Origin of the sequence: Leptolyngbya sp. AS-A5 (genome assembly GCF_039962495.1) — a bacterium.
Classification (GTDB): Bacteria; Cyanobacteriota; Cyanobacteriia; order Leptolyngbyales; family Leptolyngbyaceae; genus Leptolyngbya.
Genome location: NZ_JAMPLL010000005.1, coordinates 115,344 through 173,014, shown reverse-complemented (window position 1 = coordinate 173,014; position 57,671 = coordinate 115,344). Strand labels below are relative to the sequence as shown.

At 48.7% G+C, this 57,671-nt stretch carries 50 protein-coding genes (1 of these 50 only partly in view); 20 read left to right on the top strand and 30 right to left on the bottom strand.

Annotation, left to right across the window (positions count from 1 at the left end; translation table 11 throughout):
* The first annotated feature begins 356 nt into the window (after positions 1-356).
* Positions 357-758, top strand: coding sequence for a fasciclin domain-containing protein (locus tag NC980_RS09070; protein WP_190375529.1), 402 nt, complete (start codon positions 357-359; stop codon positions 756-758).
* Positions 759-866: 108 nt separating this feature from the next.
* Here the strand turns inward: NC980_RS09070 and NC980_RS09065 are convergent, their stop codons facing one another.
* The 7 genes from NC980_RS09065 to NC980_RS09035 form a co-directional block, all read right to left on the bottom strand.
* Positions 867-2,171: a CO2 hydration protein gene (locus tag NC980_RS09065; protein WP_190375528.1), complete on the bottom strand. Its 1,305-nt coding sequence runs from the start codon at positions 2,169-2,171 to the stop codon at positions 867-869.
* A gap of 32 nt (positions 2,172-2,203) precedes the next feature.
* Complete coding sequence (locus tag NC980_RS09060) at positions 2,204-3,721, bottom strand: NADH-quinone oxidoreductase subunit M (RefSeq protein ID WP_190375527.1); 1,518 nt, start codon at positions 3,719-3,721, stop codon at positions 2,204-2,206.
* Positions 3,722-3,769: 48 nt separating this feature from the next.
* Positions 3,770-5,668, bottom strand: a complete 1,899-nt coding sequence (locus NC980_RS09055; RefSeq protein ID WP_190375526.1) for an NAD(P)H-quinone oxidoreductase subunit F — start codon at positions 5,666-5,668, stop codon at positions 3,770-3,772.
* A 363-nt stretch (positions 5,669-6,031) separates the two neighbouring features.
* On the bottom strand, positions 6,032-6,484 hold the full coding sequence (locus tag NC980_RS09050) for a hypothetical protein (RefSeq protein WP_190375525.1): 453 nt from the start codon (positions 6,482-6,484) through the stop codon (positions 6,032-6,034).
* Positions 6,481-7,620, bottom strand: a complete 1,140-nt coding sequence (locus NC980_RS09045) for a CO2 hydration protein (RefSeq protein ID WP_190375524.1) — start codon at positions 7,618-7,620, stop codon at positions 6,481-6,483. The genes NC980_RS09050 and NC980_RS09045 overlap by 4 nt, the downstream gene beginning before the upstream one ends.
* A 2-nt stretch (positions 7,621-7,622) precedes the next feature.
* A complete protein-coding gene (locus NC980_RS09040) occupies positions 7,623-9,143 on the bottom strand; it encodes an NADH-quinone oxidoreductase subunit M (protein WP_190375523.1) in 1,521 nt (506 codons plus the stop codon).
* Between the two features lie 20 nt (positions 9,144-9,163).
* Positions 9,164-10,999, bottom strand: coding sequence for an NAD(P)H-quinone oxidoreductase subunit F (locus tag NC980_RS09035; RefSeq protein ID WP_190375522.1), 1,836 nt, complete (start codon positions 10,997-10,999; stop codon positions 9,164-9,166).
* 487 nt (positions 11,000-11,486) lie between these two features.
* Between NC980_RS09035 and NC980_RS09030 the strand changes: the two genes are divergently transcribed.
* From NC980_RS09030 to NC980_RS09010, 5 genes are all read left to right on the top strand, one after another.
* On the top strand, positions 11,487-11,795 hold the full coding sequence (locus NC980_RS09030; protein WP_190375521.1) for a carbon dioxide-concentrating mechanism protein CcmK: 309 nt from the start codon (positions 11,487-11,489) through the stop codon (positions 11,793-11,795).
* Positions 11,796-11,854: 59 nt separating this feature from the next.
* A complete protein-coding gene (locus tag NC980_RS09025; protein WP_017290237.1) occupies positions 11,855-12,196 on the top strand; it encodes a carbon dioxide-concentrating mechanism protein CcmK in 342 nt (113 codons plus the stop codon).
* Between the two features lie 6 nt (positions 12,197-12,202).
* Positions 12,203-12,502, top strand: coding sequence for a EutN/CcmL family microcompartment protein (locus NC980_RS09020; protein ID WP_190375520.1), 300 nt, complete (start codon positions 12,203-12,205; stop codon positions 12,500-12,502).
* 81 nt (positions 12,503-12,583) lie between these two features.
* Complete coding sequence (locus NC980_RS09015) at positions 12,584-14,617, top strand: ribulose bisphosphate carboxylase small subunit (protein WP_190375519.1); 2,034 nt, start codon at positions 12,584-12,586, stop codon at positions 14,615-14,617.
* A gap of 9 nt (positions 14,618-14,626) precedes the next feature.
* Positions 14,627-15,343 (top strand): hypothetical protein, encoded by a 717-nt coding sequence (locus NC980_RS09010; protein WP_190375518.1) that lies wholly within the window; start codon positions 14,627-14,629, stop codon positions 15,341-15,343.
* A gap of 6 nt (positions 15,344-15,349) precedes the next feature.
* Here the strand turns inward: NC980_RS09010 and NC980_RS09005 are convergent, their stop codons facing one another.
* The 4 genes from NC980_RS09005 to NC980_RS08990 form a co-directional block, all read right to left on the bottom strand.
* Positions 15,350-15,574 (bottom strand): hypothetical protein, encoded by a 225-nt coding sequence (locus tag NC980_RS09005; protein WP_190375517.1) that lies wholly within the window; start codon positions 15,572-15,574, stop codon positions 15,350-15,352.
* 313 nt (positions 15,575-15,887) lie between these two features.
* On the bottom strand, positions 15,888-16,712 hold the full coding sequence (locus NC980_RS09000; RefSeq protein WP_348253917.1) for a hypothetical protein: 825 nt from the start codon (positions 16,710-16,712) through the stop codon (positions 15,888-15,890).
* 261 nt (positions 16,713-16,973) lie between these two features.
* A complete protein-coding gene (locus tag NC980_RS08995; RefSeq protein WP_190375515.1) occupies positions 16,974-17,435 on the bottom strand; it encodes a TspO/MBR family protein in 462 nt (153 codons plus the stop codon).
* A gap of 105 nt (positions 17,436-17,540) precedes the next feature.
* Positions 17,541-18,464: a glycosyltransferase gene (locus NC980_RS08990; protein WP_190375514.1), complete on the bottom strand. Its 924-nt coding sequence runs from the start codon at positions 18,462-18,464 to the stop codon at positions 17,541-17,543.
* 193 nt (positions 18,465-18,657) lie between these two features.
* Between NC980_RS08990 and NC980_RS08985 the strand changes: the two genes are divergently transcribed.
* The 5 genes from NC980_RS08985 (at position 18,658) to NC980_RS08965 (ending at position 28,826) form a co-directional block, all read left to right on the top strand.
* A complete protein-coding gene (locus NC980_RS08985) occupies positions 18,658-19,860 on the top strand; it encodes an argininosuccinate synthase (protein ID WP_190375513.1) in 1,203 nt (400 codons plus the stop codon).
* 266 nt (positions 19,861-20,126) lie between these two features.
* A complete protein-coding gene (locus NC980_RS08980) occupies positions 20,127-23,141 on the top strand; it encodes a caspase family protein (protein ID WP_190375512.1) in 3,015 nt (1,004 codons plus the stop codon).
* 72 nt (positions 23,142-23,213) lie between these two features.
* Complete coding sequence (locus tag NC980_RS08975) at positions 23,214-27,386, top strand: DEAD/DEAH box helicase (RefSeq protein WP_190375511.1); 4,173 nt, start codon at positions 23,214-23,216, stop codon at positions 27,384-27,386.
* Positions 27,387-27,460: 74 nt separating this feature from the next.
* Positions 27,461-28,417, top strand: coding sequence for a DUF362 domain-containing protein (locus tag NC980_RS08970; protein ID WP_190375510.1), 957 nt, complete (start codon positions 27,461-27,463; stop codon positions 28,415-28,417).
* 184 nt (positions 28,418-28,601) lie between these two features.
* The gene (locus NC980_RS08965) at positions 28,602-28,826 is read left to right on the top strand and encodes a hypothetical protein (protein ID WP_190375509.1); all 225 of its coding nucleotides are present in this window, start codon (positions 28,602-28,604) and stop codon (positions 28,824-28,826) included.
* Here NC980_RS08965 and ribD read toward each other — a convergent pair.
* The 3 genes from ribD to NC980_RS08950 form a co-directional block, all read right to left on the bottom strand.
* Positions 28,809-29,903, bottom strand: a complete 1,095-nt coding sequence (gene ribD / locus NC980_RS08960; RefSeq protein WP_190375508.1) for a bifunctional diaminohydroxyphosphoribosylaminopyrimidine deaminase/5-amino-6-(5-phosphoribosylamino)uracil reductase RibD — start codon at positions 29,901-29,903, stop codon at positions 28,809-28,811. The genes NC980_RS08965 and ribD overlap by 18 nt on opposite strands.
* Positions 29,903-30,439, bottom strand: a complete 537-nt coding sequence (locus NC980_RS08955) for a hypothetical protein (RefSeq protein ID WP_190375507.1) — start codon at positions 30,437-30,439, stop codon at positions 29,903-29,905. The genes ribD and NC980_RS08955 overlap by 1 nt, the downstream gene beginning before the upstream one ends.
* A 217-nt stretch (positions 30,440-30,656) precedes the next feature.
* Positions 30,657-34,103 (bottom strand): HEAT repeat domain-containing protein, encoded by a 3,447-nt coding sequence (locus tag NC980_RS08950; protein WP_190375506.1) that lies wholly within the window; start codon positions 34,101-34,103, stop codon positions 30,657-30,659.
* Between the two features lie 421 nt (positions 34,104-34,524).
* Here NC980_RS08950 and NC980_RS08945 point away from each other — a divergent pair, with 421 nt between their 5' ends.
* On the top strand, positions 34,525-34,899 hold the full coding sequence (locus NC980_RS08945) for a hypothetical protein (RefSeq protein ID WP_190375505.1): 375 nt from the start codon (positions 34,525-34,527) through the stop codon (positions 34,897-34,899).
* A 218-nt stretch (positions 34,900-35,117) separates the two neighbouring features.
* Positions 35,118-36,245, top strand: coding sequence for a UDP-N-acetylglucosamine 2-epimerase (non-hydrolyzing) (gene wecB, locus NC980_RS08940; RefSeq protein ID WP_190375504.1), 1,128 nt, complete (start codon positions 35,118-35,120; stop codon positions 36,243-36,245).
* On the opposite strand, the gene NC980_RS08935 is transcribed toward wecB, so the two are convergent.
* Positions 36,242-37,222, bottom strand: a complete 981-nt coding sequence (locus NC980_RS08935; protein ID WP_190375503.1) for an ABC transporter ATP-binding protein — start codon at positions 37,220-37,222, stop codon at positions 36,242-36,244. The two genes, wecB and NC980_RS08935, sit on opposite strands and share 4 nt — an antisense overlap.
* A 125-nt stretch (positions 37,223-37,347) precedes the next feature.
* Here NC980_RS08935 and NC980_RS08930 point away from each other — a divergent pair, with 125 nt between their 5' ends.
* Positions 37,348-37,494, top strand: a complete 147-nt coding sequence (locus NC980_RS08930; protein ID WP_190375502.1) for a hypothetical protein — start codon at positions 37,348-37,350, stop codon at positions 37,492-37,494.
* A 1-nt stretch (position 37,495) separates the two neighbouring features.
* Here NC980_RS08930 and NC980_RS08925 read toward each other — a convergent pair whose 3' ends face one another.
* Positions 37,496-39,091, bottom strand: coding sequence for a DUF697 domain-containing protein (locus NC980_RS08925; protein ID WP_190375501.1), 1,596 nt, complete (start codon positions 39,089-39,091; stop codon positions 37,496-37,498).
* Positions 39,092-39,236: 145 nt separating this feature from the next.
* Here NC980_RS08925 and NC980_RS08920 point away from each other — a divergent pair, with 145 nt between their 5' ends.
* A complete protein-coding gene (locus tag NC980_RS08920; protein ID WP_190375500.1) occupies positions 39,237-39,767 on the top strand; it encodes a DUF937 domain-containing protein in 531 nt (176 codons plus the stop codon).
* Positions 39,768-39,831: 64 nt separating this feature from the next.
* On the opposite strand, the gene NC980_RS08915 is transcribed toward NC980_RS08920, so the two are convergent.
* Positions 39,832-40,128 carry an RNA-binding protein gene (locus NC980_RS08915; RefSeq protein ID WP_190375499.1) on the bottom strand — a complete coding sequence of 99 codons (297 nt, stop codon included), beginning with the start codon at positions 40,126-40,128 and terminating at the stop codon, positions 39,832-39,834.
* Positions 40,129-40,645: 517 nt separating this feature from the next.
* Here NC980_RS08915 and pstS point away from each other — a divergent pair.
* The 4 genes from pstS to pstB all read left to right on the top strand — a co-directional run bounded on the left by pstS (position 40,646) and on the right by pstB (position 44,567).
* Positions 40,646-41,764, top strand: a complete 1,119-nt coding sequence (gene pstS, locus NC980_RS08910) for a phosphate ABC transporter substrate-binding protein PstS (protein ID WP_190375498.1) — start codon at positions 40,646-40,648, stop codon at positions 41,762-41,764.
* Positions 41,765-41,855: 91 nt separating this feature from the next.
* The gene (gene pstC, locus NC980_RS08905; protein WP_190375497.1) at positions 41,856-42,812 is read left to right on the top strand and encodes a phosphate ABC transporter permease subunit PstC; all 957 of its coding nucleotides are present in this window, start codon (positions 41,856-41,858) and stop codon (positions 42,810-42,812) included.
* A 31-nt stretch (positions 42,813-42,843) separates the two neighbouring features.
* Positions 42,844-43,719 carry a phosphate ABC transporter permease PstA gene (gene pstA, locus NC980_RS08900; protein ID WP_190375496.1) on the top strand — a complete coding sequence of 292 codons (876 nt, stop codon included), beginning with the start codon at positions 42,844-42,846 and terminating at the stop codon, positions 43,717-43,719.
* 41 nt (positions 43,720-43,760) lie between these two features.
* Positions 43,761-44,567, top strand: coding sequence for a phosphate ABC transporter ATP-binding protein PstB (gene pstB / locus NC980_RS08895; protein WP_190375495.1), 807 nt, complete (start codon positions 43,761-43,763; stop codon positions 44,565-44,567).
* Between the two features lie 37 nt (positions 44,568-44,604).
* Here the strand turns inward: pstB and NC980_RS08890 are convergent, their stop codons facing one another.
* Both NC980_RS08890 and NC980_RS08885 read right to left on the bottom strand, forming a co-directional pair.
* Complete coding sequence (locus NC980_RS08890; RefSeq protein WP_190375494.1) at positions 44,605-45,384, bottom strand: DUF2993 domain-containing protein; 780 nt, start codon at positions 45,382-45,384, stop codon at positions 44,605-44,607.
* Positions 45,385-45,808: 424 nt separating this feature from the next.
* Entirely contained in the window at positions 45,809-46,393 is a 585-nt protein-coding gene (locus tag NC980_RS08885; protein WP_190375493.1) for an L-threonylcarbamoyladenylate synthase, read from the bottom strand.
* Positions 46,394-46,518: 125 nt separating this feature from the next.
* On the opposite strand from NC980_RS08885, the gene NC980_RS08880 reads away from it, so the two are divergent.
* Positions 46,519-47,727 (top strand): tyrosine-type recombinase/integrase, encoded by a 1,209-nt coding sequence (locus NC980_RS08880; protein ID WP_190375492.1) that lies wholly within the window; start codon positions 46,519-46,521, stop codon positions 47,725-47,727.
* 263 nt (positions 47,728-47,990) lie between these two features.
* Here the strand turns inward: NC980_RS08880 and NC980_RS08875 are convergent, their stop codons facing one another.
* The 11 genes from NC980_RS08875 to NC980_RS08825 form a co-directional block, all read right to left on the bottom strand.
* Positions 47,991-48,248, bottom strand: coding sequence for a hypothetical protein (locus NC980_RS08875; RefSeq protein ID WP_190375491.1), 258 nt, complete (start codon positions 48,246-48,248; stop codon positions 47,991-47,993).
* Positions 48,245-51,430: a hypothetical protein gene (locus tag NC980_RS08870; RefSeq protein ID WP_190375490.1), complete on the bottom strand. Its 3,186-nt coding sequence runs from the start codon at positions 51,428-51,430 to the stop codon at positions 48,245-48,247. The genes NC980_RS08875 and NC980_RS08870 overlap by 4 nt, the downstream gene beginning before the upstream one ends.
* A gap of 166 nt (positions 51,431-51,596) precedes the next feature.
* Complete coding sequence (locus NC980_RS08865; protein WP_190375489.1) at positions 51,597-52,052, bottom strand: hypothetical protein; 456 nt, start codon at positions 52,050-52,052, stop codon at positions 51,597-51,599.
* A gap of 40 nt (positions 52,053-52,092) precedes the next feature.
* Positions 52,093-52,281 (bottom strand): hypothetical protein, encoded by a 189-nt coding sequence (locus tag NC980_RS08860; protein ID WP_190375488.1) that lies wholly within the window; start codon positions 52,279-52,281, stop codon positions 52,093-52,095.
* Between the two features lie 164 nt (positions 52,282-52,445).
* The gene (locus NC980_RS08855; protein ID WP_190375487.1) at positions 52,446-52,685 is read right to left on the bottom strand and encodes a hypothetical protein; all 240 of its coding nucleotides are present in this window, start codon (positions 52,683-52,685) and stop codon (positions 52,446-52,448) included.
* A 375-nt stretch (positions 52,686-53,060) separates the two neighbouring features.
* The gene (locus NC980_RS08850; RefSeq protein WP_190375486.1) at positions 53,061-53,612 is read right to left on the bottom strand and encodes a hypothetical protein; all 552 of its coding nucleotides are present in this window, start codon (positions 53,610-53,612) and stop codon (positions 53,061-53,063) included.
* Between the two features lie 38 nt (positions 53,613-53,650).
* Positions 53,651-53,902, bottom strand: a complete 252-nt coding sequence (locus NC980_RS08845) for a hypothetical protein (RefSeq protein ID WP_190375485.1) — start codon at positions 53,900-53,902, stop codon at positions 53,651-53,653.
* The gene (locus NC980_RS08840; protein ID WP_190375484.1) at positions 53,902-54,951 is read right to left on the bottom strand and encodes a hypothetical protein; all 1,050 of its coding nucleotides are present in this window, start codon (positions 54,949-54,951) and stop codon (positions 53,902-53,904) included. The genes NC980_RS08845 and NC980_RS08840 overlap by 1 nt, the downstream gene beginning before the upstream one ends.
* Positions 54,952-55,284: 333 nt before the next feature.
* The gene (locus NC980_RS08835; protein WP_190375483.1) at positions 55,285-55,650 is read right to left on the bottom strand and encodes a hypothetical protein; all 366 of its coding nucleotides are present in this window, start codon (positions 55,648-55,650) and stop codon (positions 55,285-55,287) included.
* A 19-nt stretch (positions 55,651-55,669) separates the two neighbouring features.
* Positions 55,670-57,574, bottom strand: a complete 1,905-nt coding sequence (locus NC980_RS08830; protein ID WP_190375482.1) for a hypothetical protein — start codon at positions 57,572-57,574, stop codon at positions 55,670-55,672.
* A 54-nt stretch (positions 57,575-57,628) separates the two neighbouring features.
* Positions 57,629-57,671: the end of a hypothetical protein gene (locus NC980_RS08825; RefSeq protein ID WP_190375481.1), read on the bottom strand. 806 nt of this gene lie beyond the right edge of the window; 43 of the gene's 849 nt are visible here — the last part of the coding sequence; its start codon lies beyond the right edge, outside the window — the gene reads right to left on this strand; it ends in the stop codon at positions 57,629-57,631.

Below are 57,671 nucleotides of genomic sequence, written 5' to 3'. Positions count from 1 at the left end.
AAACTTATAGAGAACAGCGATTTTTCCTTATAGCTTTTGTAGTTATGATAATACACAAGAGCATATGCTCCCTTCCAATTTGGCGTTACACGAATCAGAATTTTGTTGGAGTGAGTTCGCTGTACTCTGTCGCAGTTTGTAGCTCTACCCCTTCAGGTCTATCGCGTGTAACGCTTTTCTTATGGTTTGCGGATCATAAATCGAACGCTTTCTCACACTGGCGAAACGCAACAGAACTTTAACAACCAAAAGAGCCTTCTCATTGTAAAGTTCAGTGGGGTGACTACAGTTAAACGTTCTGTCACGTAAACGTTCTGTCACGCTCTTTCCGTTACCCTTTATCCTCAGATCGCACTATGGCAGATATTGTTGATATTGCAGTTGGCGCTGGCTCATTTAACACCCTTGTAACCGCAGTAAAGGCGGCAAACTTGGTGGATGCGCTCAAAAGTCCAGGGCCTTTTACCGTATTCGCGCCGAATGACGATGCCTTTGCAAAGCTTCCACCCGGAACGATTCAAACGCTTGTCCAAAATATTCCGCAACTGTCCCGAATCCTGACGTTTCACGTTGCTTCAGGGAAGTACATGAAAGCAGACTTGGAGAAATTAGGCTCGGTGACTTCACTTGAAGGATCACCCATTCCATTTCACTTCGAGGATGGATTTGAGGTAAAGAATGCAACGGTTCTAGCAGCTGACATCGAAGCAGATAACGGTGTCATTCACGTGATTGATACCGTAATTTTGATGGGATAAGAATCAAGCAAATGAGAGAACGATCGTGGAACCGCGATCGTTTTTCTTGTGTGCCTGCTGAATTTGCGGTTCGCTTGGAAATATCAGAACGAACCGCAAAGTCTTGAATTACCGGTAGTCTTGGCTCTGAATCTCACGAATTCGCGACTCAGGGCGTAAGAAACGATCGAGCTGCGATTCAAAGAAGCGTCGATTTGCCATCAGGTGATTTGGATTGGTGTCATCGAGCGGATACAGCAATGCAGCTCGCAACGCTTGAATTACCGCAGAGGTGACGCAATACATCGATCGCTGGAAACTGACGGCGAGCTGCACCAGCATATCGTCTTCACCTCGACAATGCTGCTTGTAATATTCCACCAAGTAAGGTGGCAAGAAATGCAGCATATCTTGAGCCAAGAATGTCGGCGGAATTCCAGCGGTTCCAACCGGAAATTTATCTGCGTACAGAACACCATAATGGAAGTCTTTCTGATCAAATGGAACTTGTCCTGCTTGGGCATTATAAGACTTCGTACCTCGGAACGGAGATGTTCTGTAGAACACAGCTTCCACGTAAGGTAAAGCTGCTTCGTATAGCCAAGTAAACCCTTTCGATTTGGGAATGATTTCGTAGCATTCACCATCAATGTAAACGTGGTGATAGATTGGGCGACCTGCGATCGCGAAGATTCCATTTACCAAGAAGTCCATCGCTTGTGGAACCGACGCGATTTTGCCTTCATCGTACAAGTCCGACATCTCGAAGAACACCGGAGCCATGACTTCCCAGAACAATCCGAGATTCGCATAATAGGAAGCTTGACGGCACTGCTCTAAGAACATATCGGGGAACAGTTTGTACAAGCCTGCCATTACCGGATTCTTACGGAAGTATGCCTTGATTGCTCGATCGGCGTTTGCCTTGTACTCATCGCTGTCGAGGTACGGATCGAACTGATTCACCGGAACATACATGCCTCGGTGCCACAGCATTGCCCGCATACACTCTTCCGCAAACTCCATATTGATACGATCGTGCCAGAGGTGATGCAAGGCGCGGGGTAACTTCTTGTTCAGTTCGCCTTTTTCCATAAACTCAATCAGTTCTGGATGCGCTTCTGCGGTACCGCGCCAAATTCGCAAATCTGCATCGTCGCCTGCATAGTGGTTGTGACGCTTCATGTACTCATCCGAGATGAAATACTTAAAGACGGGTAGCGGATTGAGGAACACTTGCTCACCAATGTAGAGCAAATCGCGCCAGTAGAAGTCCATTGGCACTGCATACGCTTTGTACAGCCCAATAATCTGCATCAGGTTTTCAGGCGTGTCGGGAAGCATTGCGCCGCCTGCTTCGAGGCGATGAATCACTTCCGCAAACGGGTGCTGTGAGGGAGGAAGCTTGGTTTTAGTGGGAGCGGGCATATTCATAGCGAATTCTCTCCTGATTCAGTGGCGCGAACTTAAGAACGATCGACAGAATTAAATGCAACCTGCTCAACTTGAGGGACTGCGGCTGTAACGAGTGCTTTCGTTGTCTGCTCACTCCAGCGCACTAGCCAAGTCGGCTGGATACCGAGCCAGAAAATCAACGCCGTCAGAACGAGTGCTGGAACGTACTCAGTAAATTTAACCCTGGGATAGTAGGCGGTGCGATTGTCAAGCTTTCCGAAACAAGTCCGATTCAGCAGGATGACGAAATAAACCGCAGTTAACCCCGTTCCAAGGATTGCCACTAAGGTCTGCACCGGGAAAGTTGAGAAGCTACCCTGGAATACGAGAAACTCAGCTACAAATCCAGCAAGTCCCGGAATTCCAGCACTCGCCATTGCAGCCAGAATGAGCAAGGCGCTGGTGAGGGGTAATCCTCGAATGGGATTGAGTAACCCGTTGAGAATGTCGCGATCGCGGGTTCCCGTCTTCGATTCGACCAAGCCCACGAGATAGAACAGCAGCGCCAGAATCAAACCATGTGCAATCATTTGCGATACTGCACCGACCATTGCCAGCGGGGTTAGCGCCGCCGCTCCGAGCAATACATAGCCCATATGAGCGATCGAGCTAAATGCTACCATCCGCTTAATGTCATGCTGTGCCAGCGCCGACAATGCACCGTAGAGAATTGAAACGGCTGCAATGATGGAAAGTCCAGGTGAAATCAGCTTCCACGTTTCTGGGAACATTCCTAGCGCGAATCGAACTAACCCATAGGTTCCAAGCTTCGCTAAGATTCCACCGAGCAAGATAGCAACCGGAGTCGAAGCTTCAACATAAGCATCAGGCAGCCAAGTGTGCAGTGGAACCAGCGGAGTTTTGATCCCAAATCCAATCAGTAAAAGGGTCAACAAAATTAACTGAGCTTTTTGAGGCAGAACCGCTGTGTTGATGTCGCTGTAGTCAAAGCTTGCAGAATGACCTAACCAAGTGATGCCTAGAAATGCTGCTAAAATCAAAATGCCTGAAATCGCCGTGTAAATCAGGAACTTCATCGCAGCATATTCGCGCTTCTGTCCGCCCCAAATGAGAATCAGCAGATAGAACGGAACGAGTTCGACTTCATAGAATAAGAAAAACAACAGCAAGTTTTGCGCCAGAAACGCACCCGCTACCCCTGAATGCACAATCAAGAGGAGTGAGTAGAACAGTTGCGGACGCTGTAAAGCTTCTCCGGGTTTTAGTCCAACTTCGCTGTTGGAAGCTACCACGAGCGTAATCAAACTGCCCAACGCCACGAGCGGCAGAGACAATCCATCGATCGCCAAACTGTAGCTAATTCCCAAAGTTGGAATCCAGGTGTGGTACTCCTGCATTTGCATCCCTGGCTGGCTCAAATCGAAGTTGAGCATCAGCACGATCGTCCAAACTAGAACGGCACCGGAAACCGCGATCGCACCCAATTTTGCTTGTTTTGCAGACAGTTTAGGAATTAACCCAATGACTAACGCACCAATCAGCGGTAGCCAAATCAACGGACTCAGCATAGAACACTTTCCTTTAGCTTGAGAATCTAGAGAGAATTGAAATGGCGCTTAACGCTGAACACTCATGACAATTTCGGTGGTGTTCTGTGGGAAAAGCGAGACTGTGACATGCGAGAGGAATGGCAGACTCAGCAATACACTGATCAAGGCAATTCCGAACACGATCGTCAGCATATAGAACTGCGATTGACCGGAGGTGCTGTATCGCAGGTTCCGACCGCTAAACAGGGTGAGAACACCAAAGAGATTCAGTCCTCCGTCCACGAGGTATTTATCAAACCAGGATGTGATTTGAGAAACGAGCGCAACGACGAAAACAATGCTGCTGCGATACAGATTCGGAGTGTAGAAGTCATAGGCCAGCAGGTCTTGCAGTCCTTTCCAGGGAAGAACCACGGGTTTTGCAATGTTGTTGTTGGTATAGACGATCGCGCTTAAAGCAATGCCTGTAATCGTTGACCAGATCAGCAAAAGTGCAACGTCGGTATTAATGTCTGCCCAACTTGGTAGAAGATCCAAAGCTTCAAGAATGAGCGGCAGATGCAGCGTAAAGCCCATCATTACAATCATCGGCAGCGCCATCCAGTAGTGAACTTCTGGGGATCGTTGAGCCATTTGCTTTGCTTCACCCATAAAGAGTAAACAGAAGACTCGTGTGATTCCAAATGCTGCAAACGCATTCACCAGCAAAATAATTCCAACAATCCAGGGCTGAGTCTCCCAAACACCTTGTGCAATTTTTAGCGCCGCCCAAAATCCACCGAACGGAGGGAGCGCGACTAATCCAGCCAAACCAATCAAGAAACTAAAGCCTGAAACCGGACGGCGCGACCATAAGCCTCCGAGTTGAGTGACATCTTGGGTGATGCTGTTCCAGACGACTGCGCCACCGCCCATGATGATCAATGCAGATGCCAGCGAATGAGTCAATACGAGCAGCAGAGCTGCTTCGGGTTGCTGAGTTCCGATCGCGATAAACACCAAGCCCATGTAAGCGGTGACTAAATAGGATTGTGTCCGCTTAAGGTCAATTTGAGCGATCGCAATCAATGAGCCACCGATCGCGCTAACCGCACCGATAAAAACCGTGGTCGCTAGAACCGTTGGAGACAGTGCTAAAACAGGTTCAAGCTTGTACATCACCCAAGCACCAGTTGCAACTACGACGGAGTTCCGCAAAATTGAAGCCGGAACCGGACCTTCCATTGCTTCATCTAGCCATAAGTGCAGAGGAAATTGAGCGCATTTACCCATTGGACCTGCAATCAATGCCAAGCCCACGAGGGTGATCACCTTCGGATCAACTTGAGCCGTTTGTGCCCATTCTGCCAGTTCATTAAAGTTCCAGGTTCCTGCGATCGGCAAAAGCGCAACCACCCCCATTAGCAAGAACAAGTCCCCGATCCGCTTGGTCAGAAAGGCATCTCTCGCACCTGTCACTACAAGGGACTGATTGAACCAGATGCCGACAAGCAGATACGTGGCAAGCGTTAGGATTTCCAGAATAAAGTAGCTAAAGAAGAGGGAATTACATAGAACGAGGGCGGTCATTCCCGCTTCAAACAAGCCGAGCAGCGAGAAGAATCGTGCCCAACCCCAATCCATTTCCATGTAGCCGAAAGCGTAAGTCTGCGCCAGAAGGTTAATTCCAGCAACGAGAACGATCGCACCCACGCTAAGGGTGGAAATCTCGATCGGGATCGTCAGATTCAGTCCCGCAACATCCAGCCAGGGAATCAAAATCTCCTGGGGAGGCTGTCCCCAAATTGCAGGCAGCGCGAACGCAGCGTGCAAGAATGTCGCCATAGACATGAACGCATTGAGGTATCCGGATGGGCGTGGTCCAGTCCGTCGAGTAATACCCGGAAACCAAAGCGCAGAAAGGATAGCGCCAAGAAGAGCGTAGCAAGGGATTAACCAAATGCTTTGAAGCAATGGGTGAGCCATCGAAATTCACCTCTAGATAGCAAGCTGAATCGAAATCAAATGAATGAGAGAATGTCTGCCAGAGACAAGCAGTGCCCAACTCACCGCAACAGCGCTCTGGGACTTATTTTACAAATTCTTAAACACTCTGTAGTAACTATAATGTTTATCACACTTAAGCATTGAAAGGAACACAGGGGACCATTTGGGTGAGGCGCTGAAATCCAGTTCTCGCAAGGCTTATAATCTACTACCTATGATTGGAATTGTCTGAATCAATTATTATCAATATTTAATTTAACTATTGAAAAACTTTATGGTGATAGCAGAAATTATTCATCGACTAATCGATTAATATTACGATCAGATTTCATTGCCAAAAGTCTATCTCTCAAGAATCCGCACTTGCCGAGGATCGACGCTGAGCGTAACGCGATCGCCATATTTCAGATCGAAAATGAGCGGAGCGATCACTTCTACAATCGACGGATTCTGAAAATGCCCAATTTTTGTCTCTGGATGCGGATAGTAAATCAGGCTGTCGAAGCTTTTGTTCTGATGGATAATTTGGCAGGGCGTGAAAGAAAAATCTTCCGGATCAAATCCTTCCGCCCATTGCACATTTCTAAATGTATGTAGAGGCGATATTAGTTCAAATTCGTTCGGGCTGATATTGACATTGAGAGTACCCGGAAAAAATGGTGTGAGATCGAGTCCCAACTGCTTGAAAAATGGAGTTTGCATCTCGATCGTGCCTTTAGGATAGGGGCTGCTGTCGGTTCTTCCGGATGCAACCCCGTATCCCGCTTGAATGATGCCGCTAATTTGTTGACTCATAAAACGTGGCAAGCTTGAAAACTAATCAGGCGTGACTCTATCAGTTTATCCATCCAGCCTTCTAAGTATTTGCGATTTTCCTCCTGTTCTTTTGGATCTTGAGTGTCGATCGCATAAGGAGCCAATCCCAAAATCGCGGCGGTTGTCACACAAAACATCGATCTTTGGAAGCTGAGACAGATTTTGACGCGTATATCCGATTCACCTCTGGGCAATTGTCGATAAAAATCGAGCAGATATTCGGGTAGATAATGCGTCATGTCTTGCATCAGCAAAGTCGGCGGAATTCCACCTCCACCAATCGGCAACGGATCAGCATACAGCGCACCATAAGAGAAGCGTTCTTGCTCTAGCGGAATTTGTCGCGCTTGAGCATTGTAGGAAACCGTTCCCATAAACGGAAAAGATTTGAAGAACACAGCTTCGACATAAGGCACTGCTGTATCCATCAAAAACTGTAAGCCTGCTGACTCTGGAATGATCTCGTAAGTGCGACCGCCAATCTTCACTGCATAAGTAATCGGCAACGCTGCGTTGTTCACCAATCCCGCTTTCACATGATCAACAACATGTTGAATCGTTTCGATTTCACCGTTGTCATAGCGATCGGATAGTTTGAGAAACATATCGCTCATCACTGTCCAAAATTGCCCAAGTGCACTGTAATAACAGGACAATCGCACTTGTTCGAGCAGAAAGTTTGGGAAGATTTGCGACAGACCTCGGATAAAGAAATTGCTTTTGATCTTTGCTTGAATTGCCTGTTGTGCAAGTTCGACAAACTCCGGACTATCGACATAGCGATCCAATCCGCCGCCACCATGCCACAGCATTGCTCTCATACAGTATTCAGAGAACTCGTAGTTAATGCGATCGTGCCACCAATGCTTTAAAAGCTTCTTCGTTGAGATGTCTCCGTCGAAGTACTTGAAAAATGGAAACAACACTAAAAACTGATTCTCAGCAATAAATTCGAGATTGCGAGAGTAAGCACCTAAAACAACGCCATAGCTTTTAAGAACGCCAACGACTTCAATCAAGTTCGTGGGCGATTCCGGCAAAAGTGCGCCGCCTGACTCGATGCGCTCAATGATATCGGCTAACGGATGCGAGGATTTTGAACGTGCGACAACCATAGTTACTCCAACGGTAAGACCGAAACGGGATGAGATTGAGTTGGGGCGGAATGAACTGCGATCGTTGGATATTCGCTCAACATTGCAGTCGTTGTCGTCTCAGTCCAATGCACCAGCCAACTGGGTTGCAAACCTAGCAGCACAATCAAAGCTGCTACCGCAAGAGAAGGAATTCGTTCCGACCAAGACACCGGTGGCAGATTTGCAAACTGATCCGGCAGCCGCCCAAAGAAGGTGCGATTCACCAACAGCAAAAAGTAAACCGCCGTCAAACCTGTGCCAATCATACTGAGCAGTGTTTGCACTGGGAATGCGATGAAACTTCCCCGGAATATCAGAAACTCCGAAATAAACCCAACCATTCCTGGAATTCCAGCACTCGCCATCACACCCAAAATCATCAAACTACCAACGATCGGTAAGCCTCGCTCTGGAGTTAACAATCCCTTTAAAACGGTAATGTCACGGGTTCCTGTTTTGGTATAGACTACGCCGACTAGGGCAAATAGCAGCGCGGAGATCAAACCGTGGCTCACCATCTGGAACACACAGCCCAACAGACTCAGCGGTGTTGCGGCTGCGGCAGCGAGAAGGATAAATCCCATGTGCCCGACTGAACTGTAAGCCACCATCTTTTTCATATCGGTTTGAGCGATCGCAGTAAATGCACCAAACAACACACTCACGACTGCCCAAATCGCCAGATACGGGGCCAATACCGCCCAAGCTTGCGGAAATAACTGCAATCCAAACCGCAGCAATCCATAAGTTCCAAGCTTCAACAGTATCCCTGCAAGCAGCACTGAGATTGGCGTAGAAGCTTCAACGTGAGCATCGGGCAACCAAGTATGTAGCGGAAACAGCGGGATCTTGATCCCGAATCCGATTAGAATCGCGCCCAGCAATATCACTTGTGATGTTAATGGCAGTGCTTCGGTTAATGCTGGATTGTATTCAAACGAGGTTGCGCCGCTTAACCAAGTTAAACCTAGAAATGCAATTAGAATTAATATTCCTGAAACCGCCGTGTAGATCAGAAACTTCGTCGAAGCATAACCCCGCTTTGCTCCTCCCCAAATTCCAATGAGTAGATAAAGCGGAATGAGTTCTAACTCATAGAACAAGAAGAACAACAATAAGTTATGAGCGAGAAATGCTCCAGCAACGGCAGCATTAATGACTAAAATCAACGAGTAATAAAGCCGAGGACGTTGAACGGCTGGAGGCGTGGAAAACAGCGCAATCAGGGTCAAAAAGCAATTCAGGACAATCAGCGGCAGCGATAAACCGTCTAACCCTAGTCGGTAAGTCAGTCCCAGCGGTTCCAGCCAGGGCAGATCTTCTTGAAACTGAAGTCCGATATTAATCACATCAAACTGAGCCGCAACCCAGAGCGACACAGCTAAGGCAATGCTAACGGTTATGATCGCTGTTCTTCTCACAGATTGATCGGAAATCGAACTCGGCAACAGTCCAATCGCGATCGCACCCAAAATCGGTATCCAAATCAACGCACTCAACATAAGTCATTCTTTAGAAAGAGTTACCACATCGACCAAGTTAGAAGCGCACCTAACAAGCCAACCACAAGCGAAATAGTCAGCATATAAGCTTGTGATCGTCCCGAAGCACTATATTTCAAAGTCTCGCCGCTAAAAATTGAAGCCAATCCGACGAAGTTGACCACTCCATCGACTACGTAACGATCGCACCAGGCGCTAAATTGAGCGATCGCGTTCACAACCAGAACCACACTGACGCGATATAAACGATCTATGTAAAAGTCATACGCCAGCAAATCTTGAAGAAATCGGAGCGGGGCTTGAACGGGACGAATCCAAGCATAATTCAACGTGATTGCAAATCCCAACGCTGTACCCGCGATTCCAGACAGGATCAACAGTCCTGCTGCTGACCAATTCATAATCTCCCAATGAGGCAATAGGTTCAAAGTATTGAGGACGATCGGAATCATCAAGGTTAAAACACTTAGTGACACCATGGGCACAGCCATCAGCCAGGGAACTTCTGGAGCGCGTCGAGTTTTTGGCTGCGCCTTACCCATGAACACTAATCGGTAAACTCTCGTCAGGTTTAAAGCGGTCAGTGTATTCACCGCCAGCACGACCACGACTAGCCAAGGCTTGTCATACCAAAAATCATCAATTCCGCGCTGCAATGCCCAGAACCCACCCAGCGGAAACAGCCCCACTAATCCGGCTGAACCTGTTAGAAACGCAGTGGTTGTCGCAGGCATTTTTGACCACAAGCCGCCCATTTCGGTGATGTCTTGAGAACTTGTGGTCATGATGATTGATCCGGTACTCATGAACAGAAGCGCTTTTGCGATTGCATGAGCAAACAATAGAATGAAGGCGAAATCCGTCCAGCCAATGCCGACCGCAATAAAGACTAATCCGAGATAAGCACTGGTGGAATGAGACAATGCCCGCTTCATGTCAATTTGAGCGAGAGAAACCAGAGAAGCTCCGATCGCAGTCATCGTTCCTAAAGTCACCAGAGCAGTGGAAGCGACAGGCGACAACGTAACGATCGGCTGAAGCCTGATCAACACGTAAGCGCCACATCCAACGACAACTGAGTTCCGTAAAATCGATGCAGGGTTCGGACCCTCCATTGCTTCATCTAGCCAGAGATGTAGCGGAAACTGGGCACACTTCCCAATTGGGCCTGAAATCAACGCTAGTCCCAGTAACGCCGACATCACAGGCGACAGTTCCGCCTTTTCTGCCCAATCATAAAGTCCCGGAAAATCTAAGCTTCCAGAAAGCGCGGACAGTGCCACAACACCCATCAACAGCAACACATCTCCAACCCGCTTGGTCAGAAACGCATCTCGCGCCGCAGTCACAACAAGTGGTTGAGCATACCAAAACCCCACCAACAGATAAGTTGAGAGTGTCAGCATTTCTAGAAGTGCATAGGTCAGAAAGAGCGAATCACTCACTGCCAATCCGCTCATTGCACCTTCAAAAAATCCCATCAATCCAAAAAATCGCGCCAGCGCCCAGTCTTTCTCCATGTATCCCAGCGCAAACACCTGAGCAAACAGACTCAAGCCCGTCACCAGTTCCATTGCACCAACACTGATTGGAGAAAGCTCTAACGAAAACGTCAAATCTAAATCTGCTGCCTGCAGCCAGTGAAAGGCGAAATGCTGCGGTTCCTGTCCCCAGACCGCGCCAAACAGTGCGATTCCATGCACAAACGCTAGCACAGTCGTTAATACATTAAGATAAGCCGCAGGACGAGGACCTGTCTTCCGAATCAGTCCCACAGACCAAGGCAGCGTCAAAAATGCACCTAGAAGTCCGTAGCAAGGAATCCACCAGCTTGTTTCGATTAGGGACTGCTGCATACTCTTCGCCTAGAAATTTGCTAAAAATGCTCCCCGAACCAAATTCGCTTGAACTTGGGGGAGCTTTACATAATTTTCCGGATTCAAAACCGAAAATAATCGCTCTAAAGTCTTAGGATTCAGCTTAGCGCTTCAACCCTTTAAAAGTAAAATGTGAACGATAGACAAATTCAATCATTGAGATTAGCTTGGATTTATATAGACTTTTAATGATTTATTAACGATTCGATTTTTCGGATTGAAATCAATCTATGGTTACATGTTGACTCAGGTTATTCCAGCGACTTCAATCAGAGACATTAGCTCCGCTTATGTCATGAATTTGCAACTATCATAGAACATTATATTGTCAAGTGACAGACTCAACTCTATTCTGAAGAAGTAGCACAGTGGAAAACTCGACAACAGTAAGAATGATGGGCGATCCCCGTCGCTCTTTTGGTTTACGATGTTGAATTAGTTCCACTTCAATCTATGGAGAGACGAAATGCCGATCGCTGTGGGAATGATTGAAACGCGGGGATTTCCGGCTGTGGTTGAAGCCGCAGACGCAATGGTGAAAGCCGCTCGTGTCACCCTGGTTGGCTATGAAAAGATTGGTAGCGGTCGCGTGACTGTTATCGTTCGGGGCGATGTGTCCGAGGTGCAAGCTTCTTTGGCGGCGGGACTGGAATCAGTCAAGCGCGTTAATGGAGGCGAAACTGCATCAAGTCACATTATTGCGCGCCCGCATGAGAACCTAGAATATGTCTTACCGATTCGATACACCGAAGCGGTGGAACAATTCCGAAGTTAAATGTGCGCGATCTTTGAGTTTGAATTGACATCGTTTTTTGATTGGAAGGGAGAATTACAATGGCTATTGCAGTTGGCATGATCGAGACGTTAGGGTTTCCCGCAGTTGTGGAAGCCGCAGACGCAATGGTCAAGGCGGCTCGTGTGACCTTGGTGGGTTACGAGAAAATCGGTAGCGGTCGGGTGACTGTGATTGTGCGGGGCGACGTTTCAGAAGTGCAAGCTTCGGTCGCGGCTGGAATTGAGAATGTGAAGCGCGTCAACGGTGGACAAGTGCTGTCTACTCACATCATTGCGCGTCCGCACGAAAACCTGGAGTACGTGCTGCCGATTCGCTATACCGAGGCAGTTGAACCGTTCCGTGAAAGCGTGAGCGGTATCCGTCCGCTGAACCGTCCATAGTCCCCGATGCAAATTGCAAAAGTTCGGGGAACTGTTGTCAGTACGCAGAAAGAGCCGAGTCTCAGAGGCGTAAAATTCCTCTTAGTGCAGGTTCTCGATGAAGAAGGGCAGCCACTTCCGCTATATGAAGTGGCTGCTGACAACGTGGGCGCAGGGGTCGATGAGTGGGTATTAGTGAGTCGCGGCAGCGCAGCGAGGCAGGTTCCCGGTAGCGAGAACCGCCCAGTCGATGCTGCTGTGATCGCCATTATTGATACGGTGAGCGTGGATAATCGCCCGCTGTACAACAAAGGAACTCAATACTAGGGTTCGATCATTAGGGTCGAACCTTCCATTCTCCTCCCTGCACAGTTAGCTTGCTTGTGCGGTTTTGTTAGGAGAAATGTTATGGCAGTCCGTAGTGATGCGGCTCCGCCTACAGCCTGGTCGCGGAATCTGACCGAGCCGAAGATCGATCAATCGGCTTCTGTGCATTCGTTTTCTAATTTGATTGGCGATGTGCGGATCGGAGCAAACGTAATGATTGCTCCGGGAACCTCAATTCGGGCGGATGAAGGCAGTCCCTTTTTTATTGGATCGCGATCGACGGTTCAAGATGGGGTGATGATTCACGGCTTGAAGCAGGGGCGAGTCGTTGGGGACGACGGCGATTCCTATTCGGTCTGGATTGGAAACAATACCGCGATCACCCACATGGCGATCATTCACGGACCTGCCTATGTGGGTGATGATTGTTTTATTGGTTTTCGATCGACGGTGTTTAACGCCCGAATCGGAAACGGGTGCATTATTATGATGCACGCACTGGTTCAAGATGTGGAAGTGCCGCCTGGGAAGTATGTGCCATCGGGTGCAGTGATTACGACTCAGCAGCAAGCCGATCGATTACCGGAAGTGAGTGAGCGCGATCGTGCTTTTGCTTCCTATATTGTCGGCACTGCATCGAAGACAAGTTCTCAAGCGGCGGTTTCGAGTCGGAGTGCCGCAAAGTCCACGACAGATGTTAAAGCTGGCAGTAGCGCTACAGAAAATGGGTCAATTATGAACGGCGAAGTTATTAACCACGTTCGGCAATTATTAGCGCAAGGCTACCGAATCGGAATGGAACACGCGGATAAGCGACAGTTTCAGACCAGTTCTTGGAAGAGTTGTGCGCCCATTCAAGCAACGAGCGAGTCGGCTGTGTTGGCAGAATTACAATCCTGTCTTGCGGAACACAGCGGTGAGTATGTTCGCTTGATTGGGATTGATACGAAGAATAAAAAGCGGGTGCTGGAAGCGATTATTCAGCGTCCGGGTGATAAGCCTACAAGTTTCTCAGGCGGTTCGAGCTATTCGGCTCCGTCTTATAGTGCAGCAAGCTCGAGCTACAGTTCGGCTTCGAGCTATGGTTCTGCATCGAATGGAAACGGTTACAGTAGCGGCGGACTTGATCCGACTGTGGTAGCTCAGATTCGTCAGATTCTATCGAAAGGGGGTCGGATTGGAACCGAACACGCAGACAAGCGCCAGTTCCAAACCAGTTCCTGGAAAAGCTGCGCCCCGATTCAGACTACAAATGAATCCGCAGTAATGACAGAGTTACAGCGATGTTTAGCAGAACACAGCGGCGAATATGTTCGCTTGATCGGGATTGACACTCAGAACAAGCGACGGATGCTGGAAGCAATTATTCAGCGTCCAGATGGAAAGCCTGTTGCTCAACCGACTTCGCACGTTACCTCTCATCATCAACCTGCTGTTCATCACACGGTTGATGGCGCACTTGCGGGCGATGCAGCAGAGCAAATTCAACAACTGTTAGCGCAAGGCGCAGTGGTGGGTTTGGAGTTTGCAGATGAACGTCGATTTAAGTATGGCTCTTGGAACAGTGCGCCACCGATTCAGGCGGGTTCGGCTCAAAGCGCGATCGCGGCTCTCAATTCGTTTATCAACGAGCATCGCGATCACTACATCCGCTTGGTTGGCGTTGATCCAAAACAGAAAAAGCGAATTGCAGAAAGTGTGATTCATCGCCCCGGAAAAGCTCACGCTTCTAACGGTAACGCCAGTGGTTACAGCAGTTCAGCCGCTTCTGAACCGCCAATGTATAACGAGCCTTCGAGCTACAAATCTCAGCCTCCGCTTTACACACCTTCCAGCAATGGTAACGGTCGTCTAAGTCCGGACACTGTGGAGCAGATTCGTCAGCTTGTGCGTCAGGGCTACAAGATTGGGGTTGAGTTCGCGGATCAGCGACGTTATAAAACCAGTTCTTGGCAGACTGCAACTTCGATTCAAACCAACCGTGATGCTGAGGCAATCTTAGAGGTTGAAGCAGCGATCGCGAACTATTCCGGTCTATATGTGCGCCTAATCGGCATCGATCCGAAAGCAAAGCGGCGTGTAGCTGAAATGGTGATTCAACAACCCGGTAAGTAGTTTACTCTGATGCAATCGCCGCCTCTACAGTTAATGCCCGTGAGTACGACCCACTACTATGTGAGTGGGGATGTCACGGTTCACCCAGGGGCAGCGATCGCACCAGGCGTTTTGCTGCAAGCTAATCCGGGCAGTCGGATTGTAATTCATCAAAGCGTTTGTGTGGGGCTTGGATCAGTGATTCAGGCGCATGAGGGAACGATCGAACTCGGTGAAGGCGTGATCATCGGGGCAGGAGTGTTGCTGATTGGTGAGTTGACCGTGGGCGATCGTGCTTGTGTGGGTGCGGCGACAACGGTGATGAATCGATCGATTGCGAGTTTGTCGATCGTGCCGCCGGGGTCGTTGTTGTGTGAGGAACTGCGATCGGCTGCGGTAGAAGAGTCAACTGAAGAAGTTTACGAGCCTGGTTTCTGTCCACCACCACCTGAGAAAAAGCAACCTGAAGCAGTGAAAGAACCGGAGCTTGGTGAGGATGTTTGGCAGAATAATGGCTCGAAGCCACAGATAGAAGAGATTTCTCAAACAAATGGAGCGAAGCCGCAAACCACCGCTGCTGAAGTGAATGGAGCAAAGCCGACAGTAGAGGCGCAAGAGTCGGATGAAATTGAATCTCCAGCTTCGCAAAATGGGCAGGTGTATGGGCAGGCTTATGTGAATCGGTTGTTGGGTAAGATGTTTCCGAATCAGCGATCATTGAGCAATAACGGTGATTCGCCTCAATAAGTTCTGCTAAACCTTATCATCACGCGATTCTGAACTTCTGCGAAGATGCTCAATAAATTCAGGATAGTTTTCTAAGTCTTCTGGAGACTGCAAAGGTGGCATCTCGATCCAGTGTCCCTCTGCATATAATTTGTCCACGTAAGCATAAAACGCTTCTTGATCCTCTCGATGCCGGAGAACATAAGCGCGTAAATCTTTTTGACTCATTGCTTGGAAATCAGGCTGACTCATCCTAAGTACCTCCATTTGCCATTAGGATAAATTTCTATGCTGTTTTCCTCACCAGCCAGAAAGAAAACGTTGCCTGTGCGATCGTCAATTCGGACAATATGGATAGGCAAGTACAGCTTGCTGAACCAAACGCATAGATTAAAGCACTGTTCTTTCTGGACTGAAGTCGGAATTCTGGACACACTCATATCACACTCATTGGTACAAGTGTAGCATCTTACTTTGAATCAGATTTAATGGAACGATCGGGTGATGGGAGTGGTTGATTGTCTCAACAATCAATACGCACTGAGTTAAAGTGCCCTGTGATTAATTAACGAACTCTAGCCATATCTGTAACGAATGCTTCAAGCTCATCTACAGAGTATTGTTCCAAGCCTTTGGTAGACAAGTGGTATGTGAATGCACTTGAGATACTACTGAAGTGCAGTGATGGATTATACTCGTGCTCCAAAGCTCTTCGCCGTTTTTTGCGATCTGCTTTCGGCAGTTTATCCATCTCACTGCGAAATCTCAGTAATTGATACTTGTACTCTGTTTCTTGGCGAACATAAGTATTTAAATCTTGCCGTAATCGCTCAAGGTATTGGCAAACTCGTTCGTATAGCTCGTCCTGTACATCTCTGTATGAGTATTCTAAGTTCTCAAGCACTGCCCATCGAGTCATAAAGCTTGAACTAGCCATCATTGATTCAACTAATTCCCAGGGGTTTTCGGCTCCAAGCCATCTCATTTCTCCAATTAACCAGGGCAGCATAAGTGGGTCAGTGTCTCGTAACTCTATGAAAGCTCGATTCAACGCCCCAACACTGTTGTAACTACAAGTCTTTCCTAAAGTATAAATTGCGTGCCTGCGAATAAAGTGGCTAGTAGAAAAAAGCAACTGCTCAACAGTTTTAACAATCGAAGACTGCGGATACTTCTCCGCAAATTCTTTGCAGCTAGGATGATCTCTATTGAGCTGAATTAGATCGCGGATGAAAAGACAGGCCAGACTAACAACTTCCTCGTCCTTTGACCGTAGCAATGTGTTGATAATGTCACAGAGTTCAGTCAGGGGTTTTGAGGTAATAACTTCAGCTATGAAATCGTTATCTTGAAGATGATTTAAGTATTGTAGAATTTTTCCTGTTATCATTCTTATTTGCGTTTTCAAGCCGACAAAATTACGTAAGTTAGCTTGATATATTATTCACGTACAGTATTAGAGAAATGACTGCTGAATAATCTGTGTCTGGATTGGCAGTCAGTCTGGTTTTAGTGCGATCGACTCACTCAGTATTCGCTGTTGCACGGCATTGAGGTGGAAGAATTTCGCTCTGAAGGTCGGTGCTTCGCTCAGCGAAGGTGTTCTCGTTCTTCAGTTGATCAAAGGGTGCGATCGCACTTTACTTCTAATTCAGAATGATTCTGGATTGAGTTTTCCCATTTCCCAAGTGGTGTAGGTTCCGATCGGACTCCAAATCAAATAAGGCAGCAGTAGGAGCGCTGCTGTGCCTGAAATTGATAGAACTTGAAACGCTAAAATCAGTCCCAGTACAAAGCCTAATCCACCGACGATCGTGCCATTTCGTAAGCTTCTCGTCCACAAAAGTACCGGAGAATAGGCAACGATCGTGACTTCAATCAGTGCATAGAATGCCATTAATCCCCAGTTTTGGGTCTTTTCCCAGACGATGTAAGCTGACCAAGCGCCGCAGATAAAAACGATCGTCCAAATCAACGGAATCGCTTTCTCAAACGTCAGCCATCTGGGACGCTGCAATCGATTGAACCATTTGATATCTTTGGGGCGAAGAATGCTGCTCCCTAATGCAATCAGGAAAGTGACAACACCAATAACTAACCAAGAGGGAAGCATACGATCAGCGCTCCAAAACATCTGACTTGCATTGTGTCAGAGGTTAATCATTCGGGAATCGATCGCAAGAGTGAATCTAGAAAGAGAGCAAATTAGGCAAAAATATTAGTGCTTGTGCTGAACTTCGGCATAAGCCGCATAAACACCTTTGACGTTGTACCAATTTAAGAAAATGCGGGCGACTTGTTCTGCAAGTTGAGGTTTGCCTTGTTTGATTAGCGATCGCATCACAGGCGCAAGTGTTCTCTCATTCAACAATCCACCTAGCGACAACACACCCCATAAGACTCGATGAATCCAAGTCATTTGGATCATCATTCGCACATCCCAGGTTGGATGTTTCTGATAAAACACCACGCCCATTCGACCCCGTTGTAATTCAACATCAATTAAGCGGGGAATTTGATCTAAAGAGAACGCAGGATGCCAATGATATCCCACAGCTTGGGGGCATTTGATGAGCTTTAATCCTAAGTTCTTCAGCCGTACACCGAGTTCTAAATCTTCCCAACCGTATTGTTTAAACCCTGTATCAAAAAGTCCCGCTTCGATTAGCCAATGACGTGCGATCGCAACATTCCCGGTTGCAAAATAAGCCGCAGAAAAGTCAGTTAACTTATACGGCTCAGAGGTTGGATCATCAAAATTTGCTGTGTTAATCACACGCCCATAAGTGAAGACTCGATCACTCCCTAATTCCTTCTGTGCTTGAACTAAGGCTTCAACGTGCGATCGCAAAAACACATCCGTCACCACTAAATCACTATCAATAAAAACGATCGTGTCACCTTTTGCTTGTTCGACTCCGTAATTTCGTGCTGCTGCCGCACCCTGATGATTCCGACAAAACAAGCGAACATGAGAAAAATCAGCCGTATTCGAGCGCAACCATTCCACTGTGCCATCGGTTGAGCCATCATCGACGACAACCACTTCATACTCCGAAAACTGCTGACGTTCGAGCGCTCGGAGGCACTTTTCTAAAATCGGTTTACGGTTGTAGGTCGGAATCACAACACTCAAAAACACAGCATTCTCCTCAAAGGCACGTTCCTAGTATCCTCGATCGTCGTTGAACCTGATTAAGTTCCAAATGGGTTCTCTTCTCAAAACAGTATTGATTTTTAACCTAGATCCTGTACAACTTCTGATCTGTGATACAGAACTTTCGCAGCATCATTGTAAACTTGAGTGTCTTGACGTTACAGAGAGCGGAAATTTTATGGGTCGTGCGAAGAAAGTTGTGCTGGCTTATTCAGGCGGGGTCGATACTTCCGTTTGTATTCCATACCTCAAGCACGAGTGGGGAGTCGAAGAAGTCATCACTTTGGCTGCGGATTTGGGACAGGGGGATGAGTTGGAGCCGATTCGCGAGAAAGCGCTGGCTTCGGGCGCATCCGTATCGCTGGTGGCAGATGCAAAGGTCAACTTTATCAAGGATTACGCATTTCCGGCGATTCAGGCAAATGCCCTGTATGAAAACCGCTATCCGCTCTCGACTGCGTTAGCGCGTCCCTTGATTGCCAAGCTGCTGGTAGATGCAGCCGCAGAATATGGAGCTGATGCCGTAGCGCATGGTTGTACCGGAAAAGGAAATGATCAGGTGCGGTTTGATGTGTCGATCGCTGCCCTCAATCCCGATCTGAAAGTTCTCGCTCCTGCACGAGAATGGGGCATGAGCCGCGAGGAAACGATCGCCTACGGAGAGCGCTTTGGGATTGCATCTCCGGTGAAGAAAAAGTCGCCTTATAGTATCGATCGCAATTTACTCGGTCGCAGTATCGAAGCAGGCCCGCTCGAAGATCCTTGGACAGAACCGCTCGAAGAAATCTATGCGATGACCAAATCGATCGAGAACACGCCGAATGAGCCAGATTACGTCGAAATCGGCTTTGAGATGGGAATTCCTGTGAGCTTGGATGGACGGTCGCTCAACTCGATCGATCTCATCACCGAACTGAATGAGCGCGTTGGCAATCACGGCATCGGGCGGATCGATATGGTTGAGAATCGTCTGGTCGGAATTAAGTCGCGGGAAATCTACGAAACGCCTGCGTTGTTGGTATTGATTCAGGCGCATCGAGATCTAGAAAGTCTGACCTTGACCGCAGATGTAACACACTACAAGCGCGGGATCGAAGAAACCTACTCGCAGATGATTTATAACGGCTTGTGGTACAGCCCGCTTAAGTCGGCGCTAGATGCGTTTGTGCAGAAGACGCAGGAGAAAGTGAGCGGTACGGTTCGGGTGAAATTGTTTAAGGGCAATTCGTCGACCGTCGGTCGCAAGTCCGAAAATTCGCTGTACACGCCCGATTTGGCAACTTACGGGTCAGAAGATCAGTTTGATCACAAAGCGGCGGAAGGATTTATTTACGTCTGGGGACTGCCGACTCGCGTTTGGTCGCAGCAACACCGCAAGTAAGACCATCTATTTTGCAAAGGGGCGTTCTAAGAGCGTCCCTGATTTGCTGTAATTTCTCAGGAGTGTAATTCACAATTGCTTTATCTACACATAGAGTTTGTGAATCTCTGAACGTGATTCAGCCAAAAATCAGTATTTTCCGTCAGTGCTGCTAGTTTGAGCATTTGACTCACCCAATGTCGATCGGTCACAATCGATCGTAGACCGCGAAACAAATTGGGTGCGTCCATCTCACTTCACGACCTCTGAACTAGCGCAACATCATAATGCAATCTACGCTCAAAACTGGACAAGCGAAACTGTGGATTTTACTGATCGGAGTAAGCCGATACGAAGATCGGAAGTTTCCGATCTTGCAATACTCAACGATCGATACTCAGTCTCTTGCGGATGCGTTTGTCGATGTGACTCAAGAGTTTCCCAATACTTCGATTCAGGTGCATCACGATGCTGCTGCAGCACCCTCTTTGAGTGAAGTGAAGGTGAGTTTGCAGACGATCACCGAGCAGGCAAAGCCAGAAGATACTGTCGTTGTTTATTTCTGCGGTCATGCGGCGCTTGATCCGCGCTTGCAGCAGGCAGTATTTTGCTTAGCTGATACGCAGAAAGATGCAATGCGACAAACCGGACTCAGCGCGATCGGATTGTTGGGACTGTTGGGGAATTGTGCGGCAAAGCAACAGGTCTTATGGATCGATGTCTGGCACGCGAACGGGATGACGGCTCAGACGGATGCGGCAGAATTGCTGGATAATCCGGTCGGGCAATTGATTCAGATGTTGCAGCAGCAAGCAATGCAGCATCCTGGATTTCAAGCGCTTCTCTCTTGTAATGCCTCTGGACGTGAAATTCAGCAGTCTTGGAAGTTTCCAGAATTAGGGCATGGAGTGTTTACTCACTTCCTGATCGAAGGACTGCAGGGAGCGGCTGCAAACGCAGAGGGAACTGTGACAACTTCGGTGCTGGGGAACTATGTCCACGATCGCACCGTGGATTATGTCGATCGCAGCAACCAGCAGATAGAGTGGCTGCACCGCGATACAAAAAATCGATCTTCTAAAGCCATTCTGCAAACGCCAGTCCGCATTGGTCAAGCCCAAACCGTTTTGGGCATTAAGCCTAAAGATCCATTAGAGCTTTTGTTTCCAGAAATTGAAGCACCGAATATTGACCCCCCGCTTCCTCGCTCTACTCAGCCCTATCAGCTGCAACTGGAAACCGAGACTATCGTTCCGCCCTCGATCGAGAAACCGAGTACGATCGAGCCTGAGATTCCTATCGTTCAGAAGATTGTTTCTGAGCCTAGTGCTGCTGAACAAGTCGAGCCCGCAATACCAAGCGCGATCGAGCCTACGATTCAAACCATTGCTCTTGACCAGACTGCAATATCACCTGTCGCTGAATGGGTTGAACCTGAGATAATGCCTGTAACCTCTTTTCAAACGATCGCGTCTAACCCTGTTGAATCTGCAACGATCAAGAGCCTAGTTAAATCGCCTGCTTCTAAACCTGTTCGCAAGACAGGGGAGCGTCAAGTTAGACATCTTCAGGAAGCAGCTAGACAGCACTTCAATCAAGCAGGAACGACGCTGACTTCGCTGCAAGGTGCGATCGTGCAAGCCACTCAAGCTGCCGGAGAATTTGCGATCGCACAGCAAACTCAATCAAAGCAACGGGCTGCTCAACTCAAAAGTGCCGTAACTACAAAGATTAGCGCGCTGAATCGATCGATTTCTCAAGCCGCAAGCTCTGGACAAACTCTCTATCATCAACGCGCCTCCGAGCTCGGTCAAATTGCAGCAACCACGGCTCAACTCTCAAAGCAACGCGCTGTCCAACTCAAGAGCGCTGCGACCACAAAGATGAGCGCCTTGAATCAATCGATTTTTCAGACTGCAAGTTCTGGGCAAGCTCTCTATCGTCAGAGAAGCTCAGAAGCAAGTCAAATTGCAGCAACCACGGTGCAGTACCTCGATCGTGCCACTCGAAATCTCACACAATCCACGCTTGAGCAAACCCAGAAGCCTAAAACTCGGAAGATGGTGACAACCGGAGTAAAAATCGTCGGTGTGGTTGCAGTTGCGGGTGTGGGAGTTGGATTATATCAATCTCGCAGTGAGCAAATTGAGACGATACAAAATCTCTCGAGTGCGGCAACCACACAGCTTGAAGCCAATCAAGCTAGAGAAGCGCTCAGCACTGCCCTTGAAGCAGGGCACAAACTTCAGCAAGTCGATCGTCCCTGGAATTTTGTGCCTGAAAGCTTGAAAATTAGCACGATCGTCACATTGCAACAAGCGATCGCAGCATCCGAGCCGCCGTTATCTCCTTTGAGCAATTCGCTTTCAAGTGCTAGCCTTAGCCCGGATCAAAAAACCTTTGCTGTTGTGACCCGCGACAACTCGATTCAACTCTGGCAACGTGCCGGGAATCAGCCTCAGTCGATCCGGGCAGAGTTTAAAGGGCACAAAGCCGCCGTTACCCAGGTAGTGTTTAGTCCAGATGGCAAGCGTCTAGCCTCTGCAAGTCAAGATAAAACGATTAAGCTCTGGAATATTGAGAAGGGCATTCTGATTCAAACGCTCTCCGCTCATACGGAAGCAGTAACGGCACTCAGTTTTCGATCGGACGGGGAAGTGTTGGCATCCGGGAGCGCGGATCAAACGATTAAACTCTGGAATGTTTCCAAAGGTCGGATTCTCGACACATTCAAAGGCCATAATGCAACAGCCAGCGTCATTCGCTTTAGTCCCGATGGTCGAATTCTAGCGGCTGGAACGCTTACGAATACTCTTCATCTTTGGTATCCCGACAGTCAAAATCCGATTCTGCTTGGAACTCACGGTAGTCGCTCTGAAGCACAAGCAATCAACGATCTCGCATTTACCCCGGATGGAAAAACGATCGCTTCAGCCGGATCAGATTCAGCCATTAAGCTCTGGACAGCGGGTAAGGCAAGCTCTGAGCGAGAAACGGTTCCGACTCAGACCTTATCCGGTCATGAAGCGGCGGTCACAAGCATCAGTTTTATTGCAGATGGGAAAGTTCTTGCATCAGGTGGTCGCGATCGCACAATCCGACTGTGGAATATGCAGGACGGAACCTTTTTGAAAACGCTGCTCGGATCTCAAGATCAGATTGAGCAGATTGCGCTTAGTTCAGATAGCAAAACTTTGTTAAGTGTGGGAAACCGCTATGGCTTGAAGATTTGGGACTTTGATCTAGAAACATTAATGCAAACAGGCTGTCGATTAAGTGGTAATGGTTCAGCGTGTTCTTAGAGTTCTCTCTGAGCAGCGATCGAGCTTTCTTGTTATCCTTATTTGCATCCATATTTCCCAGATTGAATGTCAATGGATGCTGAACAAACTCAGTTAATCGATCGCTACCGCAAGCTAGATCCGCTCAAGCGTCAAATTCTGCGCGTCTTTTCAGTGATTTATGAACCTGTGAGCCGCACCGCTTTTTTGAGTTGTTTTAATCCATTAGGCACGAAAGATAAGACTGAGAAGGCTTACACTACCACTGGAATTAAGTCGCATCTCGATCGCTTATTTCAAGATAGCTTTTTAGTTCAGTATTCCGGTCAAGGGCAACAATGTAATCCGTTGATTGTGGAGGTTGCAACTCGTGAAGCAGTTGCACTAGGAGAATTTAATCAGATCGTCAGTGCTATCAATCAACACTTGCCGATTCACTGCTACGGGCAAACAGGGCCCAGATACTTCACCAACGAGCGCCAATTCCTGCGAGAAGTTCGCATTGGAATTTATCAGAATAATATGAAGTCTGTGGCTCAACAGTTCGAGGACTATTACAGATATGGCTATCAAAAGCGGAAGATTACGATCGACGAAGTCTTATCTGATGTTTGTAGCAATCCGTTTGATCCAGATTGGTTTCGGTCTTTAACACCAGATATCTATCAAGCCGGATTGATTGGAATTCTTAGCTATTCTTATTTGCATTTAGTTCCAGCAGATGAAGCGTTCAAACTGCTACAAGAAGATTGTGCAACGGGAGCAACAAAGTTCAATTGGCAGTTTCTATTGCTTGCAGAACAGTTGCTACTACGAGGACGACTGACCGAAGCGGAAGCCGTTTTAGAAAAGTTACCAAGAGAATACCGCGATAGTGGTGCTGCATTGTGGGGATGGTTCAACATTCTCAAAGGTAATGCCGAATCTGCGATCGCCCAGTTTACGATCGCGCTTGCGGCGCTGCGAAAAGGGACTGGAAAACGCAAAGCTTACTTCCAAGCCCCAACTGGATTGTTCTTTATTTTGGCGCTGATCAAAGAAGGCTCTTCAGCACGGCTCGACGAAGCGAAGAACTATGCTGCGAGCGGACGACAAGCAAAACACTGGCTCAGTTTGACCTATGAAACCCTAGAGAAACTCATTCAACTGCAACAAGGTGATATTGCTCAGAAAGAGTGGATTTTTGATCTCGTGCCTTACCGCAATCAGCACAGTCTTGAAACACTGTTGAACTCATTGGCGCTCTATTGGGCAGATGCCGATGCTGCTAAACCCTTGTTGACAAACTCATTAGAAACATTCCATCAATTCGCAAAAGCAGCAGGCTATGATTGGATCGCACTTGAATCTGCACTGCTCTTATCTAAGATCAAGCCTAAAAGTGAGTTTAACGATGTTGCACAACAGTTGCAGCAATCTATGGCGATTACACCCATCATTGATTTACTACGATCGCAGCAACCTTGGGAGCTATGTCTAAACGCACTGGTAAACTTGCAAAAAGAACCCGCTAAACCGACCAAAGGAGAGGCAGAACGGCGTTTAGCCTGGTTTATAACATTACTCAAGAATCAATGGTTACTGCAACCCCGTGAACAATCGATCAACGCTAGAGGGGAATGGGGCAAAGGTCGGAACATTGCGCTAAAACGATTAGATAAGTCGCTACAAGAATTTCCTTACCTCACTGAACAAGATCGCAAAGCTTGTACTGAACTTAAAGCGACTCCAAGTAGCTACTACGGACAGATGGACTATCGTTTCGGAGAGCGAGCGATCGCGGCACTGGTTGGACATCCTCATGTGTTCTGGGAAGATACCAACACGCGCATCGAGATTGTGAAAGGGGAACCCGAACTGATTGTTAAAAAAGGCAGAAACGAAAATCTAAAGCTGCAACTATCACCTGCTGTGAAAGAAAACCAGAGCATTGTAGTTGTGAAAGAAAGCCCGACGCGACTCAAGGTGATCGAAATGACTCTAGAGCATCGTCGGATCGCTGAGATTCTAGGAGCAAAAAATCAGTTAGATGTGCCTGCGATCGCAAAAGATCAAGTCCTTGCCGCCATTCATGCGATTTCTAATCTAGTCACAGTTCATTCTGATATCGGTGGCGGGGTCAGTGCGGAAGAAGTCCCTGCCGATGCGACTCCGAGCATTCATCTCCTACCTGCGGGAACGGGGCTAAAAGTTGCAGTGTTAGTGCGTCCGTTTGCAACAGGCGGATCATACTACCGTCCCGGTATGGGTGGTGAAACAGTGATTGCTGAAGTTGAAGGAAAGCGATTGCAAACGACACGCGATCTAAGACAGGAACGAAAATTAGCAAAGAGCGTTATTGCAGATTGCCGCACGTTAGAAGAGTACGAGGAGGAGGACGGCGAATGGTGGATTGAAGATCCCGAAGCTTGTTTAGAACTGCTGCTTGAACTGCAAGACTTGGGCGATCAGGTGATCATCTCGCATCCCGAAGGCGAGAAGTTCCGCATTCGCAAGCAGGTTGGATTGGGAGATTTTCAGCTTAAGATTCAGCGTCAGCGCGATTGGTTTGAGGCGAGCGGCGAAGTGAAATTAGACGAAGATTCTGTCTTGGAAATGCAGCGACTTCTAGAGTTGCTAGGACAAACACCCAGTCGATTTATTCGCCTAGAGGATGGTCAATTTCTCGCGCTCACGCAAGAATTTCGCAAACGCCTAGATGACTTTAGGGCGATCGCGGAGAATCACGGTAAAAAGACACGCTTTCATCCCCTAGCAGCAGTCGCGATCGAAGACTGGATGGATGAAGTTGGAGAACTTGAAGCTGACAAATATTGGCAGCAACATATCAAGAAATTGAAAGAAGTTGAAGCACTTGATCTCATCGTTCCATCAACGTTACAGGCGGAACTAAGAGAGTATCAAATTGAAGGGTTTCGCTGGATGGCAAAACTGGCGCATTGGGGCGTTGGGGCGTGCTTAGCGGACGGCATGGGACTTGGAAAGACCTTGCAATCGATCGCGCTTATTCTCACCCGTGCTGCTAACGGAGCAACGCTAGTAATTGCCCCTACTTCGGTTTGTCTGAATTGGATTAGCGAGATTGATCGATTTGCGCCCACATTGAATGTTATTCAATTCGGTAGCGGCGATCGCCAGAAAGTCATCGATCGATTACAACCTTTTGACGTTCTGATTTGCAGCTACGGCTTGCTTCAGCAAGATGATGTGGCGCAACTGTTAGCAAAAGTGAAATGGGAAACGATCATTCTCGATGAAGCCCAATCGATCAAAAATTTTGCAACGAAGCGATCGCAAGCTGCAATGAATTTACAAGGTGGATTCAAACTCATTACAACGGGAACGCCGATCGAAAATCACCTAGGCGAATTATGGAATTTATTCAGATTTATTAATCCTGGATTACTTGGATCGCTAGAGCAATTTAATGAGCGATTTGCTGTCCCGATCGAACGCTTCGAGGACAAACAAGCCCGCACTCGCTTAAGAAAGCTGATTCAACCCTTCCTCCTCCGCCGCACGAAAAGCCAAGTGTTACAAGAACTTCCCTCGCGTACTGAAATTGTTCTGCACGTCGAACTCAGTACCGAGGAACGGCTATTCTACGAAGCACTGAGAAAGAGCGCGATCGAACGTCTTGCCGAATCTGATGCTACCGCAGGTCAAAAACATCTACAGGTGCTGGCGGAACTCATGAAGCTGCGTCGGGCTTGCTGCAATTCCCGCTTAGTCACCCCGAAATCACCGCTACCGAGTGCGAAACTTCAGCTATTCGGGGAAGTGCTAGAAGAATTATTAGACAACCGCCATAAAGTTCTAGTCTTTAGTCAGTTTGTCGATCACCTACACATCTTGCGCGAATATTTGGACGAAAAAGCGATCGCCTATCAATATCTCGACGGCAGCACCTCAACTCCCGAACGCAAAAAACGCATTGATGCGTTTCAATCTGGAATCGGGGATGTCTTTCTCATCAGCCTGAAAGCAGGAGGAACTGGACTGAACCTGACTGCTGCGGACTATGTAATTCACATGGATCCGTGGTGGAACCCAGCGGTTGAAGATCAAGCCAGCGATCGTGCTCATCGCATCGGTCAACAGCGTCCGGTGACAATCTACCGACTGGTGGCGAAAGATACGATCGAAGATCAAATCGTAGACTTGCACCAACACAAACGCGAACTCGCTGACAGCCTACTTGAAGGCACAGAGATTAGCGGCAAGGTCTCTACTGAAGACCTACTGCAACTAATTCAAGCCGGTTAGGGCGATCGCTCCTCCAAATTGGAATTTTTAGCAATCAGAGTTACAGTATTCAAAAAACTTCACCTCACTGACCTATGAAACCTGCCGTTAGTTTGCTGCGTGTCACATCTTACGATCTCGTTGAACTCCGCGCAGCCCTCGAAACCCTACTCGAACCGCTCGGAGGAATCGGCGGCATCGTCAAACCCGGCGATCGTGTTCTGCTCAAACCGAATCTGCTCACAGGCGCGCGTCCTGGAAAAGAATGCGTCACCCGCCCAGAAATCGTCTACTGTGTCGCGAAAATGGTGCAGGAGGCAGGCGGAAAGCCGTTTCTTGGAGATAGCCCTGCGTTTGGGAGCGCCCTTGGAGTCGCTAAAGCCAGTGGTTACTTACCCTTAACCGAATCGCTCAACTTGCCGATCGTCGAATTCAAAGGCAAACGCTACGAAACGATCGGCGAAGAATTCAACCATCTGTTGCTGTGCAAGGAAGCGATCGAAGCCGATGTCGTGATTAACTTACCTAAAGTAAAATCTCACGTGCAACTGACCGTAACAATGGGCGTGAAGAATCTGTTCGGCTGCGTTCCTGGCAAAATGAAAGCTTGGTGGCACATGGAAGCCGGAAAAGATCCCGATCGCTTCGGCACAATGCTGGTCGAAACAGCTCGCACGATCAACCCAGACCTCACGATTATTGACGGCATTATCGGCCATGAAGGCAACGGGCCGAGCGGCGGCGAGCCGAGAAATTTAGGTGTATTGGGGGCATCGCAGAACGTATTTGCGCTCGATCGCGCCATTGTTGACATTCTCAAAGTCGATCCCGGAGCGGTTCCGACCCTGATCGCAAGTCAGTGCTTAGGGCTCTGCTCAACGATCGACGAAATCGAGTTTCCGCACCTTTGCCCGATCGATTTACAAATCCCAGATTGGCGACCCCCTGACAAAATGATGCCGATCGATTTTGGCGCGCCTCGCATTCTCAAATCCACCTTTAAGCATCTTTACATCCGATTTATCAAAGAACCGATGGCAGCCTATCGCTGAGCCAAAACATGGGCTTAGAACATGAGCTTAGAACAAAGGGTGAGAAAAATTTATGGGGTTCAGCCCTTGGATTACGCGCTGTAATGCCTTAATGATCTTTTAATAACAGTTGTTTCAGCTTGTAAGGTCTACCCCTACTTCTGGGCAGATTCAGTATCGTAAAAGAACCTCACCCTTCGTTCTTATGAATCCAACTCTTCTCCGCCAAATCTGGGCAATCGTTGAAGCGACTCAAGCCACACATCTTCTAAACCTTGATGATGCTCATCTTGTTCAGTCTCTTCTCAGGCAGTTCAGCATTCAACAACCGCTCAACTCTGAAGAAATGAAACTCCTCTCAAGCTATCTCCATTCACGAGTGAATTTAATTCGTGACTTGGCCTCCGATCGCTTAGCCGTTCTCGCCTAAATACCCTTCAATCAATAAATCCGACTCGATCGTTTGCCACCTCACTCGCGCTAACTGAATCGCGTCCGTCATCTTCTCTAAACCTAAATCTCCGATCGGCGTTGGGGCATCGCTTCCGCCAATAATTTTCGGTGCCACAAACGCCCAAACTTTTTGTACACAGCCTTGTGCAATCGCCTGAGCTGCTAATATACCCCCACATTCCCACAGCACCGTATTCAAGCCGCGATCGTACAACTGCATCATCACCGCATCAGGCGTTAACTCCTCTAAATTCACGACCTCAACACCCTGTTGGATAAGATTTGTTTGAACAGCTTGGTCGGCGTTCAACTGAGTGAATACGATCGTCGATGCACTCTCTGTATTCCAAAGATTCGCTTTCAGCGGCAGATTGAGAGTTCGACTCATCACGACCCGCAGTGGTTGATGTTGAGAGAGTCCGTGTGTCGTCAACTGCGGATTATCTTTACGAACCGTATTGCCGCCGATGACGATCACGTCACACATTGTTCTGAGTTGATGAACCCGATGTCGCGATGCTTCACCTGTCACCCAACTGCTATGTCCGCTAGTTGCGGCAATCTTGCCATCCAGCGTCATTGCATATTTGAGAATGCCAAACGGACGATGCCGCAAGATTCGATGCACAAACGCCTCATTCAGCGTCTGACAATCCGCTTCCTCAACCCCGACACTCACTTCAATCCCTGCCTGTTTTAAAGTCGCAATTCCGCTGCCTGCGACCTTTGGATTCGGATCAACCATACCAACCACTACACGCCGAATTCCCGCTTCAACTACGGCTTCCGAGCAAGGCGGCGTTCTGCCGTAATGATTACAAGGCTCCAGATTGACGTATAGCGTTGCTCCTTGCGATCTCGCTCCCGCCTGTCTCAGCGCAAACACTTCTGCATGTGGCTCTCCCGCTTTCGGATGAAACCCTTCCCCAACAATTTCTTCTTCATCCGCCACAATAACGCAGCCTACCATCGGATTCGGCGCTGTCCGCCCGATCGCAGTTCGCGCCAACTCCAAGCAGCGCTGCATCATCGCTCGATCAAACGCTGCCGACATTAGTACAGACTGCTAGAAGTCGAGTAATGGCTCAAAATCTCCTGTCCCCACCGTACCAACCGCTCTGAGCCTTCGATCATCAGCAAATACTGACCACGATCGAGATGGTGACGATAAATACTGGCAGTCGTCCCCTCTCCAAACAATCCAAACAGCGCTCCAATCACTGCCCCTAAAAAGCCACTGACGATCGACAACGCCGGAATTAATAAAGGATTTTGCAGCTCTGGAATGCTCAACCAGCCCATGTGACCTGCAACGACAAATAGCAGTCCTGTGATCGCGCCGATCGTCCCAAGGGTCACACTCAGAAGCCGTGCTTTGCGAACGGCAAGCTGCATCGGCTTCATCAGGCCGACGCTTTCGGGATTGCTGTAACCTGTACCGACGATCGCAAGGTGTTCAGGGGAAATGCCGTGATAATGGAGCAGGCGGTAGGCTTGAAAAACAGAAGCTTCGTCCGGGAAAACCATCACGGCAAGGAAAGATTGACGACGCATCAAGCCATTTTTGCGGAGAAACCGTGTAACTGACACAGGAGTAGCTCAGGAATAGCAATTTATCCCTGAATTCTAAACCCTCTCGCTTGATTTACCTATGCACCGAAGGAGGAATTTAATTATTGTTTTTATCAGTTTTATAACAACTTTGTTACAAGAAGATTAGCTCTAGATCAGTCACAGGTTTACAGGATTGGATAGAGAAGCTTGTCCCACTTTATATCTCTCCCTACTCTTACAGCGAATGCGAGGTTTAGTTGCGATCGTGCCCTTGGCTTGTCCCTCCCAGCGCTGCCACGATGACTTCTGCTTCGCCGCTAATGCGCCACAGTGTCCGACTAGCTTCCTTGCTAACCAACTCATATTCGCCTCGAAACGACTCAATCAACGCGGGAATGGCAGATTTCGCGTCTGGCCCGATACAACCGAGGGCATAAGCTGCCACCCATCGAACTTGCCAATCTTCATCCTTAAGCGCAGCAATCAAGGCAGGGATTGCTGGCTTTGCTGCGGCATTAAAACTCGCTAAAACCCAAGCGGCGCTGCTCCGAACATAAGCCACTTTCGAGTCCAGAGCGCTAATCAAAGCTGGAAGTGAGCTAATACCGAGCTTACCCAGCGTTGCAATCGCTTCTCCGCTGACTCGTCGATCCTCGTCGCGTAAGCGTTCTACCAAAGCGGGAATTGCAGTTCGCGCTTCAGGACCGATGTTCCCGATCGTCCGTGCCACTTCCCGCCGGATGCACCAATCGCGATCCTGAAACTCCCGAATTAGCGCAGGCAACACATTTTTCGATGCCGTACCCAGTTCTCCAAGCTCTCGGATCGCTTCAATCCGCGCGATCGCCTCTCCGGTTGAAAGCATTGGCGTTAAGCGTCTCAGTCGTTGCTCGATCTGAGATTTACGCAACACCTCCGCGCTCAGCCCGACTCGCTGCCCCAGTTCTTCGAGAACAAAATCCGGCACATCAATCTCGGTACTCCGCGTTAAGCAACAATCCCGCATCGCCAGCAAGAATCCTTGAATCGTGTCCGGCGCACCCGGCATGGTATCTGCCTGCATCAACCAGGTACTCCACGCCGTGCGATCGTTCTGATATTGTTCTACTAAATGCAGCGCGGCTAAACACTCGGCTAGCGGGTCAAGAGAAAATGTGATTTGATCTTGGGCAGGGCCGATCGCATGGACAATTCGCAATCGTTTTTCCAGGTGCCTGAGCCTTGCTTTTACGGTCTCTTCGTCTGCCTCAGTTTGAGCTTGCAGCGCATCCAGAATTGCTTCGCGTTTCGCTGGAGCCGGACGATAAAAATGCTTCAGGCATTCCCAAGCAATAATTTTTGTGTCTTCATGCACCGTGAGATTATCTGGCTCATCTTCTGCTGCATCGCGATTCAGCTCGTTGAGATAACTCAGCATCAAGTCCGGAATATTATCCGGTAGAACGCCCTCACTGCCTTCTTTTTTCGCGATCATCTGCTCTGCGTAAAGCTTTGCCAGTAGAACGGTGATATTACGCTGTCCTACCATTCTCGATAGTTGACTACACGCATCAAAGTATTCGGCATCTGTGAATAATTCCCGCTTGTGGCGTTGATTCAAATACGCTTCCAGAAATGAAGACAAGCGATTTCCTTCGATCCGTAGGGGCTTCACGGTTGTTTTGGGAACCTCGTCTAAGGTTTCTTCAACCCGCGAGGTGACAACCAAAGCGTTGGCTGGAAAGTCAGGATGTCCGGGGCGGATTTGCTGGCGTGTTTCTTCGCTCAGTTCAGATAGTCGATCGACAATTACCAAAATTCGTCGCTGTCTCAGCAATTTCTCTAAAAATTTATCGCAGAGTGGATCGGCGGCATCAATCAAGGCTTGCAGTTGTCCCCGAATTGCCTCACGGAACGGACTCTTCTCTTCGGGTAGCTTGAAATCTAGTTCCTGCTCGATCAGAACAGGCAGCATTCGATGCCGACTTAAGCGCTCATCCGGATCGTCTGACATTGCCCATTTTGCCAAGTGACAGGCGAGGCTCGTTTTTCCGACTCCACCCTCGCCCCAGATTAACAAGCACTGCCGCCCGTCCCAAAACGTTGTGTGTAAATCATGGCTGCTCAGTTCTGCGATCGCGTTGCCGTCCATCACCACCGGAATTGGAATATACACCTTGCGATCGCTGACCGTGCTTTTGTGAGCAAATGCCTCCCGTGCAACGTTAATCTGCTGCTTCACCCACGCATCTAACACTCGCGGGTGATAATGCAACCAACCAATAAACAACACGAACCGCAATGGAATTTTAATACTGCCGCCTAAAGGACTCGCAATCTCAAAATCCGTGTAAGGTTGTAGTGCATTATTTAATTTAAGTAACCATAGGGGACGAACGAGTAATACAGTGAGCCACAGCGATGGCATCGATAACAGATAAAGCGCGATCAATGCGGCTGCGGGATTCGCCTGTGACCACTCAAACACCCGCTCGAATAGCCGCGAATCCTTTTCGTTCTTAAGAACGTTGAGCGATCGACGCACAGTAGCGGTAACTTCTTCGTTAAACTGAGCTTGCGGGTTTCCCAGAATAGGCAATGCTGATTCGAGAGTGCTGTAAGCCGCAACTAGCTCGGAAGCAGATAGCTTTGCCGCTTTATCCTGCAATACCCCTGCCAATCGTCCCACGGATACTGCGGCGTTGATCCGCACTCCTGAATCCTCATCTTTGAGTGCATTAACTAACTTTGGCAGCGCCGATCGTGCATTCATTCCGATCCGCCCCAGCGCAGTTGCCGCACTAGAGCGGACATCTTTATCCAGATCTTTGAGCAGATAAGTCAGTTCCGGAACCGCTGCGCCTGCCGCTGCGCCAATTCGCCCTAATGCTAGTGCTGCAAACAATCGAGTTTTGCGATCGGGATGCTGCAAAGTGCTTCTCAGTTGCGGAACGGCTGCACTTGCCTCTCCTGCAAACGCCCCTAAAGTCGATGCAGTGGTCATCCGAATTTCTGCATCTGGGTCGGCTAGCAACTGCGCCAAGATGGGCACTGCTGATTTAGCATCTGCGCCTAGCTTACTGAGGGCAACGATCGCCGCTAGTCGTATGTCTCTTTCCGCTGCATTCAGCGCATCGGTGAGCGCAGGAATTGCAGGTTTAGCATCGGCTCCAATCTCTGCGATCACGTTAATCGCTTTAATCCGAACAGTGCGATTTGGATCTTCAAGCGCGGCAGTTAAATCTGGGACGGCTTCCTTTGCTGCACTGCCAAACTTGCTAATGGCTTGTGTCGCACCGATACGAATGTCGGCATCTTTGTCTTTAAGTGCAATCATCAAGGCTGGAATCGCGCTTTTTTCGGGATTTTCTACTTTTGAAAGCGCAGCTAAAGCGGCAAGCCGAATTTCTTTAGATGAACTACTGATCGCTTCGATGAAAACTGGAGTTGCAGCTTTGGCGTTCAGCTCACCCAACCTGGCAATTGCAAACAAGCGCGATCGTTGCGGTTCTTTCTCGTTCTGAGCAAGGGCGATCAGGGCTGCGATCGTGGGCTTGCCGCGCTTTTTGAGATCTACGGCGGATTGTTCTGTCGTTACCAGCTTGCGTATTTCTGCGGGTGTCGTTTGTGCTGAGCCTGAACTTGAGGCGAGTGTTAGCGCCAGACATAACAGCGTTGCTTGACTCGCTAATGTGAAAATCTTGGGGGTGTGCGCTGCCATAGAAAAAGCCTGCAAACGAGATCCATCGTATGCAGGGCTACAACTCGGATTTGGATGCGGATGAATTTTACGGTGAGAAGATTCGTAAAATTCCTAGTCTTCAAACACGATGCAACCCTGACTCCGTAATAGTTCCCAGAGAGATCGACTAAATAACGCGATCTTCCAGGCAAAAGCAGCGCTCTAACTGGTTCGATCAAACTTCCTTCTGCTAAGTATTTATTTTCAGGGCGAGATGAGAGCAAAAATCAGTGATTAAACTCAATGAGCGTCATAGATTAATTCGTTGTTTAAACTTTCTTTAATTACTATTCACCATTTCTAATCTTTTCCCTATACTGACTTTCATAAGAGCGGTTAGTTAAGCCGCACCGAAAAAGTTTTCGCATTTTCAATAAACCTTATCTTTAGGAGTAAAGTGATGACCCTGGCAAACAGTCAAAGCCTGGAAAATTCTCATATCTTGTTTACCTTGAAAAGCTTCTTAATCTGGGTCTTTACACTGACTGTCTGCATGATTGTGATTGGTTTTCCGGTGTTTGTTTTAGTCGTTTCAGTAAGTGCTGTCGCCGCATTTGCATTGAATGCAATTCTGCCTTTTAGCTCGATTCTGTTTGTATCGGCGCTCGTGATTGGCGTTCATGCTTTTGGGATTATGTTTGCGGCAGCATGGTTGACGGCAAAAGGCATTCATCCTCAAGAAGTTGAGTTTCTGCGCTGGTTGAATGGTAAAGAAAACCCGTTGCATACTTCGGTGTATGCGTCTTGCCCCTTAACTTGTGAACTCAGCGAATAAGCTTCGCATCAATATCATTCGGTGAACTGGTCTGACACGCCCGACTTTGGTCGGGCTTTTTTATGAGTGTTTACTTTACACTTCTTTATATGTTTTAATCGCAGTTCCCGAATTATGATGAGTGGACGATCGACTCCGGATTCTTAAGTCTTATCTCTTTAAGCCCTATCTAAGTCGAATACCGCTAAGTAAAGTTTTGCTGAGTTGAGTGAGTTCCCATGCTAAAGTTACCGATTCCGATCTGTGTGATTGTGGGAACGCGCCCCGAAGCAATCAAGATGGCTCCGGTAATTCAAGCGTTTGGGCGATCGCCTGTGTTTGATACGCAGGTCGTTCTGACGGGTCAGCATCGCGAGATGGTGGATCAAGTGATGCAATTGTTCGATTTGTCTGCACAGCACGATCTGGCGATCATGCAGCCAAAGCAAACGCTGACAGATATTACCTGTTGGGCACTGCGGGGATTAGAAGAGTTATTTCAGAGGCTTCAGCCGCGAATGGTTTTAGTGCAGGGAGATACGACGACCGCATTTGCGGCAGCACTGGCAGCGTTTTATCAAAAAATCCCGATCGCTCACGTTGAAGCAGGATTGCGAACGGAGAATATTTTTAATCCATATCCGGAAGAGGCAAATCGACGATTAGTTTCGCAAATCGCTCAGCTTCATTTTGCACCGACCTCGCTTTCCGTGGAAAATTTGCAGCGATCGGGGGTGTTGCGTGAGATTCATCAAACCGGAAATACGGTGATCGACGCGCTGTTAACGGTTGCCGATCGACATCCTCCTTGCGAGATTCCCGGGTTGGATTGGTCGAAGTACCGCACGATTTTGGCAACGGTGCATCGTCGTGAAAACTGGGGACAACCGCTCGAAGATATTGCTCAAGGGTTTCTCAAAGTTTTAACTCAGTTTGAAGATACGGCGTTGCTGCTGCCGTTACACCGCAATCCGACCGTTCGAGAGCCGTTAACTGCAATTCTCGGCGATCACCCACGAGTGTTTTTAACTGAACCGCTTGACTATACAGATCTGGTCGGCGCGATGCAGCGATGTTATTTATTGCTAACAGATTCGGGTGGAATTCAAGAAGAGGCACCAAGTTTAGGTAAGCCTGTTTTGGTGCTGCGGGAGACAACTGAGCGACCAGAGGCAATCATGGCAGGGACTGCTAAGTTGATTGGAACAAACGCGGACAATATTTTGAAGGAAGCGGGTGAACTGTTGAGTAGTTCGATCGCTTATCAAACGATGGCAAATGCTGTCAGTCCGTTCGGAGATGGTTTGGCTTCTGAAAGAATTGTTCAGATTGTAGAACGGTACTTGTCAGGAGCGACTGAAGCTTAGCTACTTGCCTGAATTCCCCGCGCTCTTATCTGATTCACAAAAAATTCTTCAAGCGAAGGACGCGCCAGATCGATCGAAATCAGTTGCCCATTCATCAAGCGCAAACTGCCTAGGAAATCTTGAGGTTCGCCCTGAAGATTTCCTGTCCACAGTCCATCTTGAAGTTCCAAATCTGGAATCCATTGATGCAGCATTTCTGGTTTTCCGCCTTTGACCGAAACGCGATACTGCTCAGCCGTTCCAAGAAGCTCTTGCATCGAGCCGATTGCAATCAGTTCGCCTTTTGCCAGCAGCGCCACGCGATCGCAAATCTTCTCCACATCCGACAGCACATGGCTGTTAAAGAAAATTGTTTTGCCCTGTGATTTGAGCGACAAAATAATCTCACGCATTTGGTAACGTCCCAGCGGATCGAGTCCTGACATCGGCTCGTCCAGAAACACCAAATCTGGATTGTTGATCAATGCTTGCGCCATTCCAATGCGTTGCAGCATTCCTTTTGAGTATTGCCGCAATTGTTTTTTCTTCGCAGCAGACTGAGCTAAACCGACGAGATCGAGCAGTTCAGGAATTCGTTTGCGCTGTTGCGATCGCTCAATTCCAAATAAATCTCCGGCGAAATTCAGCACCTCCCAGCCTGTGAGATAGTCATAAAAATAGGGATTTTCGGGGAGATAGCCAATGCGTTGCTTCACGGTGCGATCGCCAAGAGAAGCGCCTAGCAAAGTGGCCCGCCCTGATGAGGGACGCACGATTCCCAATAGCGTTTTGAGCAAGGTTGTTTTTCCGGCTCCATTCTGTCCGAGCAACCCAAATGTTTCACCCTCGTATACGGTGAGACTGACGGAGTTCAGAGAAGGCACCTTCTTATTCATCCAGAACCCAGTGCGGTAGATTTTACCGAGTTCGTAGGTTTGAAGCGCGATCAAACGTTCAATAACTGGAAGTTGAAGGCGAGTTGCAACAGCAGAATCCATAGGTACTCCAAGCTCTACTGAGTAGCCATTTAACCACCTCCTATCATTCCCGCCGCAGTAATTTTTGCGATCGTCCCTCCGCGAAATTTTGTAAACTTTGGTTAGAAGCGTATCTTTCCTCGTTTATGACTCGTTCAAAATTTGTTGCAGTGCTGACCGGAATTATCTCTCTGGTGCTGGGTGTGGGTTACTTGTTGCTGGTTCAATTGCTCGATTTTCGCGGGGAAATGCTTCCGGCTCCGATCGAAGTAATCCCGCCCTTGTTCTTCTAAATTATTTCCAATCGTCGATCGTATCTTCGGACGATCGCGGAATTTCCTCGTACTCTGGCATTCTTAATTCTTCTAAAGGTTCTGGTGCTTCTGCTTTCATCTCAAGCTGCAACGGTCGAATCACTCGCGTCACTGCCTCTTGCATAAACGCTTTGATAAACTCATCGCGCCGATTGAGTTGGAACTGCTTCTGCACTACTTCTGAGATGCCACCATCGCCCCAGTTCTGAGCATTGCGGAAATATTCGATAAAGCTCCGACCTGCAATGCGCGTTAGATAGGCAGCGCTCACCCCTTGAATGGCTCGACCCGCAATGAAGCCTGCAACACTGAATTGCATCGCAGTGGTCACAACCTCGATCGCACCTCGAACAATCCCCAATCCTACCAGCGTTTTTGCAAGTGAAATCGCCATCTCCCGCGCATGGTCGATCGTAATCTCACACCCATAAATTCGCCCAATTTCAACCACCATCTGAGCATTTACCGCCGCTGTTGCCAGCAAATCAATGACTGGGATTGGTGTCCCAGCAATCACCCCGGCTCCGATCCACTGATAGCGATCGACTAATTTCTCTGCTTGTCTGCGTCGTTGCTCATCAATCAATCGCCGTGCTTCTTCGCCTAAACGCTGCGACTGAATCAGAATATTGTCCGCCAGCAGATCTTCGCCCTCAGTCCGTAGAATCTGGGCAATGCGATCAATCAGCGCTGTCATTTCCGGGTCAGGATAGAGCCACTCTCCGGTTTCGGTCCGCATCGCTGGAGGATTTGCCGCGATCGCCACAACATCCTCGAATGCTACCGTCCCGCGTACTCGCTGCCGTAACCGCGCCAAAATTGCCTCTAAATCTTCCTCGGTGTAGAGATCTGCTTTGTTGAGAACCAGGATCGATCGCTTGCCAATTTGCGTTAACGCCTGCAAGGGTTCATACTCCGACTGCCGCAAGTCGTTATCCAGCACAAAAAGAATCAAATCCGCTTCAGTCGCCAATCGTCGTGCGATCGTTTCTCGCTCCGTTCCTACGACTCCCGCTTCCAGAATTCCAGGGGTATCCGTGATGATGATCTCTCGATCGACTCCGCTTAACTTCAATCGATGCGTTGCGCCTGCTTCCGTTGTGCCCATCGGTGCGCCCACTTCCCCGACAATCTGCCCCATGAGCGCATTAATCAGGGAAGTTTTCCCGGCTGATCCCGTCCCAAACACCACAAGCCGAAATTCCCCTCGCGCTAAATCTTGTTCAATCAGCTTCGATCGCAACATCAATTCTCGTCGTGCAATCTCATCCTGAATCTGCGCGACCTGCTGCCGAACTGCTTGTAAATTCTCTTGTGCCGCTTCTGTTTTGACTTCTGAAACCTTAGGAATTGCCCGCCTGCGGCGTTTGGTTTGATTTGGCAACCAGAAAAAATAATAGGTAAAGGCTGCAATCAAAACCGCCAGCAGCACAATTACCAGAAAAATTACCAGATTCGCCAGAAATGGATTTGCGATCGCCCAACTTAATCGCGTGATCGAGTCGATTAGCCAGATCACCAGTCCCAGGATCACCGCAATACCGACAACCAGCGTAATCAGTCGAGATAGGCGCATGACTTTTACTTAGAGCGACTTTTCTCTATTGTGGCGGATCTGCCTCTTATCGATAAGCAACCTGAACGATCGTCAGTTGAATTTCTGAGCAAGATTTTCTATCTTCAAAACGTCGATACTTTCAAAATTCTAAAACGCAAAAACTATGAGCCTTTTTGATCAAATCGTCAGCGCTGTCTCTAATCCCCAGCAGCAAGCCTCTACTAACCAACTCGGCAGCATTTTAGGTGTTGCTCAGCAAGTCGCAGGCAATCAAGGACTCGATCCAAATCTCACCCAGACGGTAATGTCGTTGCTCGGTGGGCATGTGCGATCGTCCTTGCAGCAAACGCAAGCCACTCAAGGCAATGCTCAGGTGCAAAACTTGGTCAGTCAATTTGCGGGACTCGGCAGTAATCCTCAAGCCGTTAACACGCTCTTCCCAGGGGCTGCCCAGCAGCAGGTGTCTGAAAATATTGCACAACAAACTGGACTGAACCCAGGCATGATTCAGTCAATGCTGCCCGTGCTTGTGCCGCTGGTTCTCAATCTCCTGCAAAGCGGCTCGATGCAGCAGGGCGCTCAATCGGGCGGTGGAAACCCAGTGCTGAATACCTTTCTCGATGCAGATCGCGACGGCGATGTCGATGTCGGTGATGTCATGGGCATGGCTGGGCGATTCTTAGGTCAACGCTAAACGCTAGTCACCCAGAAAGCAAGAAAGCGGACAGGATCTTGAACCTGCCCGCCTTCATACTTCCTTAGTAATTGTTTTTGCTAAAGCTCTTGCCACCCCCGGCTGCGCCTGCCCGCGACTCTCGCGGCTTCGCTTTATTCACTTTAAGTTCTCGACCCAGCCATTCTGCACCATCTAGCTCAGCGATCGCCGCATCTTCTTGAGCATCTTCTGCCATCTCGACAAAAGCGAATCCCCGTTTTCTGCCCGTTTCTCGGTCTGTCGGAAGGCTCACTCGGCTGACTGTGCCGTACTCAGCAAACACTTCTTTGAGATCCTCTTCGGTTGCCTGGAAGGACAAGTTTCCAATATAAATAGTCACGTTACTCTCCAAACCATTCTTGTGAGGGGCGAACTCGGAGAAAGCCGATCGAGCAGAACATCAATGCAACCCAACAGCCGTCGCCGAACTCTTGTTTTGAGAGTATTATACTAAACTCATTCTGAATTGAGAAGCACAGTTACCGCCATTCGTCTACCTGTAAAAACAGGAATTTCTATCATTTGCCCTGTAAATTTCTATCGAAGCATCCGTGTAATTCGTGATGAAACGTTTTCAATGGTAAGAATTGAAAGATTTTTTCTCACAAAGTTGACAAACCGTTACAGAATGACGACCCTAGAAGATAGGAATCAGTGCTAGTGCGCTGTTCTAGAACAAACGAGTTTATGCAGGAACGAGTAGGATTCATTTTTTTTAAGATCTCTCGCTTCTGTCTGTAGCGCAGGCAACAATCAGCTAGGTGTTAGGAGAGAAAACTTCTTTTCTTAACCTTGCCTTAAGTCTGTAGGTGTACTCTGTGAGAATACCTACACACGTTGCCTTGCGTTTTATTTTTATGGCGTTTTTTCAACAAAGAATCCATTTGGGTCTGTCTTTCTCCTCGATTGCAGCCCTGATGATGGGCGTAGCAGCCTGTTCCCCTCAAACTACGACCACACCTCAGGGCGCTACGGGCAGCAGTCCCACTGCTCCAACTGCTTCGGCTCCCAATGCAGGAGCAGCAGTCTCGATCAACGGAGCGGGAGCGACGGCTCCGAGTCTGCTGTACCAACGCTGGTTCCAGGAATATAACAAGCAAAACCCAGGTGTCCAAATCAGCTATGACTCTGTGGGTAGCGGTGCAGGCGTGAAGCGGTTCATCGATCAAACCGTTGATTTTGGAGCCTCTGACGACCCGCTAAAAGACGAGGATCGAACAAAAGTTCCGGCAGAACGTGGCAAAGCGGTTCAGGTTCCCTCGACAGGGTTGTTTATCGTCATGGGATACAACGTGCCTGGGTTGGCGGATCTAAAGCTGTCGCGCGAAGCGCTCTGCGGCATTGTCGATGGCTCGATCAAATCTTGGGACGACCCGAAAATCAAAAAAGATAACCCGAATGCTCCCAGTCAGCCGCTGACCTTTGTTCACCGCTCCGATGGCAGTGGCACAACAGCAATTTTCACCTCGCACGTTGCCAAAGCCTGCCCGAATTGGAAAGCAGGTTCAGGTAAATCCGTGGAGTGGCCGACCGGAACTGGCGGTAAAGGCAATGAGGGTGTGACTGCCCAGATTCAGCAGACCCCAGGCGCGGTTGGATATATTGAGTATTCTTTTGCAAAGCAAAATAATGTAACGGCTGCAAGTTTGCAGAATAAATCGGGTGCATTCATTGCCCCGACTCCTGAGGCTGCGGCTAAAGCATTCTCCGGCGCGAGCGTTCCGGCTGACTTTGCGATGAAGGTTCCTGATCCAGAGGGCAAAGATGCCTACCCGATCGCCGGCTTGACTTACCTACTGCTATACGAAAATCCGAAAGACCCTGCTAAAGCAAAGGCGTTTAACGATTTCATCAGATGGGCTTACACAGACGGCAAAGCCTTTACTAATGAATTAGGGTTCATTCCTCTGCCGGAAGATGTGTCGACAAAGGCGGCTTCCGCATTAGATTCAATCAAGGTTGCGGCAACGAAGTAGTTGCGGTGATTGGCTAGAGAGAACAAATGGCTCTCTAGCCAGTGCACGATCGCATGGTATTGTTTTTATCACTTTCTGTAAAACGGTTTTTATGGCTGCGCCTGCGGAGCGATCATCGCGAATGTCTTGGAGACGTACACCTGCGTCTCGCTTGATCGATAACGGGTTTATTTGGTTGACGGCTGCGTTTGCGGTTGGCGTTGGGGTGTTGTTATTAGCGATCGCAGGTCGAGTCGGAACGGATGCGATCCCGGCAATTCAGAAATTTGGGTTTGCGTTTCTCGTTACGAGCCGATGGAGCGTCAATGATGAAGTGTTTGGCGCACTGACTCAGATTTATGGAACGCTGGTGACTTCGTTTTTGGCACTGTTACTGGCGGTGCCTGTTGGCATTGGAGTGGCGCTATTTTTGAGCGAGGACTTTTTACCGCCGCGTGTAAAGCAGCCGATCGTCTTTATGGTTGAACTTCTAGCAGCAATTCCGAGCGTGGTGTACGGATTGTGGGGCATTTTCGTGCTGATCCCGGTGCTACGCCCGTTTGGAATATGGTTGAATTCGACGCTGGGCTGGATTCCGATCTTCAGTACAGCTCCCGCAGGGCCTGGGATCTATGCAGCAGGGATCATTTTGGCAATCATGATTTTGCCGATTATTGCAGCGATTTCGCGGGATGCGCTGGTAGCGGTTCCGTCGGAATTGCGCCAAGCTGCTTATGGATTAGGTGCAACCCGATGGGAGACAATTTTTAGAGTATTGCTGCCTGCCGCGTTTTCTGGAATTGTCGGTGGCATTATGTTGGCACTCGGTCGGGCAATGGGTGAGACGATGGCAGTGACAATGGTAATTGGTAACGTCGATTCGATCCGATCGCTCTCGATTTTGTCTCAAGGTTCGACGGTGGCTTCGCTGTTAGCGAACCAATTTGCGGAAGCGAGTGGGCTGCAAGTGGCATCATTGATGTACGCCGCGCTGATTTTGTTTGCCTTAACGCTGGTTGTAAATGTGTTAGCGGAAATTGTCGTTCGCCGATTCAGCATGAAGCTTTAGGCGCTACGATCAAAGTGAGATAAGAACTTGTATGACTTCTCCAGAATTTGCGACATCAGGACGCAGCTTAAAACGATCGCCCGGTTCTGCCCGAACCCTGTTTTCTTCCGCCATGACCATTGTGGCGTTCTTGTGTGCAGGGTTGGCGCTGATTCCCCTAGCGGCGGTGATGATTTATGTGCTGATTAACGGCGCTTCTCGACTCACGCCTAGCGTCTTTTTGGAATTGCCCCCGGCTCCCGGACTGGCAGGTGGAGGATTCGGCAATGCGTTCTTGGGAACGTTGTTGACCGTTGGCATTGCCTCATTGATGGCGATTCCGTTTGGAATTATTGGGGCAATTTACTTGTCTGAGTTTGGACGAGACACGAAGTTAGCGGAGACCGTGAACTTCTTAACGAACGTCTTGAGCGGTGTGCCGTCGATCGTCATTGGGGCGTTTGCGTATGCGGTTGTGGTGCTGCGGACGGGGACATTCTCGGCGGTGGCAGGTGGGTTTGCGCTGGCGGTGTTGATGTTGCCGACGATCGTCAGAACGGCAACTGAAGCGCTCGAAGCTGTGCCGAATGAATTTCGTCAAGCGGCGATTGGACTAGGTTCAACTCGCCTGCAAACGACTTTGAAGATTGTTCTGCCGTCGGCGACTCCGGCGATCGTCACCGGAATTTTGCTAGCATTAGCACGAGCTGCGGGCGAAACGGCTCCTGTGCTGTTTACGGCTTCTTTCAACCGATTCTGGAATACAACCTTGTGGCAACCGACAGCAACGATGTCACGGTTAGTGTTTGACTTTGCTACGTCTCCGTTTAAAGCGCAACAAGAGCTTGCTTGGGCAGGCTCATTAGTCTTAGTTTTGTTGGTTTTAATCACAAGCATCTTGTCGCGCATGGTGATTAAACGTCGATAAGTCTTTTTACCGCTTCGATCCCTTATTCCTCTATTCACTTTATGACTTCTAAAGTTCAGGACGTTCGTCAAACCGAAAGCGTCTTTCGCACTGAAAACCTTAACATTTACTACGGCGACTTTTTGGCGGTGCGAGATGTGTCGATCGAGATCCCCAAAAACGCTGTCACCGCTTTTATTGGGCCTTCGGGCTGCGGTAAGAGTACGGTGATTCGCTGCTTCAATCGATTAAATGATTTGATCAATTCGTTCCGCACCGACGGCAAGATTTATTATCACAATCAAGATCTCTATGCGCCTGAGATTGATCCGGTCGAAGTGCGGCGGCAGATCGGCATGGTGTTCCAAAAGCCGAACCCATTTCCCAAGACCATTTATGACAATATTGCGTTTGGGCCTCGGTTGCTTGGGTTCAAGGGCGATATGGATGAGTTGGTGGAACGATCGCTCAAGCAAGCGGCACTCTGGGATGATGTGAAAGATAAGCTCAAGGCTTACGGAACTGACCTATCTGGAGGTCAGCAGCAGCGTTTATGTATTGCGCGAGCGATCGCGGTGCAGCCCGAAGTCATTTTGATGGACGAGCCTTGTTCGGCACTTGACCCGATTTCGACGCTGAAGGTTGAAGACCTGCTGCAACAATTAAAAGAGAAATATACGATCGTGATTGTGACGCACAATATGCAGCAAGCGTCTCGTGCATCAGATTACACCGCATTTTTCAACGTAGAAGCGAACTCGAAAGGACAAAGAACCGGATACATTGTGGAATACGAGCGCACGGAGCGAATTTTCCAAAATCCGCAAGAACAAGCGACTCAAGCTTATGTCAGCGGTCGTTTCGGCTAAATCACAGGTTTGGCAGGCTGAGAGGAGGGAGCAAGGTTTATCTTGCTTCTTTTTTTTGCTGGTTGCGAATCTGCACAAAGCTGGCAACCTCTAACCGAGAGGATTCGAGCTTCAGGTTGAGAATGCGGGCGGTAATGTTTGAGGCTTCGAGCTGGCGTAAATCGGTACGATCGCGAATTCGCGCTTCGATGGCGCGGGTCACAGGTTCGGGACTCGGTTGATTGTTTGCCCAGACTTTGAGATTGCTTAGTTGCAGCGATCGACCTGAAACGATTTGCGGTTCGGCTTCGGCGACGATTTTAAGCTTCGCGGGATCGCTTTGCTCTTGGAGTTCAATTTGAAACCGGATTCGGTTTTGTGGCAGTAGGGTCAGTTGGGGATTGAGAAAGTCGTAACGCTCGATCTGTCTTGCTTGCCGCCGCAGGAGCTGAAGTCCGAGATTGCGGAGCCGAGCGGTGACAAAGGGCGATCGTAAAGCGCGATTGATATCTGCTTGGGTGAGAACCACGCGAACGCCTGCTTGCAACGGTTTTGCAAGTTTATGGCTTCTGAGTTGTAGCGAGACCGGATCGGTTTCGACTTCTAACGTATCGATGCGGAGTTCCTGAATTGGGAAAAGTCCTCGTCCAGCAATGCGAACACGATCGGCGCGACCTTGAATAATTTGGTAACTCGGAGCATTATCGACTCGCACCTGAAGCTGTTCTGCGGCAACGAGTGGTTTGCGGATTTGAGATTCGGCGATGCGATCGACTACGATTCCGGTTGGGGAAAGGATGCCGAGTAAGCTTGAGAGCAAGATGGTGAAGAAGTCCATATCCGGATAACTCGCAATTCTTGATACTTAATTGATACTTGATGTGATTGATGCTGCTAATGGCTGCATCGAGTCTGCAAACCCCGTCGTTGAGTTTATAATCCGCGCGATTAGCCGTATCAAACTGTTCCGTCAAGAATTGTTGCCTCGAAGGAGCAGTGAGTATGTCAAGTTAACGTAAGTTCGACGAGTTTTCTCGCTGCGGCTTGAGCGACTGCTTGCCCCCTAAATCCCCCACGTGTGGGGGACTTCAAGCCCACTTCTTTCATTCAAAGTCCCCCATTCATGGGGGATTTAGGGGGCTGAAGCCGACTCAAATGCAGCGAGTTACAACTTGTGTGTACACGGTAGCATTCATAGGGGATTTAGGGGGCAACCCGGATTCAGCATCGAAGCGAATTCTGTCTGTCAAACTCATGTCAAGTTAAGCTTGCAGATCGATCGCACCTTGCCGCAGAATCTTCCATCCCTCGCCCGTCCATTTTGCCACCGTTGAAGGAGTACCCGAAGCCATTTCTTCAGACTGGGCATCTAACACTAACACCCCCGGAAACTCTGTTGCGATCGCGCTCATTGACAGTAATGCAGGCTGCCCGGATCGATTCGCGCTCGTCGTTGCCAATGCTCCAGTTTGTGCGAGAATTTGCCGTGCGATCGTATGATTCGGAACTCGAACGCCGATCGTGGTCGGATCGCTCGGATTCATCGCAGCAGGAACGAGATCGTTTGCCGGAAGCACTAACGTTAATGCACCGGGTAGGTATTTTTGTGCGATCGAATTCCAGATTTCTAATTCCCAATCGCTGCCTTTTACATAGTTCCAAAGTTCTTCGATTTCACTTGCTATCAAAATCAAAGGCTTATCAAGGCTGCGTTGTTTAGCGACATAGATTAGCTCGGCTCGATCGGGTCTTACGGCTAATGCAGGAACAGTGTCGGTCGGAAAACTTGCAAGATGTGTTCCAGCCCGAACTGAAGTTACTAATGTTTTGAATTCGACTTGTGGCATAGGTAATTCAAATTAAGGCTCTCAGTTTATCATTCTCAACGATTGCGAGAAAGTAAGTAAGCAAAATTCTTTTATTCAATATCCTTAAAAACGCTTCTGCGCCGGATGTTTCAGAGATTTAATCTATGTTTCTGCCTCCGATCCATTCTCAACGGGTAGCGTCTGGAAGCCTCAGAAGTCGTCGCCGTTCTTCTAAAATTGGTACGAAACTGGTACGGAGTTTTCAGGCGATGGGCACAAGGACACCTAAAGGAAATGTCGCGATCGAGGTCGTTGATAACCGCTACAGGCTGCGATGGTCGTATTTCGATGAAGTAGGACGGCAGAAACGATTCACAGTGTCCATTGGATCTGCAAATGGGATAAATCGTTCTGTAGCGGAAAGGCTTGCAAGGCAAATCGAGCTAGACATCGCTAGTGGGAATTTTGACTACTCTCTCAAGAAATACAAGCAAAGCTCAAGCCGACCCGAATCGATCTCGGCTGAAGTTTTGATCGATCAATATATTGCCGCTCATTTCAAGGAGGATCAGACAACCTCGTTAGACCGCTATCGTACTCTCCGTAATCATTTTGCTAAATTCCAACGCTCGATCACCGTAGAGGCTTGCACCGATAAAAAAGCAGTCTCGTTTGTGCGCTACCTTCAAGCCACCCAGAAGAACGAAACCGTGAATATGAACCTCACCCTACTACGTGCGATTTGGCGATGGGCAATCAAGAAAGGCGTCACTCATGCAAATCCCTGGCTTGATCTAAAAGTAGAGACGGAACACAGGCAGCGACCTAAGCCATTTTCTTCTGAAGAAATCGCAAAGATTTTAGAGGCGTTCAAAGGACATCATTATGAGAACTTTGTGCGATTCCTGTTTGGTGTGGGGTGTCGCATCGGTGAAGCCGCCGCCCTGGATTGGAGTGCCTTAAATGATGATTGCTCTGAGGTTTGGATCAAGCAGTCCTATAATCTGCGCTCACGCCAAATCAAAAACACTAAAACAGGCAAGGATCGATATGTTCCTATTCCTCCAAAGCTACAAGCCATGCTGCAAGCGATGAGAAAAAACGCTACCTCAGATGCCGTGTTTCTCTCCCACAAGGGCTTAAGAGTACGTAGGGATAGTTTTAGGCGTAGCTACTGGAAACCCGCACTAGAAAAACTTGGGATTGAGTATCGTAGCCCCTACAAGACTCGCCACACCCGCTGGAGCCATGAGTTAAGTAGCGGTAATCTGGATTTAGCCACCGCCGCCGAGTACGCAGGGAATACCCCTCGCACATTGAGCGATCGATATTATGGATCGACAAATAGGCCTCGATTGACCGACCTCGATTAGATCTTTCCTATAGGTTGGCACTTATTGTTGCAAAAACAGGGTAACTTAGGTAACTAGAGGCTGAAATGCTTGCTGCGTAAAAGCCTGAGCAGTTACCTTGGCACGGTAACGGGAAGGTAACTAACCCCCAGATGTCCCGGTAACTATCCCTCAAAACACACTCAAAACTTGCTCTGTACGGGCATTCCAGCCAGTTACCTAAGAAAAATCGGCAGTTACCCAGATTTTTTAGGTAACTGCCGATTTCAGTTTTTGCTTTTTCGCTAGGACGCTTTCTTTCGTCCAAAGATTTGCTGTCGCTTCAGGGAGATCGCTTGTTCGTGGGATTTCAAATCATTCTGGAATCGGATTGCGACATCCAGCATTTCAGCGTCAAACCTGCGTAGCTGACCTTTCCCGCCGTAATGGATACCTGGAAGAAGAAATCCATCTTTGATCCACCGCTCCAAAGTTGACTCAGAAACTTGAGTGCGATCTAGGGCTTGCGCTTTTGTTAGCCAAACGGTATCAGAGGCGTTCATGCTGCCACCTCTGAGTATGGTCTCATTGCATCTACGCTATATAAAATGAGGGGTTTGTCTGAGTCCACAAAAGCAACCTTCCAAAAGGGGTTCTCTCCCGGCACTTCAAGGACAGTCGCCGCTCTCAACTCAGTTCCGTCCATTACAAGAATCGCATCACCCTCTATTGGTTGCCATCCATCCGATAATGGTGCGTGTTCAACCTTGCCGGGATCTGCCGCTCTACCCTCGATGCTTGTCCAGTCGTCTGATTCCTGCACTTCTGGTACTGCTTCGGTCGGCTCCTCGGATCGCTCTGAGGGTAGCAGGCTTGCAGGAATCAAAGCACACTTCCGAGACTCCGTAGGTTTAGGTTTTGCGGGTGGTTCCCCTGCGTTTCTTTCGTGTGGTGATAGCTGATTCCATTGGGAGATCGCTTTTTGGTACTCCATCCATTCAGTTCTGCTTGCAACAAGCTTCTGATTTTGATTGATCTTACCGCCAGCAGCTTCGATGAGCGCTTGTAAGCCCTGTCTTGAGTAGTTGGGATTGTAGTGCTTTTCAACTTTCTCCCACGCAATCGACAAATAGACAGCAAGAAATCTCTTGCCTTCGCGAGTAACAACCTCTCTCATGCACCATTCGCCTACATGGTTTTCGGCTTGCAATTGATCTAGCTTCTCAAGAAAGTCCGTTAGCGAGTCCTTAGTAGAATCGTAAGTCGCCATCTGGGGAACGATGTATTTCACGCAGAACTCAAAAACATCAAACTCGTACTTTGCACACTTCAAAAATTCTTGCGTAAAGAAGATGTTAAGCGCTAGTGCTTCAACAATACGAGAATCGATATCCGGCATGTAGCCGTTCAGTCTTTTAACGATGCTTCTGAAAGCTTCGTGATCGTATTGGATCGCCGCAATCTTGTAGAATCCGCTAGACGCTTGCTCGATCGCCGCTTGCATTTCGTCCTCACTGGACTTGTCGATCTGCTCCTTTGGGAACTCCCACTTGATGAGCCGTGACTCTAGCGCTGCTGCATTCTCACCTACGGCAACATTTCCGGTAAACAAAACGCTGGTGTGTGGTGTTTGCGTGTTACCTCGTACCACTCGTGAAGCCCCGCCATAATTGTTCCAAAGAAAATCCTCGACACGCTCCCGTGTCTCTGGCTGTCTCTTCCCTGGTTTAATAGGGTCATCCACCAAGAAAGCCAAGCATCCTAGAGACTTGACGCGCTCGTACAATACCGATTCGGTGAACTTTGAAATCGTAAACTTGTGCATCCCGACCATTGAAACGGCGATCGTCGCTGCATAAGTCTTGCCTGAGTTTTTCTCTCCAAAGATCCAGGATTGGGGGAAGTACCCAAGGCGTGACATAACAGTATCTCTATGCGAGATCGCGCTCACTTTGCCACATTCCAAAAGCACGAATCCATGCGCTTTTTCACTAAACGTTTTTTTGCTTGCTAAAACAAGGCGGTTCAGCGCTTTTGGATCTGGAGATCCGATCTTAGGAGACGGAATCTTTTCCGTCTCACCCAGTAGTTGATTGAATACCCAAAGTGATTCCGCTTCGGTAGTGGGTGTCCCATCTGGTTTGAGTTGGCAGTCCTCAAACACCCACGTTCCGTCATGCTGCTTACCCACTCGTGGCGCAAGTCGGTAAGTCCTCCCTCCGTTCCGTCTGTAGACTGCCTCTCGGTTCTGAAGCAGTTCCTGTAGCTCGTCATGAGAAATTGTGCATGGCAGGATCGAGCCGTATTCACGCTGTAGCGCTGTTTTGAAATCTTTAACCGTATTGGTTTCAGAAGATCGGATAAAAACGCTCTTATGTACCAATTCCGATCCCTCGACTCGTAAAACCTTGAGGACAAATCCACCTTCAAGTCCTTCACCCTTGTCTGCTTTTAAGACTTTTTCAACCTCAAAGGCAAAGTCCGTTTTTGGTTGAAACTCTTCAAAGCTTGCCAGCAGCGTTTTAACGCCGTCCTTTTTACCCTCAAACACACCTAAAAACCTGATCGTCTTGTCGGTCTTAGCTCGTTCCTGTAGCTTGTCTACGCGCCATTCTTCAGACGCATCCACGTAGAATTTCTTCCAGTCTCCGATCTTGAAATCAACAGTCTCAAGGCACTTCCATTCGACTTGGCTGTATGTCTTCTCCGGTCGCACTTCTGCGGTTGCCTCGATCACTTCGTTGTAGCGGGTTTGAGCTTTGCGGGTCTCGTAGGATGGAAACTTAAAGCCGTGTTGTTTTGCGATATGGAAGACTGTTCCGAGCGTTGCTGTTACTCCAGAGCGACCTTTACTGATACTCTCGACTAACTTAGGAACATCCCAAGAACACCCACGAATTGAGGGCGACCACCCTTCACAAAGCTGGATTGCCGCGCTCTCTCCTAATCCGTGTACAAGCCCACACAAGACAGGAAAGCATTCCGGGTAGCGACCATCACCTACACTAAGCTTTGGATCGATAAACGTTAATGCCTCTCTAACGAGATCAAATTGATCTTTCTCCTCAAACTCTGGATAAGCCTTACGTGCTGCTTGAGCGCGATCGTAGGCTTCCTGCGCTTCTCGTTCTTGATCCGCTTGCCACTTCCGCGCCTGCTCTAGAAAGTCTCCAGGCAATCTTGCAGACTCGTTCAGGAGAAAAGCTTCTCGATCCTTGGCTCCAAAGAAGAATCGTGACGCATCTTTGCAAGCCTCGTCTCCAGCGCCGATCTTTTCAAACAAAAATTGAATGCAGAGTCGGATGTCCTGCCAATCAGTTAACGGTTGCTCAAATCGAAACACAAGCCGGAATTTGTTATGCTCTGGAGCCGAGCTAGTGGATTCGATCGCAAGTCCGCAGAATTGCCCAATAAACGGATGATCTAAAGCCTCCTCGATCGTCATCCCTGCGTCGATATCAACCCCTAAAATCTCTGCAAAATTGCAGTGAAATTGCACCCGCCGCGCTCCATCGTCAGTTAGTGCAGGCTTCCAAGGATGTCCTTTAGAGATATGGATCGCGAGATCCTGCAAACTCCCTTCTACTCTTCGGAATGCGCCCGGATAGCTCAATTTTTGCGGGTCGCACTTACCAATGATCTTGAAGTTTGCCTCGTAAGTAAAAGTGCTTACGGATTCTTGAAACGCCTTAATAGTAGCGGTTTCGGTGTTTGAGTTGACAGACAGATCTTTAGAAAGTACCATGGTTTTATACGGCTCTTGACCGCTCGGAAGGTGGATTGAGGCTGTGAAGAAATTGGAGGCGAGGGTCGTAAGCTCTCGCCTTTTTGCTGTCTACTGATTGAGGCAGCGATTCAGAAAGCTGACATTCTTAGCAGGTTCAACAAACTGTGACGCTCTCGGATCGGACTTAGAAAGCCATTTGAAAGCGATCACAGTTGAGACAGCGTAACTCAGCCGCGTGTTGTGCCTTACCCTTCAGAACTCGTAGGTTTTGACTCTTGCAGCTTGGGCACAGGTCAGGAGAGAGCTTCTGCTGTGTTGGCACGTGTTTGTTTAGCTTGAGCAGATCAGCAAGAGATCCCTGCTCCTGTCGCTGCTTGCGAGGAGTGGTAACGCACCAATATACGTGAAACAGAGGAGCGTGATCGGGTTTAGTCGGGTGATGGATGTCCAGGCCAAGGTCATCATCGCCAAAGGTTAAACCACCGTGGATATTGGCTAATCGTTCCATCTCTGGGAGCCAGTCAGGATGAACGCCCCACCAATCAAGGCAGAATCCGAGGGTTCCACCGCATCCTGTTCCTTCGCCGTGTCGCCAGGAACACATATCCCATTCGTTATCGAAAACATCAAATCGTGCCATAGTTAGACTCACAAAGTTTATTGAATCGCCCCGATTTTCTCTAGTTAGAGGTCGGGGTTTTTGCTTGGGTCAATCCGAGCGTTCTGCGCTCTAGGAACTCCTCAAGCGCCATTCCGATCAGTCGATTGCGGGGAATTCCCGCCTCTTGTGCGTATGCCGTCGCTTGCTCCAACAAGGGGCGCTTAAACCTAACGGCGGTTGGGGGGTATGCGTGTCTAAATCGATCCATCTGAGTGCCTCGCTTGCGGTTATACCGCTACAGTGTTCGGTCTGCAAAATCGGTCTTTTTTGGGGTCTTTTGGTATCGATGGATACCGTTTAGGGCCAACCCACTGGAAAATCGTAATAAATCTTTACAAAGTCTTATGATTCTCCAGTGGGATGCTTAGGGAGTTAAGCAATAACTTCGGCAATGGTGAATCGATTGCCTTTCAGTGTCAGCGTGGCAATGTCTCCAAGACCGTTTCTCAATGTCATCTGCTGCGTCTCGATATCCCAGTCCGAGCTAATTTCCGATGGTTGCGTGAAGAGGTATCCTTTGCGATCGCAGTATCGGGCATACGACTTAACAGCTTTCGGGTAAAACTCATCAAAATCGTGCATTTTTGCGTAGTCAAGTGTTCCGGTAATCATTCTTCAAATTCTCAATTAATTTACTGATAGAGCCTCAAGGTTTCGTTACAGTCAATCTCTTGTTTGCGATCGCTCTCATGAAGCTCGAAACCGATTCGTAACCTAAATCCGCAGCAAGTTCCTTGAGATTGTCCTTTTGCGGTTGTGTAACTTTGAAATCTAAACGGTGCGGGTACTTCATAGCTTTGCTGCAATCTGTCTGTATCTCTAAATTAATAGTGACATGGGCTTCTGGAAACTACAAGGAATTTCCAGCACCTGCTTACGGCAGCCCTAGTGTTTCGGCTTAGAGCGATAGCTATATGTGCCTAAATGTGGGGTGTACGACACGACAAAAGACCCCTAGAGAACGTTCTCTAGGGGTTGTAGCTTTGGCTAGTTAGAGATCTCTAAGTTCCTTTGCGCTCCGATAATAACCTCTAGCGGTTTAACTATCTCTTCCTGGTACTGTGCGAAGCTAAACGTCCCGATCTCTGCTGCAATCTCATCGGAGGAAATGATATCTTTCTCTTGCAGTAGCGACGCAATTCTCTCGATCTGACTCCAGAAACGATCGATAATTGTCTTCACATAATCAGACAGTTCACCAGCAATGTAATCCGCATCCTCACCAAACCATTGAGTAGAGATACGATCGATCCACTCGTAGTCACCCACCCCACTGGTATAGATGAGATCGTAGGGGTCTTCTTCGTTCAAGTGCCGACCCTCAGCGAGAACGCCACCCCACGCGCCTACGATCGACAGTGCGGCGGAAGTTCTATTTCCGACAAACTTGTTGTGCGTCACCTCTCCCGCTTTCTGTGAATTACTGCTGTAGATCGAAATCTCAAAATTGCTGCTATCAAGCCAATCAAAGATCGCGTGTCCCGCCTCGTGAATGGCTGTTACGCCTCGATCTTTAGTGCCGTTAGACGACGGTCTCATGTGAAATGCTCCTTATGCGTCCTAGAGGGCGATTTGCGTTAGTCCCACTCGTCGATCGATGGTGCTGCTTTCTGCTCCAGCTCCGGTTGCTTAGGCATCGGATCTATAGTTCCAGTCGCATCTCTAAGAGGTGTTTGATCCGCCCTAAGAGCTTCCCGGACAAGTGCCCCTAATGCGGCTGTAATAGTGCCAGTAAGATCATCCTTTAGCTCTGGGCGGACTTGCCACACTTGATCGAGTAAACCTTCAATGCGCTCTGTTTTACGGATTCTCAGGATAGGACTCGCCATTACGCCGCGCCTCCCATCGTTAGAAGTTGGTGCATCGTCTCGACTGTTTGAATATCGGGATCCGTCGGCAAGTCTAAGCAGTGTTTGTCTAGCCACTTGGAGAGCGGAGCTTCTGGGATGACTAACTTAAGCAGGCTTGCTCCTCCACCCACTAACGCAATCTTGCCTTGGAACTTCTCCCCGGTCGATCTCGTTAGTTCGTTCTGCATTTGATGAGACGCTTGCTCAATGCGCTGCTTAAGCTCTCCAAGGTGCGGCTTGATATATCCCGCCAACTTAATGCCTCGTAGTTCTACAACGCCTTCTGATAGCTTCTGAGTGAGCTTTTCCGCAGATGGTGGTGCGGTTGCTCCTGACTTGCGAACGGCTAGTAGAAAGTTCTCATCATTCAGTAAGTCACGAATCACTAAAGAAAGTCCGCCTTCGTCGCCTCCGACTAATGGCATTTGGATAATCTTCTTGCCTGATCGGTAGGATGCCAATAGAGTGCCGTAGCCCGAATCGATTAGCCCGTTGTATTGTGGGCAAACTTCCAGCAGGACAGCGCCTTCAAATCTCGACTCGACAGAAAGGATCTCGGCTTGGAAGCTTTGCCCGTTAAAACTAAAACCATTCTCTAGCCGCTTTAGCTCCGCTAGTAAATCTCGGTCTAAAAGTTGTCCAGCAAAGGGGGAAGAAACGATCGCCTTTACTCGGATGTTTTTGCTGATGTTTGTTTGTTGCGCCGCCAGTCCGATTGCATGAGCTACGACCGGAGCCAAGTTCCGAACCTTGTCGTTAGTCGTTAGCGGCGTTTCAACCGTCCCTCCTGAAAGCTGGCTTAAGGCATCCGCACCTGAGTAGTATCGTTTGCCGCCAACGTCGATCGCTCCCTCGGAAGTTCCAGCATCACGAATCAAGCTAGGAATCTTGAAAGCTGGCAAAGGATACCCATTGATCGAGATGGCGATTTTGCTTGAGGAATTACCGCGATCGACGGCGATCAAAATCGATGTGGCGAGATCCGGCTCGTTAACTTTGAGTGGGTTCTGGTCGGTTTCTAAAAGCATTGCGAAATCCTCCTGATTCATTACTTAGCAATATTCTAGCACAGCGTAGGCACAGCGTAGACAAAATGTAGTCATCTTGTGTTTTATGCCTATTTCCTCGTTTTAGCCCTACCTATACCCGCTTACCTGTGGTATTTTCTAACCCCAACCATTGAAAAATAGCGGTATTTCGTAACATCAATTAAGGGCATTTGTAGAGCGATAAAAGTTCTCAGTCGGCTTAGTCTGGTGTTTTAGTCTAGTCCTTAATCGCGCCCTTAGTCCCTTTAGTCACGGTGAACTAAGCGTATTTTGCTATCTCGGACTAAGCGACTAAGGACTAAAACCGAGAGATTAAACATTACCTGAAAGCTCTAACATCCGACTAAACATTTGCATCTCACTCTCGCAGCTCTCGACATATTCGCAAATTACAAACGGCGTATCCTTGCGCCCTCTGCTACGGTATCGGGCTGGAAACTGCACGACTTCCCCTTTTACCCGCCAGAGATGACCTTCGTAGGGAAGGATCTCACCCTTAGACGGTCGGAAGTTGAAACCGATCAAGTATTGCCCCCGCACTTTTACCAGATCGATCGCGGGAATATTTTCAGCCGCGTCATCTGGTAAATAGAACGCGCACAAAACCCATGAGCGAGGTTGCTTAACTGTGGCGTGATTTTCGATCCGTGTTGCCGCGATCGCTTCTGAGCATTCCATTTGCAAAAGTCCTTAAGGGTTAGAAGTCGTATTCATCGGTATCGGGTTGTGCGATTGCAGCCGAATATTTCCCGGACTCCTCAATCACAAATCCTTTGCTCTGAAGAGCCTTTAACAGTCGCTCTATCGTCTCGTTGTCCAAGCTTGCGTCAGTTCTCAACCGCTTAACATTTCGGATCTGAGCGGCTGAGTTACCCTCTCCCGGTCGTTTCCGCATCCAGTCCAGTACAAAGGATGCAACCTCTAGCGACTTCGGCTTCCAACTTGGGAATGCAGCCTTAAGCTCTCCCTGAGATGAGGAAACCTCGATCGCGCTCTCGTTCACCTCATGTTGAGCGCTTGGTAGCTCTAACAGACGATTGAGTTGATCAACCGTTGTGACTTGAGCTTGTGTCTGTTGGAATGGGTTAAGGTCTTTAGCTTGCGTTAGCGGTTGCGCGATCGCACCTTTGCGAGTGTCTAGCTCAGGGAAGAAAGTCAGCAGCGATCGCACTGGGCATGGGCTATCGTGCCAAGCGGGGTTAATGTCAGACTTTAGCCAGCTAGGAATGGTGAACTTATCCCCAGTTTCTTTGTAATGTCCTGCTACCTCAGCAAGTAGCTCGTAAGTTCCAGAGGGTTGATAAGTTCCGTCGCTTAGTTCCGTTCGTTCAGTCCAGAACATTTTTACTTCAGACTTGAACGTTTCAGCTTCGCCGCCCGGAATCCCATTGGCTGATGCGGTTTTGTGGTGAACGATAAAGCGCACTCTACCGCCCTGCTTAGCGAATCCCGTTAGAGCCATGCCCCAGAACTGATCCTTGACTTTATCGGACATCTCCTTAGCGGTTGAACTGAATTCATCTAGAATCCAAGTCTCGCCCTTGAGCGCTCCCATCGAACCGCTATTAATACGATCGCTTAAGTTCATCAGCGCTGCTACCGCGTTATCTGTGGAGCCGCTTGCGTACCCATCGAAAGCAATCGGATAGAGGTCGCTGTCTCGCGTAACGTAGTAAACCTTCTGACCTTTTGCTTTCTCAAAGATTGCCAGCAACAGGATTAGAGTCGTCTTTCCTGAACGTTGCAACCCACCAGCCGCTAATGTTGGACGACCTACGAGATTCCGCAAGTCGCACCCATATTCAGCAAGCACTGACATCACATAATCAGCACGTTCACCCAAGGGGAGCGCTAACGTTTGCTCTAAAGTGAGGTGCTTAGCGGTTGCAGGTTGCGAGGGGACATCTACCGCGACTGATCGAGTATTGCCTCCGATGATGGCTTTTGGTTGCTCGGTAGGTTGCGATTGATCTCCAGTTGGGGGAATAGCAGCCCTACGCTCTATGGTTGGGATTTCTACGCCTAGTTCTCTAGCCTCTGTCTCAAGGATTGACGCGCCATCCTGAATAAAAGTTTGATAGCTGACATCTCCCCCAACCTTACGCAAGCCTCGGATCGTCTGATTCAATAGCGCTTCAATCGTTGGTTCCCATTGCTTCATCGGTACTTTGCTTAGGAGGTGGGTTAATCCCTCGCCTTGGGTCAGGATCAGCAAATAGAGAAGACGATCGCGCTTAGGCAGATATGCGGCAAACTCTAGATCGGTAGATTCTGCCGCGCCTGATTGGGTAAGCACCTTTGCAAAACCTGTTAAATCGATATTGCAAAATGGCAGTAATCGCACTTGATCCGTAGTTGCTGACTCCCCGATCAGCCCCGTTAAATATGTGGCGGCTCCGATCATCGCAGCAGGGATGCCCAAAGCAGGAACACCGAAGCAAGCGATAACACCTAGAACGGCTGATCCTAACCCTGTGGTTTTGGAGGTGTTGAACGCAAGCTTATTACTAGCAGCTTGGTTGTGTAGCGCGTCCAAGGTGGATTGTAGGATGTCTTGAATCTGGTCTAGGGTAGGCTGATCAGCTTGGGTAGATAGGCTCATGGGAACACTCCGAAGTAATAAAAATGCCCCTTGGATTTCCAAAGGGCTTAAACGTTATTCGTCGGCTTCGTGCCGATCTTCCATTGACTCTCCTAGC

What these genes read in the sequence shown, in the direction of transcription:
- NC980_RS09070 (WP_190375529.1), top strand. Translation starts at nt 357, where the DNA reads ATGGCAGATATTGTTGATATTGCAGTTGGCGCTGGCTCATTTAACACC.
- NC980_RS09065 (WP_190375528.1), bottom strand. Translation starts at nt 2,171, where the DNA reads ATGAATATGCCCGCTCCCACTAAAACCAAGCTTCCTCCCTCACAGCAC.
- NC980_RS09060 (WP_190375527.1), bottom strand. Translation starts at nt 3,721, where the DNA reads ATGCTGAGTCCGTTGATTTGGCTACCGCTGATTGGTGCGTTAGTCATT.
- NC980_RS09055 (WP_190375526.1), bottom strand. Translation starts at nt 5,668, where the DNA reads ATGGCTCACCCATTGCTTCAAAGCATTTGGTTAATCCCTTGCTACGCT.
- NC980_RS09050 (WP_190375525.1), bottom strand. Translation starts at nt 6,484, where the DNA reads ATGAGTCAACAAATTAGCGGCATCATTCAAGCGGGATACGGGGTTGCA.
- NC980_RS09045 (WP_190375524.1), bottom strand. Translation starts at nt 7,620, where the DNA reads ATGGTTGTCGCACGTTCAAAATCCTCGCATCCGTTAGCCGATATCATT.
- NC980_RS09040 (WP_190375523.1), bottom strand. Translation starts at nt 9,143, where the DNA reads ATGTTGAGTGCGTTGATTTGGATACCGATTTTGGGTGCGATCGCGATT.
- NC980_RS09035 (WP_190375522.1), bottom strand. Translation starts at nt 10,999, where the DNA reads ATGCAGCAGTCCCTAATCGAAACAAGCTGGTGGATTCCTTGCTACGGA.
- NC980_RS09030 (WP_190375521.1), top strand. Translation starts at nt 11,487, where the DNA reads ATGCCGATCGCTGTGGGAATGATTGAAACGCGGGGATTTCCGGCTGTG.
- NC980_RS09025 (WP_017290237.1), top strand. Translation starts at nt 11,855, where the DNA reads ATGGCTATTGCAGTTGGCATGATCGAGACGTTAGGGTTTCCCGCAGTT.
- NC980_RS09020 (WP_190375520.1), top strand. Translation starts at nt 12,203, where the DNA reads ATGCAAATTGCAAAAGTTCGGGGAACTGTTGTCAGTACGCAGAAAGAG.
- NC980_RS09015 (WP_190375519.1), top strand. Translation starts at nt 12,584, where the DNA reads ATGGCAGTCCGTAGTGATGCGGCTCCGCCTACAGCCTGGTCGCGGAAT.
- NC980_RS09010 (WP_190375518.1), top strand. Translation starts at nt 14,627, where the DNA reads ATGCAATCGCCGCCTCTACAGTTAATGCCCGTGAGTACGACCCACTAC.
- NC980_RS09005 (WP_190375517.1), bottom strand. Translation starts at nt 15,574, where the DNA reads ATGAGTCAGCCTGATTTCCAAGCAATGAGTCAAAAAGATTTACGCGCT.
- NC980_RS09000 (WP_348253917.1), bottom strand. Translation starts at nt 16,712, where the DNA reads ATGATAACAGGAAAAATTCTACAATACTTAAATCATCTTCAAGATAAC.
- NC980_RS08995 (WP_190375515.1), bottom strand. Translation starts at nt 17,435, where the DNA reads ATGCTTCCCTCTTGGTTAGTTATTGGTGTTGTCACTTTCCTGATTGCA.
- NC980_RS08985 (WP_190375513.1), top strand. Translation starts at nt 18,658, where the DNA reads ATGGGTCGTGCGAAGAAAGTTGTGCTGGCTTATTCAGGCGGGGTCGAT.
- NC980_RS08980 (WP_190375512.1), top strand. Translation starts at nt 20,127, where the DNA reads ATGCAATCTACGCTCAAAACTGGACAAGCGAAACTGTGGATTTTACTG.
- NC980_RS08975 (WP_190375511.1), top strand. Translation starts at nt 23,214, where the DNA reads ATGGATGCTGAACAAACTCAGTTAATCGATCGCTACCGCAAGCTAGAT.
- NC980_RS08970 (WP_190375510.1), top strand. Translation starts at nt 27,461, where the DNA reads ATGAAACCTGCCGTTAGTTTGCTGCGTGTCACATCTTACGATCTCGTT.
- NC980_RS08965 (WP_190375509.1), top strand. Translation starts at nt 28,602, where the DNA reads ATGAATCCAACTCTTCTCCGCCAAATCTGGGCAATCGTTGAAGCGACT.
- ribD (WP_190375508.1), bottom strand. Translation starts at nt 29,903, where the DNA reads ATGTCGGCAGCGTTTGATCGAGCGATGATGCAGCGCTGCTTGGAGTTG.
- NC980_RS08950 (WP_190375506.1), bottom strand. Translation starts at nt 34,103, where the DNA reads ATGGCAGCGCACACCCCCAAGATTTTCACATTAGCGAGTCAAGCAACG.
- NC980_RS08945 (WP_190375505.1), top strand. Translation starts at nt 34,525, where the DNA reads ATGACCCTGGCAAACAGTCAAAGCCTGGAAAATTCTCATATCTTGTTT.
- wecB (WP_190375504.1), top strand. Translation starts at nt 35,118, where the DNA reads ATGCTAAAGTTACCGATTCCGATCTGTGTGATTGTGGGAACGCGCCCC.
- NC980_RS08935 (WP_190375503.1), bottom strand. Translation starts at nt 37,222, where the DNA reads ATGGATTCTGCTGTTGCAACTCGCCTTCAACTTCCAGTTATTGAACGT.
- NC980_RS08930 (WP_190375502.1), top strand. Translation starts at nt 37,348, where the DNA reads ATGACTCGTTCAAAATTTGTTGCAGTGCTGACCGGAATTATCTCTCTG.
- NC980_RS08925 (WP_190375501.1), bottom strand. Translation starts at nt 39,091, where the DNA reads ATGCGCCTATCTCGACTGATTACGCTGGTTGTCGGTATTGCGGTGATC.
- NC980_RS08920 (WP_190375500.1), top strand. Translation starts at nt 39,237, where the DNA reads ATGAGCCTTTTTGATCAAATCGTCAGCGCTGTCTCTAATCCCCAGCAG.
- pstS (WP_190375498.1), top strand. Translation starts at nt 40,646, where the DNA reads ATGGCGTTTTTTCAACAAAGAATCCATTTGGGTCTGTCTTTCTCCTCG.
- pstC (WP_190375497.1), top strand. Translation starts at nt 41,856, where the DNA reads ATGGCTGCGCCTGCGGAGCGATCATCGCGAATGTCTTGGAGACGTACA.
- pstA (WP_190375496.1), top strand. Translation starts at nt 42,844, where the DNA reads ATGACTTCTCCAGAATTTGCGACATCAGGACGCAGCTTAAAACGATCG.
- pstB (WP_190375495.1), top strand. Translation starts at nt 43,761, where the DNA reads ATGACTTCTAAAGTTCAGGACGTTCGTCAAACCGAAAGCGTCTTTCGC.
- NC980_RS08890 (WP_190375494.1), bottom strand. Translation starts at nt 45,384, where the DNA reads ATGGACTTCTTCACCATCTTGCTCTCAAGCTTACTCGGCATCCTTTCC.
- NC980_RS08885 (WP_190375493.1), bottom strand. Translation starts at nt 46,393, where the DNA reads ATGCCACAAGTCGAATTCAAAACATTAGTAACTTCAGTTCGGGCTGGA.
- NC980_RS08880 (WP_190375492.1), top strand. Translation starts at nt 46,519, where the DNA reads ATGTTTCTGCCTCCGATCCATTCTCAACGGGTAGCGTCTGGAAGCCTC.
- NC980_RS08875 (WP_190375491.1), bottom strand. Translation starts at nt 48,248, where the DNA reads ATGAACGCCTCTGATACCGTTTGGCTAACAAAAGCGCAAGCCCTAGAT.
- NC980_RS08870 (WP_190375490.1), bottom strand. Translation starts at nt 51,430, where the DNA reads ATGGTACTTTCTAAAGATCTGTCTGTCAACTCAAACACCGAAACCGCT.
- NC980_RS08865 (WP_190375489.1), bottom strand. Translation starts at nt 52,052, where the DNA reads ATGGCACGATTTGATGTTTTCGATAACGAATGGGATATGTGTTCCTGG.
- NC980_RS08860 (WP_190375488.1), bottom strand. Translation starts at nt 52,281, where the DNA reads ATGGATCGATTTAGACACGCATACCCCCCAACCGCCGTTAGGTTTAAG.
- NC980_RS08855 (WP_190375487.1), bottom strand. Translation starts at nt 52,685, where the DNA reads ATGATTACCGGAACACTTGACTACGCAAAAATGCACGATTTTGATGAG.
- NC980_RS08850 (WP_190375486.1), bottom strand. Translation starts at nt 53,612, where the DNA reads ATGAGACCGTCGTCTAACGGCACTAAAGATCGAGGCGTAACAGCCATT.
- NC980_RS08845 (WP_190375485.1), bottom strand. Translation starts at nt 53,902, where the DNA reads ATGGCGAGTCCTATCCTGAGAATCCGTAAAACAGAGCGCATTGAAGGT.
- NC980_RS08840 (WP_190375484.1), bottom strand. Translation starts at nt 54,951, where the DNA reads ATGCTTTTAGAAACCGACCAGAACCCACTCAAAGTTAACGAGCCGGAT.
- NC980_RS08835 (WP_190375483.1), bottom strand. Translation starts at nt 55,650, where the DNA reads ATGGAATGCTCAGAAGCGATCGCGGCAACACGGATCGAAAATCACGCC.
- NC980_RS08830 (WP_190375482.1), bottom strand. Translation starts at nt 57,574, where the DNA reads ATGAGCCTATCTACCCAAGCTGATCAGCCTACCCTAGACCAGATTCAA.